General features: G+C 66.6%; 57 protein-coding genes, 2 tRNA genes and 1 pseudogene (1 of these 60 running past the window's edge). 28 read left to right on the top strand and 32 right to left on the bottom strand.

Translation table 11 applies throughout. The features are described from left to right. Positions 1-174: 174 nt before the first annotated feature. Positions 175-248: transfer RNA gene (locus OXR00_RS14450), tRNA-Gln, on the bottom strand. A 179-nt stretch (positions 249-427) separates the two neighbouring features. On the opposite strand from OXR00_RS14450, the gene OXR00_RS14445 reads away from it, so the two are divergent. Then, on the top strand, positions 428-1,447 hold the full coding sequence (locus OXR00_RS14445; protein ID WP_267388966.1) for a Ppx/GppA phosphatase family protein: 1,020 nt from the start codon (positions 428-430) through the stop codon (positions 1,445-1,447). Then, positions 1,444-2,121 (top strand): RlmE family RNA methyltransferase, encoded by a 678-nt coding sequence (locus tag OXR00_RS14440; RefSeq protein WP_242148227.1) that lies wholly within the window; start codon positions 1,444-1,446, stop codon positions 2,119-2,121. Before OXR00_RS14445 ends, OXR00_RS14440 begins: the two co-directional genes overlap by 4 nt. 321 nt (positions 2,122-2,442) lie before the next feature. Here OXR00_RS14440 and OXR00_RS14435 read toward each other — a convergent pair whose 3' ends face one another. From OXR00_RS14435 to ftsE, 4 genes are read right to left on the bottom strand one after another with little or no spacing between them, the layout of a single operon-like run. Next, positions 2,443-3,135: a lysophospholipid acyltransferase family protein gene (locus tag OXR00_RS14435; protein ID WP_267388965.1), complete on the bottom strand. Its 693-nt coding sequence runs from the start codon at positions 3,133-3,135 to the stop codon at positions 2,443-2,445. After that, on the bottom strand, positions 3,132-3,668 hold the full coding sequence (locus OXR00_RS14430) for a YdcF family protein (protein WP_267388964.1): 537 nt from the start codon (positions 3,666-3,668) through the stop codon (positions 3,132-3,134). Before OXR00_RS14430 ends, OXR00_RS14435 begins: the two co-directional genes overlap by 4 nt. Next, entirely contained in the window at positions 3,665-4,558 is an 894-nt protein-coding gene (locus OXR00_RS14425; protein ID WP_267388963.1) for an FtsX-like permease family protein, read from the bottom strand. Before OXR00_RS14425 ends, OXR00_RS14430 begins: the two co-directional genes overlap by 4 nt. Further along, the gene (gene ftsE / locus OXR00_RS14420) at positions 4,555-5,262 is read right to left on the bottom strand and encodes a cell division ATP-binding protein FtsE (RefSeq protein ID WP_242148220.1); all 708 of its coding nucleotides are present in this window, start codon (positions 5,260-5,262) and stop codon (positions 4,555-4,557) included. The genes OXR00_RS14425 and ftsE overlap by 4 nt, the downstream gene beginning before the upstream one ends. A gap of 173 nt (positions 5,263-5,435) precedes the next feature. Between ftsE and OXR00_RS14415 the strand changes: the two genes are divergently transcribed. The 3 genes from OXR00_RS14415 (at position 5,436) to infC (ending at position 7,065) form a co-directional block, all read left to right on the top strand. Continuing rightward, entirely contained in the window at positions 5,436-6,152 is a 717-nt protein-coding gene (locus OXR00_RS14415; RefSeq protein ID WP_242148218.1) for an MJ0042-type zinc finger domain-containing protein, read from the top strand. A gap of 108 nt (positions 6,153-6,260) precedes the next feature. Then, positions 6,261-6,347 (top strand) — tRNA-Leu (locus OXR00_RS14410). A gap of 181 nt (positions 6,348-6,528) precedes the next feature. Then, positions 6,529-7,065, top strand: a complete 537-nt coding sequence (gene infC, locus OXR00_RS14405; protein ID WP_069204113.1) for a translation initiation factor IF-3 — start codon at positions 6,529-6,531, stop codon at positions 7,063-7,065. 356 nt (positions 7,066-7,421) lie between these two features. Here infC and OXR00_RS14400 read toward each other — a convergent pair whose 3' ends face one another. From OXR00_RS14400 to OXR00_RS14375, 6 genes are all read right to left on the bottom strand, one after another. Beyond that, positions 7,422-7,649: a DUF3072 domain-containing protein gene (locus tag OXR00_RS14400; RefSeq protein ID WP_242148216.1), complete on the bottom strand. Its 228-nt coding sequence runs from the start codon at positions 7,647-7,649 to the stop codon at positions 7,422-7,424. A 62-nt stretch (positions 7,650-7,711) separates the two neighbouring features. Further along, positions 7,712-8,392, bottom strand: a complete 681-nt coding sequence (locus OXR00_RS14395) for a phytanoyl-CoA dioxygenase family protein (protein WP_267388962.1) — start codon at positions 8,390-8,392, stop codon at positions 7,712-7,714. A gap of 85 nt (positions 8,393-8,477) precedes the next feature. Then, a complete protein-coding gene (locus OXR00_RS14390; protein ID WP_267388961.1) occupies positions 8,478-9,407 on the bottom strand; it encodes an electron transfer flavoprotein subunit alpha/FixB family protein in 930 nt (309 codons plus the stop codon). A gap of 89 nt (positions 9,408-9,496) precedes the next feature. Then, the gene (locus OXR00_RS14385) at positions 9,497-10,246 is read right to left on the bottom strand and encodes an electron transfer flavoprotein subunit beta/FixA family protein (RefSeq protein WP_267388960.1); all 750 of its coding nucleotides are present in this window, start codon (positions 10,244-10,246) and stop codon (positions 9,497-9,499) included. A 133-nt stretch (positions 10,247-10,379) separates the two neighbouring features. Further along, a complete protein-coding gene (gene sucC, locus OXR00_RS14380; protein WP_267388959.1) occupies positions 10,380-11,579 on the bottom strand; it encodes an ADP-forming succinate--CoA ligase subunit beta in 1,200 nt (399 codons plus the stop codon). A gap of 122 nt (positions 11,580-11,701) precedes the next feature. Then, positions 11,702-12,010: a hypothetical protein gene (locus OXR00_RS14375; protein ID WP_267388958.1), complete on the bottom strand. Its 309-nt coding sequence runs from the start codon at positions 12,008-12,010 to the stop codon at positions 11,702-11,704. 197 nt (positions 12,011-12,207) lie between these two features. Between OXR00_RS14375 and OXR00_RS14370 the strand changes: the two genes are divergently transcribed. Next, positions 12,208-12,957, top strand: coding sequence for a sulfite exporter TauE/SafE family protein (locus tag OXR00_RS14370; RefSeq protein WP_267388957.1), 750 nt, complete (start codon positions 12,208-12,210; stop codon positions 12,955-12,957). Between the two features lie 3 nt (positions 12,958-12,960). Here the strand turns inward: OXR00_RS14370 and OXR00_RS14365 are convergent, their stop codons facing one another. Beyond that, positions 12,961-13,896 carry a ribose-phosphate pyrophosphokinase gene (locus OXR00_RS14365; RefSeq protein WP_242148204.1) on the bottom strand — a complete coding sequence of 312 codons (936 nt, stop codon included), beginning with the start codon at positions 13,894-13,896 and terminating at the stop codon, positions 12,961-12,963. A gap of 161 nt (positions 13,897-14,057) precedes the next feature. Between OXR00_RS14365 and OXR00_RS14360 the strand changes: the two genes are divergently transcribed. The 7 genes from OXR00_RS14360 (at position 14,058) to ribH (ending at position 19,764) form a co-directional block, all read left to right on the top strand. Beyond that, entirely contained in the window at positions 14,058-15,380 is a 1,323-nt protein-coding gene (locus OXR00_RS14360) for a glutamate--tRNA ligase (RefSeq protein ID WP_267388956.1), read from the top strand. 97 nt (positions 15,381-15,477) lie between these two features. After that, a complete protein-coding gene (locus OXR00_RS14355) occupies positions 15,478-16,143 on the top strand; it encodes a TonB family protein (RefSeq protein ID WP_267388954.1) in 666 nt (221 codons plus the stop codon). Positions 16,144-16,218: 75 nt separating this feature from the next. Beyond that, the gene (locus OXR00_RS14350; protein WP_267388953.1) at positions 16,219-16,587 is read left to right on the top strand and encodes a hypothetical protein; all 369 of its coding nucleotides are present in this window, start codon (positions 16,219-16,221) and stop codon (positions 16,585-16,587) included. A gap of 7 nt (positions 16,588-16,594) precedes the next feature. After that, positions 16,595-17,572 (top strand): bifunctional diaminohydroxyphosphoribosylaminopyrimidine deaminase/5-amino-6-(5-phosphoribosylamino)uracil reductase RibD, encoded by a 978-nt coding sequence (gene ribD / locus OXR00_RS14345; protein ID WP_267388952.1) that lies wholly within the window; start codon positions 16,595-16,597, stop codon positions 17,570-17,572. Then, positions 17,572-18,180 (top strand): riboflavin synthase, encoded by a 609-nt coding sequence (locus OXR00_RS14340; protein ID WP_267388951.1) that lies wholly within the window; start codon positions 17,572-17,574, stop codon positions 18,178-18,180. The genes ribD and OXR00_RS14340 overlap by 1 nt, the downstream gene beginning before the upstream one ends. A gap of 28 nt (positions 18,181-18,208) precedes the next feature. Beyond that, positions 18,209-19,342, top strand: a complete 1,134-nt coding sequence (gene ribB / locus OXR00_RS14335; RefSeq protein ID WP_267388985.1) for a 3,4-dihydroxy-2-butanone-4-phosphate synthase — start codon at positions 18,209-18,211, stop codon at positions 19,340-19,342. Continuing rightward, complete coding sequence (gene ribH / locus OXR00_RS14330) at positions 19,342-19,764, top strand: 6,7-dimethyl-8-ribityllumazine synthase (RefSeq protein ID WP_267388950.1); 423 nt, start codon at positions 19,342-19,344, stop codon at positions 19,762-19,764. The genes ribB and ribH overlap by 1 nt, the downstream gene beginning before the upstream one ends. Positions 19,765-19,806: 42 nt before the next feature. Here the strand turns inward: ribH and OXR00_RS14325 are convergent, their stop codons facing one another. Continuing rightward, entirely contained in the window at positions 19,807-20,895 is a 1,089-nt protein-coding gene (locus OXR00_RS14325) for an alkene reductase (RefSeq protein WP_267388949.1), read from the bottom strand. A gap of 172 nt (positions 20,896-21,067) precedes the next feature. Between OXR00_RS14325 and OXR00_RS14320 the strand changes: the two genes are divergently transcribed. The 5 genes and pseudogenes from OXR00_RS14320 to OXR00_RS14300 form a co-directional block, all read left to right on the top strand. Next, a complete protein-coding gene (locus tag OXR00_RS14320; protein WP_267388948.1) occupies positions 21,068-21,730 on the top strand; it encodes a COQ9 family protein in 663 nt (220 codons plus the stop codon). An 81-nt stretch (positions 21,731-21,811) separates the two neighbouring features. Then, positions 21,812-22,084 carry a FeoA family protein gene (locus OXR00_RS14315; protein ID WP_242148184.1) on the top strand — a complete coding sequence of 91 codons (273 nt, stop codon included), beginning with the start codon at positions 21,812-21,814 and terminating at the stop codon, positions 22,082-22,084. Between the two features lie 16 nt (positions 22,085-22,100). After that, positions 22,101-23,966, top strand: a complete 1,866-nt coding sequence (locus OXR00_RS14310; RefSeq protein ID WP_267388947.1) for a ferrous iron transporter B — start codon at positions 22,101-22,103, stop codon at positions 23,964-23,966. Positions 23,967-23,974: 8 nt separating this feature from the next. Further along, entirely contained in the window at positions 23,975-24,520 is a 546-nt protein-coding gene (ssb, locus tag OXR00_RS14305) for a single-stranded DNA-binding protein (RefSeq protein ID WP_242148180.1), read from the top strand. Between the two features lie 2 nt (positions 24,521-24,522). Then, a pseudogene (locus OXR00_RS14300) lies at positions 24,523-25,011 on the top strand (GAF domain-containing protein); the annotation flags it as partial. Positions 25,012-25,054: 43 nt separating this feature from the next. On the opposite strand, the gene OXR00_RS14295 reads toward OXR00_RS14300, so the two are convergent. Next, on the bottom strand, positions 25,055-25,492 hold the full coding sequence (locus tag OXR00_RS14295; protein WP_267388946.1) for a GNAT family N-acetyltransferase: 438 nt from the start codon (positions 25,490-25,492) through the stop codon (positions 25,055-25,057). 8 nt (positions 25,493-25,500) lie between these two features. After that, on the bottom strand, positions 25,501-27,207 hold the full coding sequence (locus OXR00_RS14290; RefSeq protein ID WP_267388945.1) for an NAD(P)/FAD-dependent oxidoreductase: 1,707 nt from the start codon (positions 27,205-27,207) through the stop codon (positions 25,501-25,503). Between OXR00_RS14290 and OXR00_RS14285 the strand changes: the two genes are divergently transcribed. Further along, entirely contained in the window at positions 27,173-28,081 is a 909-nt protein-coding gene (locus OXR00_RS14285) for a prephenate/arogenate dehydrogenase family protein (protein WP_267388944.1), read from the top strand. The genes OXR00_RS14290 and OXR00_RS14285 overlap by 35 nt on opposite strands. Before the next feature lie 15 nt (positions 28,082-28,096). Here the strand turns inward: OXR00_RS14285 and OXR00_RS14280 are convergent, their stop codons facing one another. The 4 genes from OXR00_RS14280 to OXR00_RS14265 form a co-directional block, all read right to left on the bottom strand. Beyond that, the gene (locus OXR00_RS14280) at positions 28,097-28,510 is read right to left on the bottom strand and encodes a PilZ domain-containing protein (protein ID WP_267388943.1); all 414 of its coding nucleotides are present in this window, start codon (positions 28,508-28,510) and stop codon (positions 28,097-28,099) included. Between the two features lie 91 nt (positions 28,511-28,601). Next, positions 28,602-29,999 carry an efflux transporter outer membrane subunit gene (locus OXR00_RS14275; protein WP_267388942.1) on the bottom strand — a complete coding sequence of 466 codons (1,398 nt, stop codon included), beginning with the start codon at positions 29,997-29,999 and terminating at the stop codon, positions 28,602-28,604. Then, a complete protein-coding gene (locus tag OXR00_RS14270; protein WP_242148168.1) occupies positions 29,989-31,143 on the bottom strand; it encodes an efflux RND transporter periplasmic adaptor subunit in 1,155 nt (384 codons plus the stop codon). Before OXR00_RS14270 ends, OXR00_RS14275 begins: the two co-directional genes overlap by 11 nt. After that, a complete protein-coding gene (locus tag OXR00_RS14265; RefSeq protein WP_267388941.1) occupies positions 31,136-34,336 on the bottom strand; it encodes an efflux RND transporter permease subunit in 3,201 nt (1,066 codons plus the stop codon). Before OXR00_RS14265 ends, OXR00_RS14270 begins: the two co-directional genes overlap by 8 nt. 156 nt (positions 34,337-34,492) lie before the next feature. Between OXR00_RS14265 and OXR00_RS14260 the strand changes: the two genes are divergently transcribed. Beyond that, positions 34,493-35,383 carry a LysR substrate-binding domain-containing protein gene (locus OXR00_RS14260; protein WP_267388940.1) on the top strand — a complete coding sequence of 297 codons (891 nt, stop codon included), beginning with the start codon at positions 34,493-34,495 and terminating at the stop codon, positions 35,381-35,383. A gap of 6 nt (positions 35,384-35,389) precedes the next feature. Here the strand turns inward: OXR00_RS14260 and OXR00_RS14255 are convergent, their stop codons facing one another. From OXR00_RS14255 to lgt, 6 genes are all read right to left on the bottom strand, one after another. Beyond that, positions 35,390-37,696, bottom strand: coding sequence for a GH92 family glycosyl hydrolase (locus OXR00_RS14255; RefSeq protein WP_267388939.1), 2,307 nt, complete (start codon positions 37,694-37,696; stop codon positions 35,390-35,392). Between the two features lie 46 nt (positions 37,697-37,742). Further along, the gene (locus OXR00_RS14250; protein ID WP_267388938.1) at positions 37,743-39,065 is read right to left on the bottom strand and encodes a cystathionine gamma-synthase family protein; all 1,323 of its coding nucleotides are present in this window, start codon (positions 39,063-39,065) and stop codon (positions 37,743-37,745) included. A gap of 117 nt (positions 39,066-39,182) precedes the next feature. Continuing rightward, positions 39,183-39,950 carry a peptidoglycan editing factor PgeF gene (pgeF, locus tag OXR00_RS14245; RefSeq protein ID WP_267388937.1) on the bottom strand — a complete coding sequence of 256 codons (768 nt, stop codon included), beginning with the start codon at positions 39,948-39,950 and terminating at the stop codon, positions 39,183-39,185. Continuing rightward, positions 39,947-40,456, bottom strand: coding sequence for a GNAT family N-acetyltransferase (locus tag OXR00_RS14240; RefSeq protein WP_242148157.1), 510 nt, complete (start codon positions 40,454-40,456; stop codon positions 39,947-39,949). The genes pgeF and OXR00_RS14240 overlap by 4 nt, the downstream gene beginning before the upstream one ends. Continuing rightward, positions 40,453-41,421, bottom strand: a complete 969-nt coding sequence (locus OXR00_RS14235) for an SAM-dependent methyltransferase (RefSeq protein ID WP_267388936.1) — start codon at positions 41,419-41,421, stop codon at positions 40,453-40,455. Before OXR00_RS14235 ends, OXR00_RS14240 begins: the two co-directional genes overlap by 4 nt. A gap of 80 nt (positions 41,422-41,501) precedes the next feature. Next, positions 41,502-42,374, bottom strand: a complete 873-nt coding sequence (gene lgt / locus OXR00_RS14230; protein ID WP_267388984.1) for a prolipoprotein diacylglyceryl transferase — start codon at positions 42,372-42,374, stop codon at positions 41,502-41,504. Positions 42,375-42,575: 201 nt separating this feature from the next. On the opposite strand from lgt, the gene OXR00_RS14225 reads away from it, so the two are divergent. Genes OXR00_RS14225 through phbB form a run of 3 tightly spaced genes read left to right on the top strand, consistent with a single transcriptional unit; the run spans position 42,576 to position 46,572 of the window. After that, positions 42,576-44,816 (top strand): molybdopterin cofactor-binding domain-containing protein, encoded by a 2,241-nt coding sequence (locus OXR00_RS14225; RefSeq protein ID WP_267388935.1) that lies wholly within the window; start codon positions 42,576-42,578, stop codon positions 44,814-44,816. Then, the gene (hemH, locus tag OXR00_RS14220) at positions 44,813-45,820 is read left to right on the top strand and encodes a ferrochelatase (protein WP_267388934.1); all 1,008 of its coding nucleotides are present in this window, start codon (positions 44,813-44,815) and stop codon (positions 45,818-45,820) included. Before OXR00_RS14225 ends, hemH begins: the two co-directional genes overlap by 4 nt. A 29-nt stretch (positions 45,821-45,849) precedes the next feature. Next, positions 45,850-46,572 (top strand): acetoacetyl-CoA reductase, encoded by a 723-nt coding sequence (gene phbB / locus OXR00_RS14215; RefSeq protein WP_242148148.1) that lies wholly within the window; start codon positions 45,850-45,852, stop codon positions 46,570-46,572. Positions 46,573-46,849: 277 nt separating this feature from the next. On the opposite strand, the gene OXR00_RS14210 is transcribed toward phbB, so the two are convergent. After that, positions 46,850-47,242, bottom strand: a complete 393-nt coding sequence (locus tag OXR00_RS14210; RefSeq protein WP_242148146.1) for a glycine zipper 2TM domain-containing protein — start codon at positions 47,240-47,242, stop codon at positions 46,850-46,852. A 209-nt stretch (positions 47,243-47,451) separates the two neighbouring features. Between OXR00_RS14210 and OXR00_RS14205 the strand changes: the two genes are divergently transcribed. After that, complete coding sequence (locus tag OXR00_RS14205; protein WP_267388933.1) at positions 47,452-48,471, top strand: esterase-like activity of phytase family protein; 1,020 nt, start codon at positions 47,452-47,454, stop codon at positions 48,469-48,471. Positions 48,472-48,477: 6 nt separating this feature from the next. On the opposite strand, the gene rpmB is transcribed toward OXR00_RS14205, so the two are convergent. Further along, on the bottom strand, positions 48,478-48,774 hold the full coding sequence (gene rpmB / locus OXR00_RS14200) for a 50S ribosomal protein L28 (RefSeq protein ID WP_242148141.1): 297 nt from the start codon (positions 48,772-48,774) through the stop codon (positions 48,478-48,480). Positions 48,775-48,939: 165 nt separating this feature from the next. Here rpmB and OXR00_RS14195 point away from each other — a divergent pair, with 165 nt between their 5' ends. Both OXR00_RS14195 and OXR00_RS14190 read left to right on the top strand, forming a co-directional pair. Beyond that, positions 48,940-49,224 carry a hypothetical protein gene (locus OXR00_RS14195; RefSeq protein ID WP_242148139.1) on the top strand — a complete coding sequence of 95 codons (285 nt, stop codon included), beginning with the start codon at positions 48,940-48,942 and terminating at the stop codon, positions 49,222-49,224. A gap of 61 nt (positions 49,225-49,285) precedes the next feature. Next, positions 49,286-49,714, top strand: coding sequence for a nucleoside deaminase (locus OXR00_RS14190; RefSeq protein WP_267388982.1), 429 nt, complete (start codon positions 49,286-49,288; stop codon positions 49,712-49,714). Positions 49,715-49,770: 56 nt separating this feature from the next. Here the strand turns inward: OXR00_RS14190 and OXR00_RS14185 are convergent, their stop codons facing one another. After that, positions 49,771-50,448, bottom strand: coding sequence for an OmpA family protein (locus OXR00_RS14185; protein WP_242148137.1), 678 nt, complete (start codon positions 50,446-50,448; stop codon positions 49,771-49,773). Between the two features lie 134 nt (positions 50,449-50,582). Here OXR00_RS14185 and OXR00_RS14180 point away from each other — a divergent pair, with 134 nt between their 5' ends. After that, on the top strand, positions 50,583-51,884 hold the full coding sequence (locus tag OXR00_RS14180; protein ID WP_267388932.1) for a hemolysin family protein: 1,302 nt from the start codon (positions 50,583-50,585) through the stop codon (positions 51,882-51,884). A 4-nt stretch (positions 51,885-51,888) separates the two neighbouring features. On the opposite strand, the gene OXR00_RS14175 is transcribed toward OXR00_RS14180, so the two are convergent. Then, positions 51,889-52,299: a hypothetical protein gene (locus OXR00_RS14175; protein WP_267388930.1), complete on the bottom strand. Its 411-nt coding sequence runs from the start codon at positions 52,297-52,299 to the stop codon at positions 51,889-51,891. Between the two features lie 44 nt (positions 52,300-52,343). Then, complete coding sequence (locus OXR00_RS14170) at positions 52,344-52,574, bottom strand: hypothetical protein (protein WP_242148133.1); 231 nt, start codon at positions 52,572-52,574, stop codon at positions 52,344-52,346. A gap of 126 nt (positions 52,575-52,700) precedes the next feature. Between OXR00_RS14170 and OXR00_RS14165 the strand changes: the two genes are divergently transcribed. Then, positions 52,701-54,527: an ABC transporter ATP-binding protein/permease gene (locus OXR00_RS14165; protein ID WP_267388928.1), complete on the top strand. Its 1,827-nt coding sequence runs from the start codon at positions 52,701-52,703 to the stop codon at positions 54,525-54,527. A gap of 4 nt (positions 54,528-54,531) precedes the next feature. On the opposite strand, the gene OXR00_RS14160 is transcribed toward OXR00_RS14165, so the two are convergent. Together OXR00_RS14160 and OXR00_RS14155 are read right to left on the bottom strand one after the other, a co-directional pair. Further along, entirely contained in the window at positions 54,532-54,804 is a 273-nt protein-coding gene (locus OXR00_RS14160; protein ID WP_242148129.1) for a GNAT family N-acetyltransferase, read from the bottom strand. 45 nt (positions 54,805-54,849) lie between these two features. Further along, positions 54,850-54,860 carry the 3' portion of a DUF4188 domain-containing protein gene (locus OXR00_RS14155; RefSeq protein ID WP_267388926.1) on the bottom strand. It continues 457 nt past the right edge of the window, so the window shows 11 of its 468 coding nt (coding positions 458-468); its start codon lies off the right edge, out of view — the gene reads right to left on this strand; its stop codon occupies positions 54,850-54,852.

The raw sequence follows: 54,860 nt of genomic DNA, 5'->3' as shown, positions 1-54,860 counted from the left end.
AGAGCCGACATGGCTCAACATAGAGGATGGGGCGCTCGAACGGCATGAGCGGTCGTAGCCGTGATCCCAAGGTTCAGTCTCGGCCTCAGGCCAGCGCCCATCGTCAGCAGGCTGGAGCGCCGTGCTCCGACTTCTGTCACAGAAGTCAGGTTTTCGTGTCAAAGGATAGTCCGCTGGATGCCCCGTGAGGATTCGAACCTCAATTAACGGAGTCAGAGTCCGTAGTCTTACCTTTAGACGACGGGGCAACGCGGGCGCTTCCCCTAAGTGGCGACGCTCCCGCTGTCAACCGATTGCGTGTCGCGGCTTGCCGCATCGTCGCACCTGCACTAGCTTGGGTCCAAGCACCGAGCGTGGGCCATTCCGGCCGGCGTGACGGCAGAACCTAAGAGAGTGAGTTGACGGCATGGGGGATCAGTCGCCCAGAATGCCGCATCGGCGGGATGTGTCTCCCGTCCGTCCGGCCCCGAAGGAGGCGCGTGGCAGATGGCCCGAGGCGCGCCATTACGCCGCGCTCGATCTCGGCACTAACAATTGCCGGCTGTTGATCGTGCGGCCGCAGGGTAGCGGCTTCGCGGTGGTGGATGCGTTTTCGCGTATCGTCCGGCTGGGGGAGGGTCTCGCCTCGTCGGGTCGGTTGAGCGATGCCGCGATCGACCGTACCGTCGCCGCGCTGAAGATCTGCGCCGACAAGCTGCGGCGCCGCAACGTCGCGCTGTCCCGCGCGGTGGCGACCGAGGCGTGCCGGCGCGCGGCGAACGGCGCGGACTTCATCGCGCGCGCCTATGACGAGACCGGCATCCACCTCGACATCATCACCGCCGAGGAGGAGGCGCGGCTGGCCGTGCTCGGCTGCCACGCGCTGATCGAACCGGGCGAGGGGCCGGCGCTGATCTTCGACATTGGTGGTGGATCGACCGAACTGGTGCTGATCGACACGCGCGGGCCAAACCCGGTCGTACTGGATTGGCACAGCGCACCGTGGGGCGTGGTGTCGCTCACCGAGAGCCTCGGCCACGGCGAGGGCGAGGACGGTCGCGCCGCCGCCTATGCGCGCATGCGCGCGGCGGTGACCGAGAGCTTTGCCGGCTTCGCCAGCCGGCTGCCGCGCAGCGTCGAGCGGCCGCGCCTGCTCGGCACCAGCGGCACGGTGACGACGCTGGCGAGCGTGCACTTGCAACTCTCGCATTACGACCGCGCCGCGATCGACGGGTTGATCGTACCCGCCGCCTCGATGCGCAAGATCAGCAGCGACCTGTCGCGGATGAGCCTTGCCGAGCGCGCGACGCTGCCGTGTATCGGCACCGAGCGTGCCGATCTGGTGGTGGCGGGCTGCGCGATTCTTGAAACCATTCTCGACCTTTGGCCGGCGGAACGGCTCGGCGTTGCCGACCGCGGCATTCGCGAAGGGATTCTACGGCGCCTTATGAACGGACCGGTATTTTGAGTAGAGATGGCGGCGGCCTGCGCACTCGCGTCAAGACAGCGCGCAAACGCACCGCGCAATCGACCCGTTGGCTGGAACGCCAGCTCAACGATCCGTACGTCAAGCGCGCCAAGGCGGAGGGCTATCGCAGCCGCGCCGCGTTCAAGCTGATCGAACTCGACGAGCGCTTCGGCTTTCTGAAAGGTACGCGTCGCGTGGTCGATCTCGGCGTCGCGCCGGGCGGCTGGGCGCAGGTGGTACGGCGGCAGGTGCCGAAGGCGGCGGTGGTCGGTATCGATCTGCTGCCAGTCGATCCACTCGACGGCGTGGTGCTGCTCCAGATGGACTTCATGGACGATGCCGCGCCCGATAAACTCGTCGCGGAACTTGGCGGCGCGCCCGACCTGGTGCTGTCAGACATGGCGGCCAATACCGTCGGTCACCCGCAGACCGACGCGCTGCGCACGATGGCGCTGGTCGAGGCGGCGGTCGCCTTCGCGGTCGACGTGCTGGAACCCGGCGGCGGCTTCGTCGGCAAGGTGTTCGCCGGCGGCGCTGATTCCGCGCTGGTGGCGGAGTTGAAGCGCAACTTCACCAGCGTGAAGCATGCCAAGCCGCCGGCCAGCCGCAAGGCGTCTTCGGAATGGTATGTGGTGGCGCAGGGGTTCAAGGGGCGGGCGCAGGTCGAGGGATGAGGGTGCCGGGGGAGATCGCTTACTGTTGCGGCCACTTTCGCCGACTGCAGTCGCTGTGTTCTACTGTTAAGTTCTCAATCCAGGGAGAGCAGCGATGGCGGTCATAGATTGGGTGTGGGGGCACAAGACCAGAAGTGCTCTTGTTGCAGTCGCGTGCGCTAATGCCGTGTTTGTCTGGTGCCCTCTGGCTGATGCTCCTACATTCTCGTGGCTGAAGCTGGTTACGCCCATTGTAATACTAGCGGTCGCGTTTCGAAGCTGGATAGAATGTCGCGACGGCAGCTAAACACACCTGTCTGAACGTGTCTCCGGCGTCCTCGCTCATCCCGCCAGTTCCAATGCATTGATCGCGGCGTGCACCACGCCTTCCGCCTGTTTGCGCGGCAGCCCCGGCGGCACCGGCTCACCGAAGCGGATCGTCACCACGCCGGGGCGCTTCCAGCCCGTCCGCGGCCACACCCGTCCGCTGTCGAGTGCGATCGGCACCACCGGCAGCTTGAGCATCTGGTACAGGCCGGCGAAACCCGCCTTCAGTGGCGGCTGTTCGCCGGGGCGCACGCGCGTGCCTTCGGGGAAGATCAGGATCGACCGCCCCGCCTCGAGCGCAACCCTCGCCTCACGCAGCATCCGCCGCAGAGCGCTCGCCGACGCCTCGCGATCGACCACGATCACACCGTAGCGCCGCGCGGCCCATCCCCAAACCGGGATCGCCGCCAGCTCCTGCTTCATCACGATCGCGGGTCGTTTCAGCAGGCGGCTGAGTTCGATCGTTTCGTACATCGATTGATGTTTGACGGCATAGAGCACCGGCTCGAACAGGTGCGGATCGCCCTCGACCCGCGTCACGATGCCGAGCAGCACCCGCGTCGCCCAGCCGTGGAACCCGAACCAGCCGCGTGCATAGCGGAGCATCGCACGCTGCCCGAACAGCGCGGCAACCGGCGACAGCAGCACGAACGGCACCGATCCGCCGTAGAAGATCAGCATGAAGGCGAGGTTGCGCGCCACGATCATGCGTCGGCCCCCACCAGCAGGGCGATGCGGCGCACGATCAGTTTGTTATACTCCCCAAGCAACGTCACGAAGCGCGGCTTGCTCGCCACGCCATCGCCCAGCACGGTGATGTCGGCGCCGGTCGCGGCGACCAGCTCCATGCGCGCGCGCGGCAGGTGCCAGTTCGAGGTGACCAGCCGCACGGTGTGATAGCCATGCTCACGCAGCCAGCCGGCGGTTTCCTCCGCGTTCGAGCGCGTATCGACCGCCTCGTGGCCAAGATCGACGCAGCACGCCATCAGCGCGGACGACACGTGGTACTCCGCCGCCAGCTCCCCCGGGGTCACCTCCGGCGCGACGCCGGACACCAGCATGCGTTTGGCGGCATGGCGCTGGAGCAGTGCGAGCCCGCGGTCGATCCGCCCCGCGCCGCCGGTCGGCACGACGATCGCGTCGGTGTGCCGGTCGTCGAGCGGCTTTGGCATCATGGTCAGGAACACGCCGAACCCGCCGACCCACAGCACCACGAGTAAGCCGACGAGCTTGCGGATCACAGGATTTTCCTCAACGCGCCCATCACCGCATATCGCGCGGCGACGGTGGCGAGCAGCGCAAACGCGAACGGTAACATGGCCAGCAGCGCCCAGTCGCGCTGGCCGAGCGTCAGACCGTCGAGCAGGTCGGAGCCGAGCGTCGCCAGCCGCGCGCCCATCGCCGCCGCCACGAGTCCCGCCAGCACCGTGCCCGCCGCCCCGCCGATCAGCGTGTCGAGCGCGATGCGGCGCTGAAACAACCGCGCGAGCTGCACGTCGGTCGAGCCGAGCATGTGCAGCACCTCGATCGTCTCGCGGTGCGTCTCCAGGCTCGCGCGGGTGGCGAGGATCACCACCGCCGCCGTCGCCGCCGCGATCAGCGCGACGAGGCCGGCGGTCAGCCATGTCACCAGCCGCATGAAGCTGCTGACCGGCGACATCCAGCTCTCGTGCCGGTCGACCCGCGCGGACGGGGCGGCACGCATTACCGCAGCCTGCACCGCCGCCACCGCCGCGCTGGTCCCGGAGGCAAGATCGACGTCGATCATCGCCGGGATCGGCAGTTCGGGATCGGCGCCGTCCGCGCCCAGCCACGGCCGCAGCAACCGCGCGAGCCGGTCGCGATCCACTTCCACCGCGTCGCGCACGAAAGGCATGCCGCGCAACGCGGCAATGGTGGCGGCGGTCTGCGCGGTGCGTAGCGGGGCGGACGGCTCGACGATCTGCACGGTCAGCCGCCCGACCAACTGGCGGTCGAGCAGCGTCGTCGCGGTCAAGGTGGCGAGGCCGAGCGCAGCGGCGAGTGCGGTCAGGAACAGCATGATCGCCATGATCCACATCATCGCGCGTGTGCCGCGCCGCTCGTCGAGCAGGCGGCGATCGGCGGCGGCGGTGACGAAACCGATCTTCATGCGCCTTCCCCGGTAGGCGGGAAGCGCAGTGAGCCGGTCGGATCTAGCAGCCGCCCCTTGTCGAGCCGCATCATCCGCGCATCGGGAATGCGCCCAAGCAGGTGGAAGTCGTGCGTCGCCACCACCACGGTCGTGCCGAGCCGGTTGAGGGAATCGAACAGGTGCAGCAACCGCTCGGCCATGTCGGGATCGACGTTGCCGGTCGGCTCGTCCGCGACGAGGATCTCCGGCCGGCCGATCACCGCGCGCGCGATCGCGACGCGCTGCTGCTCTCCGCCCGACAGCGTCGGCGGTTTCGCTTCGATGCGCTGATCCAGCCCGACCCAGGCCAGCATCTCGCGCACCGGCGCGTCGATGTCGCTCTCCGCCACGCCCGACACGCGTAAGGGGAGCGCGATATTATCATACGCCGACAGGTGCGGCACCAGTCGGAAATCCTGGAACACCACGCCGATCCGCCGCCGGAAGCCGGGGATGCGCGCGCGCGGCAACGTCACCGCATCCTCGCCGAACATGCGAATGCCGCCGCGCGTCGGGCGTTGTGCGAGATACAGCAGCTTCAGCAGCGAGGTCTTGCCCGCGCCGCTCGCGCCGGTGAGGAAGTAGAACGCACCGCTCGACAGCGTGAAGCTCACGTCGGACAGCGTCTCGGCGCCCCCGCCGTAACGCAGGCCTACATTCTCGAACTGGACGATATTCGCCATGCTTTCGGCGCTTGCCGCTCGCTTAATTGCCGTACCCCGACGAAACCCATCGCACGATCGCACGCGATCCTTCAAGCGGTGCTGCTCGAAAGACTTGCCACCGCGCCGAACCGATGCTTAGATTCCGGGGCGAGGCTGTGGGTGGCCGGCTGCCTTTAGACTGCGTAACCAACATGATCCTCGAATGTCCCGAATGTCGTAACCGCTATCTCGTTCCCGATGCCGCGATCGGTGTCGACGGGCGCACGGTCCGTTGCGCCAATTGCCGCCATAGCTGGTTCCAGACCGGCGTCGAACCGGAAGAGGACGTGCAGGAGCCGGTCGCGGCGCCCGCGCCGGCGGAGTCCGCGCTTCAGCAGATGGCGACGGCCGAGCCTGCACAGCCGCGGGTTTATGAGGACGCCAGCTACACGGCGCCCGATTACGACGCCTTCGCGCACCGGCCACCGTTCAAACCACGTCGCAACCCGGCGAAGCGTTGGACCATGGCGGCGATCGCGGCCGGGCTGGTGATGCTGATCGCGGCTGCCGGCGTATTGTATTCTGGCGCGCCCGGGCTTGCCGCGAAGATCGGCCTGCCGATCGGGCCGGGCGAGACGCCGCTCAAGATCGTCAGCAAACCGATCGACCATCACGATCTCGACAATGGCAGCGAGATCTTCGCGATCAGCGGCAACGTCCTCAACCCGACCGATTCGCGCCAGCAGGTGCCGGACATCCGCGCCGAGCTGCGCGATGAGCAGGGCCGGCTGGTCTATAGCTGGACGATCCGCCCCGACGCGATGATGCTCGCCCCGCACGGTCAGGTCGGCTTTAACAGCGCGAAGCTCGACGTGCCGGTCAACGCCAAGAAGCTGGTGCTGAGCTTCTCGGGCGATGAGCGGGACTGACGAAAGCGCATAATCTGCGAAACCCGCAGATTGTAGATTGCCAGCCGGAAAACGCCCTGCTAGTGGCGCTCGCCTGCCAGCCACCGGGGCCTCCCCGGTGTATCACGTGCGGTCGTGGCGGAACTGGTAGACGCGCAACGTTGAGGTCGTTGTGGCCGAAAGGCCGTGGAAGTTCGAGTCTTCTCGACCGCACCACTCTCCCGGATCGGCGCGTGCCCAAGCGGCACGCGCCGCCGGAGCAGACCTGATCCTGAAGCGACCGATCCACCCCTGCGGGCAAAATCGCCAGCAATGCGCGGCGCATCTTTCGCTTTTGCGCGAAATCCCCTATATAGGCTGGTCTGAAACATCAGGAGCAATACCCATACGTCCTCCCATGATCCGGCGCCCACAGGGCGCGCCGATGCCGATGAACGGCCCGCGCTTCAATGAATTCATCCAGTCGCCCAAGGTCCGCGTGATCGATCAGGACGGCGAGAATCTGGGTGTGATGTACACGCGCGAGGCGTTCGAGCAGGCACAGGCCGTCGGGCTCGACCTTGTTGAAGTGTCGCCCAACGCCGATCCGCCCGTCGCGAAGTTCCTCGACGTGGGCAAGTTCAAGTACGAGGCGCAGAAGAAGGCCAACCTCGCGCGCAAGTCGCAGAAGACGCAGGAGATCAAGGAGATCAAGATGCGTCCGAACATCGACGACCACGACTATGACACCAAGATGAAGAAGATCATCGAATTCATCGGTGAAGGCGACAAGGTCAAGGTGACGTTGCGCTTCCGTGGTCGCGAGCTTTCGCACGGACAGCTTGGTATGCAACTGCTCCAGCGCGTGCAGGCCGACGCGGCCGAGACCGCCAAGGTCGAAGCCTATCCACGTATGGAAGGCCGTCAGATGCTGATGGTGCTTTCGCCGAAGTGACGCGTAACGCCCGGCTGCGCTCGCGTTGCGCGCCGGGCTAAGCTTCTCTCACCTGAGCGTCGGCATGGCATCGCCTGTCGTAGAGCGCCAGGAGACGACAGGGTCCTTTATCAGAGCTGAGCGACTCGCCCTTTGCAGGTTCGGACAGCGTGTTGCTGTGACACGATCAGATCCGCACCGCTCTGCGGCGATGCGGATTTGATCGTTTGGTGCTTATTCTGCGATTATCAACAGACAGTCACCGCCTTTAAGCTGGCTTCCGAGACAGCTTTCGGTCGCATCGGAGATAATCCAGAAACAACCGTAGCCATACCGTTGCCGTTGCATCGGCCGCATTTGCGATGCGCTAAGGCTTGTCAGGCGTCGTCGCGCGCGTGCTTGAGCGCGTCGATGCGTTGCGATGCCTCTGCCTTGGTCAGATCCTCTGCCGGCGGTTCCTCGCCGACTTCTTCGCTGAGCGTCGTGAGGTAACTGGCCTGCGCGCCCGTCATCGGCTCACCGCCGGACACCCAGTTCGCCGGGTCCTTCTCGGCATTCGAGCCGGGGTGTTCATCGAGCTTCGGGTTATGGACTTGATCGGTCATGATGTGCCTCGCATGTTCGTTATCTGTTCCAACGCGGCGCGATGCCCGACGGTTCCCAACAATCACACACCAAGCCAGCAGAGCCCGTTGGGCAAATCCTCCGCCGCAAAATCGATCTGGAGGACGCGCCGCCGCCCGATGTGCTCTGCCACGGCCGAGGCATGAACGATCGGCGTGGCGTAGAGCCACACGTCACCAGCTTCGGCGAGGCACGCGACGCTGCCATGATCGCGCACCACCGCGGCAATGCGATCCTCGGCAATGCGGCCGAGCCGGTGTGAGCCGGGCACGACAAGCAACGGCGCGTTGTAGGCGGGTACGGCATCGAGGTGGACACGCATCGTCAGCATCGCCGCGTGAAGCTCGGGTGGCGGCGCGACGTGGATCAGCCCGCGTTTGATCGACCACGGACCGTAACCAGCCGTTTCGATCCGCTCGCGTACGACGATGACGCGGTCCTGATGCCAGCCGAGCGCCCAGTTCGTAGTCAGCGTCTTGTCGAACAGAAGCGCGCGGACCGGTCGCGAGGCAGCGCCGAGATGCGCGGCGGCAAGGCGACCAAGCGGCGCATCAACCGCAAGCAACGCGGAGAGTGAGGGCGTTCCATGAAGCCGGCTGCCGGCGCGCTCGGCAGGTAGCACGTCGGCCAGTGCCTTTAAAGCGGGCAAGATCCCCCGCGCCGCGCCTTGCAGACATTCGGCACCGTGCTGCCGCAATGCCAACGCACCCGGTACAGGCATCATGTCCGATCGCGCGGCATCAATTCAGCACCACGTCACGCGGCACGCCCGCTTTGTTCGTACACGGCGTTTGGAACAGCCCAGCGATCTACAGTTTCGAGGTCAGTTCCGGCAGGATCGTGAACAGATCGCCGACCAGCCCGACATCGGCGACCTGAAAGATCGGCGCATCCTCGTCCTTGTTGATGGCGATAATGACTTTCGAGTCCTTCATGCCGGCGAGATGCTGGATCGCGCCGGAGATGCCGATCGCGATATACACTTCGGGCGCCACGATCTTGCCGGTCTGACCGACCTGATAGTCGTTCGGCACATAGCCCGCATCGACCGCGGCGCGGCTGGCGCCGACGCCGGCGCCGAGTTTGTCGGCGAGCGGCTCGATCAACTGGGTGAAGTTCTCTCCGCTCTGGAGCGCACGTCCGCCCGAAACGATGATCTTCGCGGAGGTCAGTTCCGGCCGCGCCGACGTGGCGATCTCGCTGCCGGCATAGCGCGACACACCCGCGTCGGCCGCGCCGGAAACCGGCTCGGTCGTGGCCGATCCACCCTCGGCAGCAGCCTTCTCGAACGCGGTGCCGCGTACCGACAGCACCAGCTTGGCGTCCTTGGTCTGGACGGTCGCGATCGCGTTGCCTGCGTAGATCGGCCGCGTGAACGTATCCGCGCCCTCTACCGAGAGGATATCGGAGATCATCGCCACGTCGAGCAATGCCGCCACGCGCGGTGCGATGTTCTTGCCGTTGGTGGTGCCGGGCACCAGGAACGCGTCATAGTCCGCCATCGCGCTGGCGACGAGTGGCGCGACGTTCTCGGCCAGCATGTGCGCGAGAGCGGCATCGTCGGCGACCAGCACCTTGGTCGCGCCGGCGATCTTCGCGGCGGCCTCGGCCACGCCGCTCACGTTTTCGCCCACCACCAGCAACGTCACATCGCCAAGCTTTGCAGCGGCGGTCACGGTCGGCAGCGTGGCATCCTTGATGGCGTGGCCGTCATGCTCGACCAGAACAAGCGTCTTCATTTCTCGACCTTTCCCGGGGTTCGCACCCTCAAAACCGTTCGGGCGAGGCCTGTCTCGGCCCGAACCCGCAAGGCAACTGCGTGATCGCGTCAGCCTAGGACGCCGAGCACCTTCAACTTGTCGACCAACTCATCGACCGAGGCGACCTTGACGCCGGCCGAACGCTTCGACGGCTCCTCGACCTTCAGCGTGGTCAGGCGCGGCGCGACGTCGACGCCGTAATCAGCCGCGGTCTTGGTCGCGAGCGGCTTCGCCTTGGCCTTCATGATATTGGGCAGCGAGGCGTAGCGCGGTTCGTTGAGGCGCAGGTCGGTCGTCACGATCGCCGGCAGCGTCAGCGTCTCGGTCTCGGCGCCACCGTCGACCTCACGCGTCACCGTCACGGCGCCGTCCGCCACCTCGACCTTGGAGGCGAACGTGCCCTGACCCCAGCCGGTCAGCGCAGCAAGCATCTGCCCGGTCTGGTTGTTGTCGTCGTCGATCGCCTGCTTGCCGAGAATCACCAGCGAAGGCTGTTCCTCGTCCGCAATCGCCTTGAGCAGCTTGGCCACGCCGAGCGGCTCGACCTTGGTGTCGCTGGTGACCAGGATCGCGCGGTCGGCACCCATCGCCAGCGCGGTACGCAGCGTGTCCTGCGCCTTTGGCTCGCCGATCGAGACCACGACGATCTCGGTGACGACGCCCTTTTCCTTGAGGCGGATCGCCTCTTCGACGGCGATCTCGTCGAACGGGTTCATGCTCATCTTGACGTTGGCAAGATCGACGCCCGTTCCATCCGCCTTCACGCGGGGCTTCACGTTATAGTCAAGCACACGCTTGACCGGCACCAGCACCTTCATGCGGCTGTCCTCTCAAAATTCGTCGCGACCATTGTCGTCATCTGGCGACCATCGCTGAAAACGCAACCGGCCGGCAACGGGAAAGTTGCCGGCCGGACGCTTACACTTCCAAACAAAACGCCGCGGCGTCGGTTCAGGCGGCCTTCTGAACCTCGGCAACGATCTTCTTGGCGGCGTCGCCGAGATCGTTGGCGGGAACGATGGCGAGACCCGAATTGGCCAGGATGTCCTTGCCCTGCTGCACGTTGGTGCCTTCCAGGCGGACTACCAGCGGCACCGACAGGTTCACTTCCTTGGCAGCGGCGACGATGCCCTCGGCGATGATGTCGCACTTCATGATGCCGCCGAAGATGTTGACGAGGATGCCCTTCACGTTCGGATCGGCAAGGATGATCTTGAACGCGGCGGTGACCTTCTCCTTGTTGGCGCCACCGCCGACGTCGAGGAAGTTCGCCGGGAACATGCCGTTCAGCTTGATGATGTCCATCGTCGCCATGGCAAGGCCCGCGCCGTTGACCATGCAGCCGATATCACCGTCGAGCTTGATGTAGGCGAGGTCGTACTTCGACGCTTCCAGCTCGGCGGGATCTTCCTCGGTTTCGTCGCGCAGTTCCATCAGATCCTTGTGGCGGAACATGGCGTTGCCATCGAACGCGACCTTGGCGTCGAGCACCAGCAACTGGCCCTGCTTGGTGACGGCGAGCGGGTTGATCTCGATCTGCTCGGCATCGGTGCCGAGGAACGCCGCGTACAGCTTGGCGGCGGTCGAGGCGGCCTGCTTGGCGAGATCGCCGGTCAGGCCGAGCGCGCCGGCAACCGCACGCCCGTGATGCGGCATGAAGCCGGTCGCGGTGTCGATGTCGATCGCGTGGATCTTCTCAGGCGTGTCGTGCGCGACGGTTTCGATGTCCATGCCGCCCTCGGTCGAAACAACCATCGACACCCGGCCAGTCGCGCGGTTGACGAGCAGCGCGAGATAGAACTCCTTGTCGATGTCGGCGCCGTCGGTGATGTACAGGCGGTTGACCTGCTTGCCATGCTCGCCGGTCTGGATCGTCACCAGCGTGTTGCCGAGCATATCGGTGGCGTGTGCACGAACCTCTTCCTCGTTCCAGGCGAGGCGGACGCCGCCCTTCGCATCGGGGCCGAGTTCCTTGAACTTGCCCTTGCCGCGACCACCGGCATGGATCTGCGACTTAACCACATAGAGCGGCCCAGGCAGCTTCTTCGAGGCTTCGACAGCCTCCTCTACGGTCATCGCCGCGTAGCCTGCGGGGACGGGCACGCCAAACTTCGCGAGCAGTTCCTTGGCCTGATATTCGTGAATGTTCATGTTGGCGCGCCTTTCGACTTGCGGGAATTGCTCTGCCTAAAGCACAGCCGGGCGCGTGAATCCACCCCCGCAGCACCAAGCGGGCAGATCGTACCCAGCACTATTGCAGTTGCGAAGCGTTATCAGCGCAGGCCAAGCGCGCAGAGCGCCGCTGCGGTGGTCGTCACGTCGACGATCCTGGGATCGTTCAAGGACCGCAATCGGTGCAGCAGTTCGTCTACCCCGCGCGCGTGACCAGCCTTCCCGATCTCGGCGAGTTTGCGCATTTGCGTCAGCGACAAGCGATCCGACATACGCGTCGCCATGCAATTGGCGATCGATGGTGGCACGCCTTCCCGGAGCAAACCGGCGCGGAGCTGCTGCTCGGGTGATGAACAGCCGGCCAGCGCGGCGAGAACAAGGAACGGGATGAAGCGTCGCGTCTTGGCCATGACCGCGCTATACGCGGTGTCATGTCGCGGATGCACGCCCTTTTGCGCTTTGCCGCGACGCCGGTGGGAGCGGATTTAGGCGCCTATGCCGCCCACCGCGAGCCTCTTGACCGTGACTGGTGTCGCTGCGCGCGGCAGCCGGAAAAATCAAAGGTCGAACGCAAGCGCTGCCCCCCTGCCGGCGTGCGCGCGCCGCGGTGAGCGATCCGCTGCTGTTCTACGCGGTGGCGGTGCCGGCGGTGATCCTGCTCGGCCTCTCCAAAGGCGGCTTTGCGGGACTGGGCGCGCTGTCTTTGCCGGTCCTGGCGATGATCATATCGCCGGTGCGCGCGGCGGCGATCCTGCTGCCGATCCTCATCGTGCAGGACGTAGTGAGCGTGTGGGCGTTCCGGCGGAGCTGGGACGGCTATGTACTGGCGTGGATGCTGCCCGGCGCGGTGATCGGCATCGCGCTCGCCTATCTGTTCGCGGCGCATGTCGATGCGGATGCGGTGCTCGGGCTGGTGGGCGCGATCTCGATCGTGTTCGGTCTGTACCGGCTGTGGCTGGCGCGGCGCGGCGGCGCGGTTGCCGCGGCCAGCTCCCCCGGCTGGGTCGGCACGCTGGCCGGTGTCGTCTCAGGCTTCACCAGCCAGATCGCGCACGCCGGGCAGCCGCCGTTTCAGATGTGGGTGTTGCCGCGCCGACTGACGCGCGATGTGCTGGTCGGTACCACCGCGATCTTTTTTGCCGCGACCAATTGGCTCAAGGTGCCGGCCTACTGGGCGCTCGGCCAGTTCACGCGCGACACGCTCACGGTCGCGGCGCTGCTGATGCCGGTGGCGATCGCGTCGACGTTCGCCGGCGTGTGGCTGGTGCGGCGGGTGTCGCCGGAGCGGTTCTACACCGCGATCTACGTGCTGATGATCGCGGTGGGCATGAAACTGGTGTGGGACGCGGTCGTCTGACGATCAGTCGAACAGCGACGATACCGAGCTTTCATCCGCGATCCGCTTGATCGCTTCGCCGACCAGCGGTGCGATCGTCAGGTGGCGGACGCGCTTGGCGGCTGTGATCGCCTCCAGCGCGCCGATCGAGTCGGTAATCACCAGTTCCTCAAGCTCCGACGCCTCGACCCGCGCGACCGCGCCGCCCGACAGCACGCCGTGGGTGACATAGGCGACTACGCCCGCCGCGCCCGCTTCCTTCAGCGCGGCGGCAGCGTTGCACAAGGTGCCGGCGGAATCGACGATATCGTCGATCAGGATGCAGAACCGGCCTTCGACATCGCCGATGATGTTCATCACCTCCGATTCGCCCGCGCGCTCGCGCCGTTTGTCGACGATCGCGAGCGGAGCATTGTCGAGTCGCTTGGCAAGCGCCCGCGCCCGCACCACGCCACCGACATCCGGCGACACAACCATCAGGTTTTCCGAGCCGAACCGCGTCTCGATATCGAGCGACATCACCGGCGCGGCGAACAGGTTATCCGTCGGGATGTCGAAGAAACCCTGGATCTGCCCGGCATGGAGATCGACCGACAACACCCGGTTCGCGCCCGCCACGGTGATGAGGTTCGCCACCAGCTTGGCCGAAATCGGCGTACGCGGCCCGGGTTTGCGATCCTGCCGGGCATAGCCGAAATACGGGACGACGGCGGTGATCCGCTTGGCCGAGGCGCGTTTCAGCGCGTCGATGCAGATCAGCAGTTCCATCAGATTGTCGTTGGCCGGGTAGCCGGTCGACTGGATCACGAACACATCCTCGCCGCGCACGTTCTCCTGGATCTCGACGAACACCTCCTCATCGGCGAAGCGCCGCACGCTCGCCTGCGTCAGCGGCGTGTCGAGATAGGCGGCGATGTCGCGCGCCAGCGGCAGATTGGAATTGCCGGTGAGGAGTTTCATGAAGTGCAGCCCCTTACGCGCGGTGTTTCGCGGCTCCTTTAGGGGGGTGGATGGGCTGGGGGAAGGGTGCGCGTGGCCCGATTGTGACGCCGGGCGTCATAATCGCGGGGTCGTTGCCGCGGCTTGCCGATCTACGGATGCTTGGCCTAGGCGCTTGGGTCATGACCATCCGCACGCGCTTCGCCCCTTCACCGACCGGCCTGCTCCACGTCGGCAACATCCGCACTGCGCTTCACAACTGGCTGTGGGCGGCCAAACATGGCGGCGAGTTCTGGCTGCGGATCGACGACACCGATCCCGAACGCAGCGAGGAGCGCTTTGTCGATGCGATCCGCGCCGATCTCGGCTGGCTCGGGCTGAACCCGCACGGGCAGGAACGCCAGTCGGAACGGTTCGCTCTGTACGAGGCGCGCTTCGAAGCGCTCAAGACCGCCGGCCGCGTCTATCCCGCTTACGAGACCCAGGCCGAGCTTGACCTGAAGCGCAAGATCGCCGCCGGGCGCAACCTGCCGCCGCTGTACGACCGCGCCGCGCTGGCGCTGAGCGACGCTGATCGCGCGCGGCTGGAAAGCGAAGGCATCGCCCCCCACTGGCGCTTCAAGCTCGATCACGAAACGCCGATCGAGTGGGACGATCTGATTCGCGGGCCGCAGCGGTTCGATGCGAAGACGATGAGCGATCCCGTCATCCGGCGCGCCGACGGATCGTGGCTGTATATGCTGCCGTCCGCGATCGACGATGCCGAGATGGGCATCACACATGTGGTGCGCGGTGAGGATCACGTCTCGAACACCGCGTTGCAATTGCAGATGTTCGACGCGATGGGCGCGGCCCCGCCCGCCTTCGCGCACGAGGCGCTGTTGACCGGCAGCGAGGGCAAGCTGTCCAAGCGGCTCGGCAGCCTCGGCGTCGAGCATTTCCGGGACAGCGGCATCGAGCCCGAGGCGGTACGTGCGCTGCTTGCGCGGATCGGCACCAGTGACTCGGTAGAACCGGTCGTGGAGGTCGCCACCCTGATCGAGGGGTTCGATTTCAGCCGCTTCGGCCGCGCGCCAGCGCGCTTCGACGAGGCGGAACTGGCGACGCTGAACGCGCGCATCGTGCATCAACTCGACTTCGCGCGTGTTGCGTCGCGCCTGCCGGACGGCATGGGCGCGGCCGAGTGGGCGGCGGTGCGCCCAAACCTGACCCGTATCGACGAGGCGGGCGAATGGTGGCGCGTGATCGAAGGCCCGATCACCGCCGACCGCGACCCCGCCGATGCGGACTTCCTCGCTGCCGCGGCGCGGATCGCCGCGTCGCTCGACTGGCCGGCCGAACCCTGGGGCGCGCTCACCGCGCAATTGAAGGCGGAGACCGGGCGCAGCGGCAAGGCGCTGTTCCTGCCGCTACGCCGCGCGCTGACGGGCTTGGATCACGGCCCCGACATGAAGGCGCTGCTGCCGCTGATCGGCCAGACCCGCACCGTGCAGCGATTTTCTTGAGGATATAACATTACGCTTGCTAAAGATGTGACGATGTAACATCCTCTCCATTGCCGTCGAACCGGGCGGCACGACTCCAGGAGAAGGAGACAAGGGCATGTATGCGGATCGTTACGGACGGCACGGGCGGATCAACCCTGGCAGCGCAATCCTCGCGCTCACCATCAACGGCGCAATCCTCGGCGGGTTGATATTGTTCGCCAATCCGACCTTCAAGAAGCAGATCGGGACGGTGCTGACCATCCAGGCGATCCCGCTCGATCCGGTCAAGCCAACGCCGCCGCCACCCCCCAAGCCTCAGCCTGAGCCAAAGATCCAACCCGCGCTGCGTCAGCCGGTCGACACCAGCAAGAGCGTCATCGTCACCAAGATCGCCGATCCGACCCCGCTCCCGCTGCCGACCTTCACGCCCGGCCCGATCGATGGGACCGGCACCGTCGGCACCGCCACGGTCGAACCGGTCAAGCCGCTGCCGCCGGTTCTCACCACGCCGACGATCGATCCGCGCTACGCCAACCTGTTCCAGCCGGTGTTCCCGCCCGACGAGCAGCGCGCCGGGCGCAGCGGCCGGGTGGTGGTGCGGGTGCTGGTCGGCGTCGACGGGCGCGTGAAGGATATCGCGCGGGTCAGCGCCACCAGCGACTCGTTCTACGATGTCACCCGCAAACGGGCGCTCGACAAATGGCGGTTCAAACCCGCCACGCGCGACAGCATCCCGGTGGAAGCGTGGCGCGAAGTCGCGGTCAGCTTTGTCCTGGCCTAGGGAGAGTAAGCAGCGCTGGCAAGGGGGTGGCGTCCGGCAGGCACCACCCCTATCTTCAGAGGCATGAAGTTCCGCATGCCCTGGATGTCCGAAGATCTCGCCAATGCGGTGTCGCCGCGCGGCGCGGTCCGCGATCTGCTCGCCTACATGCGCCGCCGCCAGCGCCACGAGATCGTGTTTCTGACCGCCGCCGCCGGCCTGACGTTCCTGATGCTGTTCGGCTTCACCATCGAAATGCACGGGCCGAAACGGGAATACCACCGTGAAATCATCTATTTCCAGCAGTGGAATGCCAACCGCACCGACGCGCAGATCATCGCCCAGCAGAAGATCGACGGGCCGGAACAGACCAAGCGCGAGGAAGCCGAGCGCAAGCTGGAAGCCGAGAAGCGTGCGATCTTCAAGCGCTTGGGCGATCAGATGAACTCCGTCGGCCTGTACTGACCGGCCGATGCTGGGGGCGGGCGACGACACGCGCTGGATGGCGGCGGCGCTGTCGTTGTCCGAACGCGCGCGAGGGCGATCGACGCCGAATCCCAATGTCGGCTGCGTCATCGTGGCGGATGGCCGGGTAATCGGACGCGGCTGGACCCAGCCGGGCGGGCGGCCCCATGCCGAGGCGATGGCGCTCGCACAGGCGGGCGACACGTCGCGTGGCGCGACTTGCTACGTCACGCTCGAACCCTGCGCGCATGTCTCGCCTCGCGGCCCCGCCTGCGCCGATCTGCTGGTCGCGTCCGGCGTGGCGCGCGTGGTGATCGCCTGTCGCGACCCCGATCCGCGTACCGATGGGGACGGCATCGCCCGGCTGGAAGCGGCGGGAGTGGCGGTGCTGACCGGCGTCGGCGCAGACGGTGCACGCCGTGCCATGGCCGGCTTTCTCGCCCGCCAGCAGTATGGCCGCCCGCATGTCACGTTGAAGCTGGCACTGTCGCTCGACGGTGCGGTGGCGATGGCGGATGGCCGCAGCCGCTGGATCACCGGGCCGCAATCGCGCGCGCACGCGCATCTCGAGCGCGCCCGTCATGATGCCATCCTGGTTGGGCGGGGGACGTTTGCGGCGGATCAGCCGCGCCTCGATGTGCGGCTTGCCGGGCTGGAGCACCGCGCGCCGGAGCGTCTGCTCTTGTCGGCCACTGCACAACCGGGCTGGACCACGCTGGCCGCGCCGTCCGACATCGCCGGTCTCGCCGACGTCGATCACCTGCTGGTCGAGGGCGGGGCGGCGACGGCGGCGGCGTTCCTGGCGGAGGATCTGGTCGACCGGCTGCTGCTCTACCGCGCGCCGGTCGTGATCGGCGGCGGGCGCACCTTGCCCGACATCGGCCTCGCCGATCTCGCGGCCGCACATAACCGCTGGGCGATGCTTGACGCGCGCGCGCTTGGCAGCGATCGACTCGAGGTCTACGAGCGCGTGAGGAAAGACTGATGTTCACCGGAATCATCACCGATGTCGGCACGATCGAGGCCGTCGAGCAGCGCGGCGATACGCGCATCCGCATCGGGACGGCTTATGATACCGCTACCGTCGATCTCGGCGCGTCGATCTCCTGTTCGGGCGTATGCCTGACGGTCGTTGAAAAGGGTGCCGGCTGGTTTGCGGTAGACGTGTCGGGCGAAACGCTGTCGCGCACCGCCGGCGTGCAATGGACCGAGGGCCGCCGCCTCAATCTCGAACGCGCGTTGAAGCTCGGCGACGAACTCGGCGGGCATATCGTCACCGGCCACGTCGACGGCACCGGTACGATCATCGATCTGCATGACGAGGGCGGGTCGAAGCGCATCACCATCCTCGCCGGCCCGGATATCGCACCGTACATGGCGGAGAAGGGCTCGGTCACGCTCGACGGCGTGTCGCTCACCGTCAACAGCGTCGAGGATCGCGCCGATGGCGTCGCGATCGGCGTCAACATCATACCACACACCGCCGCCGTCACCGCGATCGGGTCGGCCGCCGTGGGCGACACCGTCAACATTGAGATCGACGTGCTCGCCCGCTACCTCCAACGCATGGAAGCCTATCGTGCCAAACGCTGAACCCCGCAGTCCGTCCGGCACGGGCGATCTGCATCGCATCCGCCACGGCTTCCTCTCCAGCCCCGAGGAAATCATCGACGAGGCGCGTAACGGCCGCATGTACATCCTTGTCGACGACGAGGACCGCGAGAACGAGGGCGACCTCATCATCCCGGCGCAGATGGCGACGCCGGACGCGATCAACTTCATGGCCACGCATGGCCGCGGGCTGATCTGCCTCGCGCTCACCAAGGAGCGGGTCGATCAACTCGGGCTCGACCTGATGAGCCGCAACAACGGTACGCGACACGAAACCGCCTTCACCATTTCGATCGAGGCGAAGGAGGGCGTCACCACCGGCATCTCCGCCGCCGATCGTGCGCGCACCGTCGCCGTCGCGATCGACGGCAATCGCGGCAAGGACGAAATCGTCACGCCGGGCCACGTCTTCCCGCTCGTCGCGAAGCGCGGCGGCGTGCTGATCCGCGCCGGGCATACCGAGGCCGCGGTCGACGTCTCGCGGCTCGCCGGGTTGAACCCTTCTGGCGTGATCTGCGAGGTGATGAAGGACGATGGCACGATGGCGCGGCTCGACGATCTCGTCGCGTTTGCGCAGCGTCATAACCTCAAGATCGGTACGATCCGCGATCTGATCGCCTATCGCCGCCGCCACGACCATCTGCTCGAACGCCGCATGGATACGCGCTTCACCAGCCGCTGGGGTGGCGAGTGGACCGCGATCAGCTTCTATAACAAGGCGGTCGGCTCGGAGACGATGGCGCTGGTCAAGGGCCACATCGATCCCGCCCGGCCGACGCTGGTGCGGATGCACACGCTTTCGGTGTTCGCCGATACCTTTGGCGAAAAGTCGGATCGCGAAGGTCTGCTTGCCGGCGCGATGAAGATGATCGCCGAGGAAGGGAGCGGTGTCGTCGTCATCATCAACCGCGCGATGCAGAACCTCGTTTCGCGGCAGATGGAAATCCAGAACAACGGCTCGCGCGAGAGCGATGTCGAGGAACTGCGCGATTACGGCATTGGTGCGCAGGTGCTGGCAGAGCTAGGTGTTCACGACATGGTGCTGCTCACCAATACGCATCACACCCTCGTCGCACTCGAGGGCTATGGCCTGTCGATTGTCGGAGAACGCGAAGTCGAACGCGTCGTAGAAGGAAACGCCTGATGGCCCATATTCTGATCGTCGAAGCCCGCTTCTACACGCATCTCAACGACCTGCTGCTCGAAGGCGCCCGCGCTGCGATCGAGGAGGCGGGGCACAGCCACGAAACCATCACCGTGCCGGGCGCGCTGGAAATCCCCGGCGCAATCGCGCTGGCGGCAGAAAGCGACCGCTATGACGCCTTCGTTGGCATCGGCGTGGTGATCCGGGGCGAGACCTATCACTTCGAGATCGTCGCGGGCGAAAGCGCGCGCGGGCTGATGGCATTGTCGATGGACGGGCTCGCTATCGGCAACGGTATCCTGACCACCGAAAACGAAGCTCAGGCGCTGACCCGAGCCAGGCGTGATGAAAAGGACAAGGGCGGGGAGGCGGCCAAGGCCGCGCTTGCCATGCTCGCGCTGCGCGAACGCTTCGCCCGCTAGGCATGCGCCCCGTTCGCCGATAGCGGCGAACGGGGCAAAGCGTCAGGCGTCCGCCGTTTCCAGCGCCGGATAATCGACATAGCCCTTCGGGCCACGGCTGTACCAGGTCGGCGCGTCCGACACGTTGAGTGGTGCGCCGATCTTAAGCCGCTCCGGCAGGTCCGGGTTGGCGAGGAAGGTGCGCCCGAACGCCACCGCGTCCGCTAAGCCTGAATCGATCACCGCCTGTGCGGCTTCGGCCGTATCGTAATCGGAATTGACCACCAGCACGCCGCCGAACACCTTGCGGATCGCGGGCGACAGCTTCGGTACATCGGTCTTGCCGAACGTTCCGTCCGGCCCCGGCTCGCGCAGTTCGAGGAAGCCGATGCCGAGATCGGACAGCAGCTTGGCAGCATGGGTGAACAGCGGCTCCGGGTTGCTATCGTTCACGCCCTGCGAATCGCCATTGGGCGACAGCCGTACCGAGGTGCGCCCGGCACCCGCCACCGAAATTACCCGCTCGGTGACCTCGCGCAGCAGCCGCGTGCGGTTCTCGATCGAGCCGCCATAGCGATCGTCGCGGAAATTCGCGTTGTCGCGCAGGAACTGGTCGATCAGATAGCCATTGGCGGCGTGGATCTGCACCCCGTCGAACCCGGCGGCGAGCGCGTTACGCGTCGCGATCTCGTAATCGTCGAGCAGGCCGGGGATCTCGTCCAGCGTGAGCGGGCGCGCCGTCTCGAACGCCTGCTTGCCGTCATAGGTGTGTGCCTCGCCCGCGGTTGCGGTGGCGGAGGACGACACCGGCTGTTCGCCGATTACCGAGGAATGCACCTGCCGACCCATATGCCAGAGCTGCGCGACGATCCGTCCGCCGGCCGCGTGTACGGCATCCGTCACCGGCTTCCACGCCGCGACCTGCGCGTCGTTCCATAGCCCGGGCGCGTAGGGCCACCCGAGCCCCTGTTGCGAGATTCCGGTCGCTTCGCTGATGATGAGCCCGGCGCTGGCACGCTGGCGGTAATATTCGATCATCAGGTCGGTCGGCACATGGTCCTGTGTGGCGCGCCCACGCGTCAACGGCGCCATCAGCACGCGGTTGGGGGCCTGGATGTCGCCAAGGGCGATCGGGTCGAACAATGAAGCCATATGGCGAAATCCTTTATGTACCTGTCGGTCTGAATGTAGGAACGGGGGATACGCGCGGCACCCCCTGCGGGTTCAAGAAATTCTGCTGCACTGCAAACAAAGCTGTGGGTCGACGTTGCTCCGGTTGCATCGGCGGCGCGCAGGCACCACACAGGGCGCGGAGACTTCACCCATGCAGACCATCGCCCCCGACGCCACGCTCGACGAAATCGCGATCCAGCTCGCGCCCGCCATCGCCGCCAACGCCGCGTTCGACGGTTGGGGCGACGAAGCGCGCGATACGGCTGCGGCGGGTGCCGGCGTCGACCGTGACGTCGCGCTGCTGGCCTATCCGCGCGGGCAGGTCGACATGATCGCGGCGTGGTTCCGCAGCATCGACGCGGCGATGCTGGCGCGTCTGCCCGCCGCCGATCTCGCCACCATGAAGATCCGCGAGCGGATCACCGCGCTGGTCGAGGCGCGTCTGGCGATCGTCGCGCCGGACCGGGAGGCGCTGCGCCGCGCGCTGGCCGTTCTCGCGCTGCCGCAGAACGTCGCGACGGCTGCGAAGCTCGGCTGGGCGGCGGCGGATACGATTTGGCGTGCAGCCGGCGATACCGCGACCGACTACAATCACTACACCAAGCGCACGATCCTTGGGGGCGTCTATGCGGCGACGGTAACGGTGTTCCTCGACGATGACAGTGAGGACTGGGCGGACACGCGCGGGTTCCTGGCGCGGCGGATCGACGGCATCCTCCGCTTCGAGAAGACCAAGGCCGGGCTGCTCGCGCGCGCCGCGTATCGGCCGAGCCTGTCGCGCTTCATCGGGCGGCTGCGTTATCCGGTGGTGTGAGCCGACCGACCGCCCCGCAGGCGAGGTGAACGGTACGATTACGCTGGTACTCGCCGTGAGTTAATGATAATCAGTCGCATCATGAACATGTTCTCGCGTATCGACTCCGGTGTCAGCCTTGAATCCCTGCCCAACCGTCAGCCCGCGACCGTCGCCGCGATCGACTGGACGCGGCTGAGCGTGCCGGAAGCGCGGCGGCTGCGCGAACTCGGCTTCGATGAAGGTGTCGGCGTCGAGGTGTTGCACCGCTCGATGATCGGCAAGGGGCCGATCGCCTGCCGGATCGGCCGCATGACCGTCGCGCTACGCCGCACCGTCGCCGACGCGATCCGTGTTTCCGCGCAAGCTGCCTGACGGGTGATCGCCTGACATGAACGCCGCGCCGCTGGTGGCGCTGGTCGGCAATCCCAACGCCGGCAAGAGCGCCCTGTTCAACGCGCTCACCGGTGCGCGTCAGAAGGTCGGCAACTACCCCGGCGTCACCGTAGAACGCCATTCGGGTCGGCTGGTACTCCCCGATGGCCGCCCGGTCGAACTGGTCGACCTGCCCGGCGCGTACAGCCTCGAACCCTCCAGCCCCGACGAGCGCGTTACGCGCGATTTCCTGACCGGTACGCAGGCCGGCGAGCGGCTGCCCGATGCGCTGATGGTGGTGGTCGATGCGTCCAACCTCGACAACCATCTGCGCTTCACGCTGCAACTGATCGCGCTCGGCCTGCCGGTGGTGGTCGCGCTGAACATGGTCGATCTCGCCGAACGGGACGGGCTGAAGCTCGATCCGGACTTGCTGTCGCGCGAACTCGGCGTGCCGGTGGTGCCGACGGTGGCGGTGCGGCGGCGCGGCCTCGACGACCTGCGCGACCGGCTCGACGGCATCCTTATCGGCGGCGCGGCGACGCGGCTGCGGGCAAGCGACGGCAGCATCGCGGACGACATCGCGACGCTGCAACGGCGTGCGCGCAAGATCGCCGCGCTCGCGACCGTGTCGGAAGCGCCGGTGCGGCGCTGGGGCAATGCGCTTGACGCGGTCGCGCTGCATCCGGTGTCGGGCGTGGTGATGCTGCTCGCGATCCTGTTCGTGATGTTCCAGACGGTGTTCTGGGCGGGCGCTGCCCCCGCCGACGCCATCGCTGCCGGGTTCGATGCGCTGTCCGGTCTCGTCAAGCAAGTGATGCCCGATTCGGTTCTCCGCTCGCTCCTGACCGATGGCGTGATCGCCGGGGTCGGCGCGGTCATCAAGTTCCTACCGCAGATCCTCGTCATGTTCCTGTTCATCCTGGTGCTGGAGGCGAGCGGCTACATGGTGCGCGCCGCGTTCCTGATGGACCGGCTGATGGCGCATGCCGGCCTGTCAGGCCGCGCGTTCATCCCGCTGCTGTCGTCGTTCGCCTGTGCGGTGCCCGGCATCATGTCGACCCGCACGATCGATGACGAGAAGGACCGGCTCACCACCATCCTGATCGCGCCGCTGATGACGTGTTCGGCGCGGCTGCCGGTCTACACGCTCATCATCGGCGCGCTGATCCCCAATGTGCGCGTGCTGCCCGGCGTCGGCTTGCAGGGGCTGGTGATGCTTGGCCTCTACATCATGGGTGTGGTCGGCGCGTTCGTCGTCGCCGTCGTGCTGCGCAAGACGGTGACGCAGGGCGCATCGTCGGGCTTCATGATGGAAATGCCGAAATATCAGCTGCCCCGGCTCAACCACCTCGCGATCGGGCTGTGGAGCCGCGCGGCGATCTTCCTCAAGCGCGCGGGCACGACCATCGCCTTCACCACCATCGTGCTGTGGGCGCTGCTGAGCTTCCCCAAGCCCCCCGAAGGCGCGCACGTCTCGCCGGTCAACTATTCGGTCGCCGGCCGGATCGCCAACGGCATCGAGCCGGCGTTCCGCCCGATCGGCTTCAACCGCGACATCGTACTCGCACTGATCCCGGCGATGGCGGCGCGCGAAGTGGCGGTGGCGGCACTCGGCACGGTCTATGCCATTGATGAATCGGGCAATGATGGCGGGGAGGCGCAGATCGCAACCACCCTGCACGCGCGCTGGAGCCTGCCGACCGCGCTCGCCTTCCTGATGTGGTTCGTGTTCGCGCCGCAATGTATCTCTACCATCGCGGTTACCCGTCGTGAGACAAACGGGTGGAAATGGCCGGCGTTCATGGTTGGATATTTGTTCGTGCTCGCCTACGGTGCCGCCGGCGCGACCTACTGGGTCGCAAAATTTTTCGGGCTTTAGGATAATCGATGGCGGGTAGCGTCAATAAAGTGATTCTGGTCGGCAATCTTGGGCGCGACCCGGAGAGCCGCTCGTTCCAGAACGGCGGCAAGGTGGTCAACCTGCGCATTGCCACCTCCGAATCGTGGAAGGATCGCAATTCGGGCGAGCGCAAGGAAAAGACCGAGTGGCATTCGGTCGCGATCTTCAGCGAAGGGCTCGCCAACGTCGCCGAGCGGTTCCTGCGCAAGGGCAGCAAGGTCTATATCGAGGGCCAGCTTCAGACGCGGAAGTGGCAGGACGCGCAGGGCCAGGATAAGTATTCGACCGAAATCGTGTTGCAGGGCTTCAATGCGGTGCTGACCATGCTCGACGGCCCCGGCGGCGGTGCAGGTGGTGGTGGCGGCAATGCCGTTCGCGACGATTTCGGCGGTAACGAGGACTTCGGCGGCGGCGGCGGCGGTGGTTCGCGCGGTGGCTATGGCGGCGGTGGCGGTGGCCGCTCCAGCCAGCCGGCCGGCGGAAACCGCGGCGGTGGCTTCGCAGACGATCTCGACGACGACGTTCCGTTCTAAGGATGGTCGACAAACGCAGGCCGGCCGCAGGACGCGGCTGGCGGCTTGACGAAACGGTCCGTGCCGAAGCGCTTGCCGCCTATGATCTGACCACCCTGGCCGGCAGCGCCGCGCTCAGGCGTATCACCGATTTTGCAGGCGCCCTGTGCGACACGCCGGTCGCGCTGGTGAGTTTGGTCGAGGAGCATATCCAGTGCTTTGTCTCGCGCACCGGCACCGAACTGATCGCCACCCCGCGCGATATGTCGTTCTGCCAGTTCGCGATGCTCGGCGACGACGTGATGGTCGTGCCCGACGCGCTGAACGACCCCCGCTTCGCCGATACCGCGTTGGTCACCGGGGAGCCGTACATCCGCTTCTACGCAGGCGCGCCGCTTATCAGCGACGCGGGCGTACCGCTCGGTGCGCTGTGTGTGATCGACACCAAACCGCGTGAGGGGCTCACGCCGCTTCAGCATCAGGGTCTGCTCGTTCTGGCGGCGGACGTGATGTCGCGCTTTCGCGCGATCGAAGCGGGACGCCGCTGAGCGACGATTACGGCTGCGCGCGCAACATATCCGCGATGCCGGGCGCAAGCCGCTCCATGAACCGGTCGGGGCGCACCGGCGGGTGGAAGCCGAGTGCCGCGTAGACGCCGTGCGCGTCCATCGTGACGAGCGCGATGCGCCGCAGTTCGGCAAAGTCAGGATGGTCGAGGAACCACTGCACCATCGCGCGCCCGAGGCCTTGCCCGCGTGCGCCCTCGTCGACCCAGACATCGGCAAGCCACGCGAACGTCGCATGATCGGTAATCATCCGCGCGAAGCCGACCTGTTCGCCCGCGCGGTACGCGCCGAGGCAGTGCGAGCCGTGAATCGCCCGCTCGACCTTCTCGCGCGCGATGCCGGGCGACCAGTAGCTCGACGCAAGCCAGCCATGAATGCGCGCGACCTGCAAGCGCTCTGTGTCGTCGGACAGGATGATCTCGACCATAGCCGTGTCTAGCCGAACCGCCGCGCCGGCGCGCGTGCGGCGATGATCGCCTCCGCGGCCAGCCGTCCGGTCTGCGCGCCGCCGTTCATATAGCCGGGATAGGCGTCGGAGAGATGCTCGCCGGCGAAGTGTACCGGCCCGGACGGCACCGGGCGGCTGGCGATGCCGTCCGTCTCGGTCCAGATCAGCCGGCCGAAACGGGTGAGCTGGCCGGGGCGGAAGTTGACATAGCCGCCCATCGTCATCGGGTCGCGGTGCCATGCGCTACGTCGCGCCGCGCCGCTTGCCGCGACCATCCCGGGCAGTCCGCTCTCGACCTGCGCGGCAAAGCGTTTGGCCTGCGCGCGCGCGTCGCCCGTCGCCGCCGCCATCACCTGATCGCCGCCAAGATACCAGTTCCATACGCCGCCCGGCCCGGTCGCGGGGCGTACCCCCGCGTCCCAGCCCTGCGAGACGCCGGATTTCGCGCTCACGTCCCAAACCTCGCCACCACGGCCGATCGGCTTTTCCCAAGGCCGGGTCGGTGTCGCCGCCTGCACTTTCTCGTTCTTGCCCAAGCCCACTTCGGCGATGAAGCGCTGCCACAGCGGCGGCAGCGGCAGGGTGAAGGCGATGTTGCGGGTGATGCCCGCCGGCGTCGCGACGATCACGGCGGAGGCGTCGGCGGTCTTGCCGTCCGCGAACACCAGCCGCACGCCCGAGCCAAGCGCGTCGACCCGCTTCACAAGCTTGCCGGTCGAGATCCGCCCGCCGAGCCGTTGCGCCATCGCCGCGACCAGCGCGCTGCTGCCGCCGCTGATGAGGAAGCGTTCGTCGCTGCGGCTGAGCACGTCGATGCGCCGCCCCTCGATTGCCGGCAGGTTGAAGATCAGCTCGATCGCGGAGGCCTGGCCAGGCTCGCAGCCATATTCAGTGCGGGCGGTCGCTTCCATCAACTGCCGCACCCACGGATCAGGCATCAGCCGCGCATATTTGTCGAGATAGTCGGTGAAGCTCAACCGGTCGAGATCGAGCGAGACCGTGGCGTAATTCTGGTCGAGCCGCACCGCATCCGCATCGATCTGCCCCGCGATCCCGCGCAGGCCTGCGGCGAGCTTGCCCTCGGCGATCTCCTTGCCGTTCTGCACGACCATGGTGCGGTGCGCGAAGCCCTTGCGGTCGATCAGCGCAAGGCCGAACTCGCGACACAGCGCGTGCATGTCGGCATGATCGGTGTTGACGAATTGCCCGCCCATTTCGATCGCCGGCTGGCCAGCGACCTTGGAGGTCCACATCCGCCCGCCCAACCGCAGTCGCGCCTCGTACAGCCGAGCGTCGATGCCGGCCTGCGTCAGGTGCCACAGCGCGCTCAAACCCGCCATGCCGCCGCCGATGATCGCCACCGGGCCGGGCGCGATCGGCGCGGCATGCGCCGGGCGTGGCAGCGCCGCCGCGATACCGCCGGCGCCGAGCGCGGCCAGCACCGCGCGCCGCGTCGCGCCGGGCGCACCCGGCGCCGGCGCCGCAACCCCCATATCCTTCAGGTTCAGCCGTCTGGCCGCTGCCAGCGCCTCCCATACAAACCCGCTACCGCGCATCGTCGCCCCTTCGTCCCGCGCTTTGATAGCAGCCGCGCGGCAGAGTGCCAGCTTGGCCTTGCCCAACTTGCCATACCCGCCCGCATCCGTCATGCGATCGCCCATGCTGCCTTTTTCCCGCGTCACCGTGATCGGCATAGGCTTGATCGGCTCTTCCATCGCCCGCGCGGTGCGCGCCACGATGCCGAGCGTGCGGCTGACCGGCTACGATGCCGATGCAGGCGTGCGCGCCACCGCCGACCGGCTCGGCCTGTTCGACGATGTCACCGACACGCCGGGCGCAAGCGTGATCGACGCCGATCTCGTCATCCTGTGCGTACCGGTCGGTGCGATGGGGCGGGCGGCGGCGGCGTTCGCGGAGGATCTGCCCGCCGACGCGATTGTCAGCGATGTCGGCTCGTGCAAGGCGGAGGTGGTGCGCGCGCTCGCCGAGGCGCTGCCGGGCGCGACCGTCATCCCCGCGCATCCGGTAGCCGGGACCGAGAACAGCGGACCGGAAGCGGGCTTCGCCACCCTGTTCAAACATCGCTGGTGCATCGTCACGCCGCCGGAGGGCGCAGCCCCGTTCGCGGTAGAGCGGGTGTGCGAATTCTGGCGGCGGTTGGGTGCAGAGGTCGAGACGATGGCGCCCGATCATCACGACCGGGTGCTGGCGATCACCAGCCACCTGCCGCACCTGATCGCCTATACGATCGTCGGCACCGCCTCGGACATGGAGGAGGTCACACAGTCGGAGGTCATCAAATATTCCGCGGGCGGCTTCCGCGACTTCACCCGCATCGCCGCGTCCGATCCGACCATGTGGCGCGACGTGTTCCTGTCCAATCGCGAGGCCGTGCTGGATATGCTGCAGCGTTTCTCGGAGGATCTAAGCGCGCTGCAACGCGCGATCCGCTGGGGCAAGGGCGACGAACTGTTCGATCTGTTCACCCGCACGCGCGCGGTGCGTCGCTCGATCATCGATTCGGGGCAGGACGATCCCGCGCCTGACTTCGGCCGCACGCGCGAATAGCGCCGAGAACGCCAATCAGAGTTTGCGATACGGGTTAGGCAGATCCGGCATCCAGCCGGCGGTCGGCCCCGAGGTTCGCACGTCGCGCGGTGCGTCGGCTTGCGGGCGCGGCGTGATGACCGCCTTGGCACGAGCGTCGTCCGGGTTGATCGGCTCGATGAAGCGCAAACCTGCCGATCCCTTGTCGACCCACACCACGTTGGCGCCGATCGCCTGGAGTGCCCCTATAGAAATCAGCACCGTCGCGCCGACCTGAAGTCCGATCGCCTGGTCGATCCGGAGTCCGTCCGTCGAAAGGTCGCGCACCCGGTGGCGTGAGGGTTCACTGCCCCCGAAGCGTTCGATGGACGCAGTCAACATCACGCTCGCGCGCGTCTTGCGTGGCGTAGGCGCCGTGCTGACGTCGTCGGGGTCAGGAGTGTCTGTCATCGCTGCTATGTGGGAAATTCCACGCACCCGCGCAACGCCGCATCATCGCGCCGCGCCGATTTGCGCGTATATCAGCGGGTCGCAGCACGGCTTATTGCTCTGCGCCGCCACCCAGCGCCCGAAACGTATCGCTCGCCGCCTGCAATTGTTGGGTGCGCAGTTGCAGCAACGCGCGCTCGGCATCGAGTGCGGCGGTCTGTGCCGTCACCACTTCGAGATAATCGGATGCGCCATCGCGGTACCGGATCAGCGCGAGATCGCGCGTCCGCTCGGCCGCTTTGGCGGCCTGCGCCTGATTGGCCTCGCCCGCGACGAGCAGACGCTGGGTGGCAAGATCGTCCTCGACCTCGCGGAAAGCGGTCAGCACGGTCTGGCGGTAATTGGCGGCGGCTTCCGCGAACTGCGCACGCGCCTGCCGCACCTGCCCGGCACGCCGTCCGCCGTCGAACACGGTCAGCGCGGCCTGCAGCGGCCCGAGCGCCCAGAAGCTGCTCGCCGCGCCCAGCCAGTCGCCCCCGACGGATTCGAAGCCGCCCTGCGCGCCCAGCGTCACGTTGGGGAAGAACGCCGCGCGCGCGACGCCGATCTGCGCGTTGGCGGCTGCGACGCGGCGTTCGGCGGCGGCGATATCGGGCCGCCGTTCGAGCAGTGTGGAGGGCAGGCCCGCCGCGATCGCCGGCGGTCGCGTTTGATCGTCCGCGACAGGGATGGAGAAGGTCGAGGGCGTTTCGCCGATGAGCACGGCGATGGCATGTTCGTCCTTCGCCCGGTCGATCTCGACGGAGGACAATTCCGACTTGGCGCTGGAAAGCTGTGCCTGCGCCCGGCTCACGTCGATGCCCGAGGCGATGCCGCCGCTGTGCCGCGTGTCGGTCAGGTCGAACGCGCGCTGGTAGGAGGCGACCGTCTGGTTGAGCAGGATGATCCGTGCGTCGAGGCCACGCAGATCGAAATAGGTCGCCGCCAACTGGCTTTGCAGCCCCAGTCGCACACCCGCCACGTCGAACGCCGACGCACGCGCGTTGGCACGTCCTGCAGCGATATTGTTGCGCACCCGCCCGAACAGATCGAGTTCGTAGGCGAGCGATCCACCGATGATCTTGTCGGTCTGCGTCGATGCCAGCCCCCGCGCGATTGGCCGATTGGCGGACAGCCGGTTGCGATCGACGCTCGCGCTCGCGTCGATCTGCGGGAACAGGTCGGCGCGTGCCTGACGCACTAGCGCGCGTGCCTGATCGTAGCGCGCGACGGCGGCGGCCAGATCGAAATTGCCTGCCTCGATCCGGTCCTCAAGCATGTCGAGCGATGCGTCGCCGAATGCCTGCCACCATTTGCCTGCCGGCGGCGGCGTCACAGCGGCCTGTTGCCACGGTGCCGCCTCCTTGAAGGCGGGGGCCACCGCCACCGCCGGGCGCTGGTAATCGGGCGCGAGCGAACATCCGCCGAGCAGTACGGCGGTCAGCGACGGCAACCAGCGCTTACTTGCCACCGGCGGCACCCCCGGCCCGCGCAATCTGCACCTTGTCACCGGTCTGGAGCGAATCGGGTGGGCTGTCGATCACGCGGTCGGTCGGCGCGAGCCCGGCGCTGATCTGCACCCGATCGCCGAGATCCTGCCCGATCGTCACCGTCTTCAACCGCGCGCGCCCGTCCGCGCCGACCACCGCGACCTGCGTGCCGTTCTGGCCGATGATCATCGCGCTCGCCGGCAGTTCCACCGCGCTGCCACCGCCCGTAACCGGGAAGCTCGCCTGCGCATAGGCTCCGGGCTTCAACGCGCGATCGCCATTGGCCGCCTGCAGTTCGACCAGCACCGTGCCGGAGCCGGTGTCGACCGCGTCGGCCGACCGCGTCATCTGCGCGGTGAAGGTGCGGCCGGGATATTCGGGCAGGGTGAGCTTCACCTCCATGCCTTTATGCACCTGCGCGGAATAGGCCTGCGGCACCTTCACATAGGCGCGGATGCGGCTGATGTCGGCGACGGTGAACAGCGGCGTGGAGGCGGCCGTGCCGGCCGTTACCAACGAACCGACGTTGGTTGAGCGCGTCGTCACCACGCCCGAGAACGGCGCGACCAGCCGCGTGAAACCGGCGGTATATTGCAGCCGGTTGACGTTGGCGCTCGCGGCGTTGGTCAGCGCGGTCTTGGCGGCGAGATCGCCGACCTTCTCGTCGGTTTCCTGCTTCGACACCGCATCTTTGGCGAGCATCGTCTTCCAGCGCGTCGCGGTGCTGGCGGCGAGCTGCTGGTTGGCGCGCGCGGTCTGGTAATCGGCGCGCGCGGCGGCGAGCTGCTGATCAACCTCGGGCGCGTCCAGCACGGCGAGCGTCTGGCCGGCGCGAACATTGTCACCGATATCGACCAGCCACTTGCGCACATAACCGCTGGTGCGCGCGTAGATCGGCGCGGCCTGCAGTGCGGCCAGTTGCGCGGGCAGCACCAGCGCGCTCGCCGCCTTGCTCTGCGCGGGGTGGATCACGGTGACGGTCGGTACCGCCTGCGTCGCGGTCCATGTCGCCAAGTTGCTTTCCGAATGCGAGCGCGTCGCGACGCCGACGCCGACGATCGCCACCGCGGCGATCACGCCGACCACGCCGACAGTCTTCAAAGTGCGGCCGTTGCCCTCAGGCATGTTGAAGCTCCAGATGGTCCGGCGTCGCGCCGGGGACGGGTTTGGCGTGGCGGCGGTGCACCAGGCTGAAGATGACGGGGACGAACATCAACGTCGCGAAGGTCGCCACGGTAAGGCCGCCGATCACCGCGCGCCCGAGCGGCGCGTTCTGCTCGCCGCCCTCGCCGAAGCCCATCGCCATCGGCAACATGCCGATGATCATGGCGAGCGCGGTCATCAGCACCGGGCGGAAGCGGACCTGCCCCGCCTCCAACGCGGCGGCGGTGGCGTCGCCCAGCACCTCGAGCCGTTCGCGCGCGAAGCTGACGACCAGGATCGCGTTGGCGGTCGCCACGCCCATGCACATGATCGCACCGGTAAGCGCCGGCACCGACAACGTGGTGCCGGTGATGAACAGCATCCAGATGATGCCGGCGAGCGCGCCGGGCAGCGCGGTGATGATGACGAACGGGTCGAGCCAGCTCTGGAAGTTCACCACGATCAGCAGGTAGATCAGCACGATCGCCGCGACGAGGCCGAAGCCCAGCCCGGAAAACGCGGTCTGCATCGTCGCATATTGCCCGCGCAGCGTGACCGTCACGCCCTTCGGCGTCTGATCTTTCAGCGATGCGATCACCTGCTTTATATCGCCCGCGACGGCACCGAGATCGCGGCCGTTGGTGGTGGCATATACGTCCGTCACCGGCGCGATGTTGTAGTGCGTCACCACCGCCGCACCGTTGCCGCGCGTGATCGTACCGATACCGCCGATGATCTGCGATTTGCCGCCGTTCGCCGCCGTGACAGGTACGTTGGCTAGGTCGCTCAGCGAACCGATCTGATATTCCGGCGTCTGCGCGACGACCGGATAAGATACGCCGGTCTTGGGATCGAGGAAGTAGGTCGGCGCGGTCTGCGATGTGCCGGCCAGCGAAGAGGCGAGGCTGGTCGTAACGTCACGCTCGTTGAGGCCGTACTGGCTGGCGCGGGTGCGATCGATATCGACGTTCAACTGCGGATAGCGCGCCGACTGCTGGATGCGCGCATCGGCCACGCCGGGGATCCTGGCGATGCGGCGCAGGATTTCCTTGGCGAGCGCCTGGTTCTCCGCATCTTTCTTGCCGGTCACCTGGATATCGATCGGCGCGGGCGCGCCGAAGTTGAGAATCTGGCTGGTGATATCGGCGGGCAGGAACGAGAAGGTGGTGCCGGTGAACGCCTTAGGGAGTTCCTCGCGCAGCTTCTGCACATATCCGGCGGTCGGCTTGTGATCCTTGGCAAGCTGGATGAGGATATCGCCGTCCTGCGGGCCGATCGTGCCGGAGTTGTTGTAGGTCGTGTTGATCGAGCTGACCGGCAGGCCGATGTTGTCGACCACCGAAACCAGTTCGTCCGCCGGGATGACCTCGCGGATCTTGCGCTGGATGCGGTCGAACTCGGCGGAGGTATCCTCGATCCGCGAACCGACCGGTGCACGCACGTGCATCGCCATCTGTCCGGCATCGACCGACGGGAAGAAATTCTCGCCCAGGAACGGCGCGAGCAAAAACGATGCGGCGACGCAAACGAGGAAGCCGATCACGAACATCTTGCGCGCGGCGAGCGCGCGTTCGAGCAGACCGAGATAGCCGCTGCGAAACCGCTCGAACTGCCGCTCGAACCCGCGCTGGAACCGCACCAGCGGGTTGCGCGAGGGGGGTGCCTCGTGCAGCGCGGCATCGTCGTGGCCTCCGTGGGGCTTGAGCAGATACATCGCCATCGTCGGCACCAAAGTGCGCGACAGGATGAACGATGCGATCATCGCGAACACCACCGCCAGCGCCAGCGGCACGAACAGGAAGCCGGATACACCGGGCAGGAAGAACATCGGCACGAACACGATACAGATGCACAGCAACGACACGAATGCCGGCCCGACGATCTGCGCCGCGCCGTCGAGGATCGACTGGATCACCGGCTTGCCCTGTTCGAGGTGCCAGTTGATGTTCTCGATCGTCACCGTCGCGTCGTCGACAAGGATGCCGACCGCGAGGGATAGTCCGCCCAGTGTCATCGTGTTGAGCGTATTGCCCGTCACCGACAACGCTATGATCGCGGCGAGGATCGACAGCGGAATCGAGATCGCGATGATGAGGGTCGAGCGCCAGCTCCCCAGGAACAGCAGGATCATCACCGAGGTGAGCGCGGCCGCGATCGCGCCTTCCTTGATCACGCCCTCCACCGCCGCCTTCACGAACAGCGACTGGTCGCCGATCGGCACGACCTTCAGCGTCGGCGGCAGCGTCGCCTGGATCTTGGGCAGCGCGTCCTTGATGCCCTGCACGATCGCGAGCGTGGAGGTCGCGCCGTTCTTGAGGATGGTGATGAGCACCGAGCGCGAACCGTCGACATGCACGACGTTGGTCTGCGGGGCCGAGCCGTCGCGGACGTGCGCCACGTCGCGCATGTAGATCGTCGCGCCATTGACGACCTTGATCGGCAGCGCGTTCAGTTCCTCGATCGTGCTCGGCGCATTGTTGAGCTGCACGCTGTACTGGAAGCCGCCGATCTTGGCGAAGCCGGCCGGGTTGATCTGGTTCTGCGCGGCGATCGCATTGCCGACATCCTGCCCCGACAGACCCTTGGATTGCAGCGCGGCGGGATCGAGATCGATCTGGATCTGGCGCGTGCGTCCGCCGGAGGGGTAGGGGACGGCGGCGCCCGGCACCGTCACCAGACCGGGGCGAACCTGATTCTGCGCAAGATCGAACATGCGGCCTTCGCTCAGCCCCTTGCCCGACAGCGCAAGCTGGAGGATCGGCACGGTCGAAGCGTTATAGTTGAGGATCAGCGGCGGCGTCACGCCCGGCGGCAACTGCTTCAGCACGGTCTGGCTGACCGACGTCACCTGCGCGGTCGCGGTGCGGATGTCGGCGCCTGGCTGGAAATAGATCTTCACCACGCCGATGCCGGGCAGCGACTGGCTTTCGATATGGTCGATATCGTTGACGGTGGTGGTCAGCACGCGCTCGAACGGCGTGATGATGCGTCCGCTCATCTGGTCGGGCGGCAGGCCGCTATACTGCCATGCGGTGGCGATGACCGGCACGCGAATGTCGGGGAAGATGTCGACCGGCGTGCGGATTGCGGCCAGCACGCCGATGATCGCGATCAGGATCGCCATTACGATGAAGGTCAGCGGGCGCGTCAGCGCCATCCGGACGATACCGATCATCGTGTGGGTCCGATGCTGCTGTGGTGCGGCGCGTGAGCCACAAGGCGTGTCATGTCGGGATCGCCATTCGTATGTTGCGATGCGGCGAAGTGCGCCTGCCAAACACGCGTGTCCAATATTGTTTGCGGCATGATTGATATGATACGGCTATCGATCATGGAACTTCGCCATCTGCGCTATTTCGTTCAGGTCGCCGAGGATCTGCACTTCGCGCGTGCCGCCGCGCATCTCGGCATCTCGCAACCACCGCTTAGCCAGCAGATTCGTGTGCTGGAGGAGGAGTTGCAGGTGCGCCTGCTCGAACGCACCAGCCGCCGCGTCGCGCTGACGCCGGCGGGGCGGCTGTTCCTCGACGCCGCCCGCGCAACGCTGCGGGAGGCGGACAACGCGATCTCGGTCGCGCGCCGCGCCGCGCGTGGTGAACTCGGCGGGCTGGCGATCGGGTTCAGCGCGTCGGCACCTTTCGTGACGGAAATCGCGCACGCGATCGCCGATTTCCGCGACCGCTATCCGGCGGTGTCGCTGATGCTGCGCGAGATTGCCGGGACCGACCATCTCCGGCAGCTCGAGGATCATCTGCTCGACATCGCCTTTCACCGCAGCCGCGCCATGCCCGATCTGCCCGACACGCTGACTGCCGAGCCATACCTCAGCGAGCGGTTGTTCGTCGCCTGTCCGCCCGGCCACCGTCTCGCCGCGCAGGACAGCATACGTCTCGCCGATCTCGCCGATGAGCCACTGGTGCTGTACTCACAGGATCGCAGCCCGTTCACCGGCCACCTGCTGGCGCTGCTGCGCGAGAGCGGCATCGAACCGCGGGTCGCGCAGGTCGTCACCGACGTGACGACCCTGTTCGGGCTGGCGGCGGCGGGAATTGGGGTGATGGTAGTGGTCGAATCGCTGTGCACGCTGCAATCGGCGATGCTGACCTACCGCCGGGTAGAGGACGATATCGCCACGATCATGCTGTGGCTGGTCCGCCACCGCGAGCCGACGTTGCCCTGTCGCAACTTTCTGGGGATGCTCGGCGCGCCCGAAGCGCGGTGAGGCGGATCAGCGTGTCGACATCGAATACGGCCGCGCCGCCGTGCTGCTCGCCCACGTCTTGTTCGGCGTTGCCGCCATGGTGAAGCGCAATTCGCCGCCGCCGCGGATTTCCGCATCGGTCACGAAACTGCGCGCGAGCAGGCGGCCATTCAGCGTCACTGCGCCGACATAGCGGTTAGCGTCCGACAGCCCGTCCGCCAGCACGGTGAAGCGCTTGCCGTTCGGCAGGTTCATCACCGCGCGCGAAACGAACGGCCGCCCGATGGCATATTGGTTCGACCCAGGCGTAACGGGATAGAAACCCAGCGCGGTGAACACCAGCCACGCCGACATCTGGCCGAGATCGTCATTGCCGGCGAGGCCCTCGGGCGTCGGCTTGTACTGCGTGTCGACGATCTGCTTCAGTCGCTCCTGCGTGCGCCACGGCGCGCCTGCGTAATCGTAGAGATAGGCGACGTGGTGGCTCGGCTCGTTGCCGTGGATATATTGTCCGATCAGCCCGGCGATGTCCTCGGCATGGCTGTAATCGACCTTGCTGTTGTCGAAATCGAACATCGCATCGAGTTTAGCGATCGTTTGCCGGTCGCCACCGAGCGTTTGGATCAGCGAAGCCTCGTCCTGCGGCACGAACCAGCTATATTGCCAGGCATTCCCCTCGGTATAATCCGAGCCGTAGTTGATTGCGGTCGGATCGAACGGGGTGCGGAATGCACCGCTCGACAACCGCGCGCGCAGCCAGCCGGTCTTCGCGTCAAAGCTGTTGCGCCAGTTGCCCGCGCGCTTGTCGAACCGGTCCGCGATCGCGGTCTTGCCCATCGCGCGTGCCATCCGCGCGATGCTCCAGTCATCGAAGGCATATTCCACCGTCTTGGAGGCCGCCTCAGGCTCCTTGTCGATCGGCACGTAGCCGCGATCGATATAGTCGCCCAAGCCCCCGTAAGACCGGTGATCCGCACTCGCCACCATCGCCGCCAGCGCGGCCTCGGCATCGAACCCGCGCAGGCCCTTCATATAGGCATCGGCGATCACCGGCACGGCGTGATAGCCGATCATGCACCATGTCTCGCGCCCGGCGAACTGCCACACCGGCAGGATACCGTCCGGGCTGACCTGCTGGCTCGCCACCAGCGACTGCACCACGTCGGCGGTGGTCTGTTCGGGCTGCACCAGCGTCAGCAACGGATGCTCGGCGCGGAACGTATCCCATAGCGAGAAGGTCGAGCGGAAGGTGAAGCCCTTGGCCTGATGCACCTGATCGTCCGGGCCACGGTAGCGTCCATCGGCATCGCTCCACACGCTGGGCGCGAGCAAGGCGTGGTAGAGCGCGGTGTAGACATTGGTGCGGGTTGCCGCCGGTGCGTCGATCTGCACCGCGCCCAGCGCCTTCTCCCAAGCCACCGTGGTGCGGGCGCGTACCGCATCGAACCCGCCACCCTCGCTGGCGAGATTGGCGACGGCGGCGTTCTCGTCCACCCCCGACAGCGCGACGTTCACCTCGAGCGGCTTGGTGAGCACCCCGAAATCGAGCCGCGCCTCCAGCGCCCGCCCTAGCTTCTCGGCCAGCGCGTCGCTGCCGCGTCCCGGGCCCTGGAAACCCTTGTAAGGCACGTTCTCCTCGCGATCGACGAAGCCGTGATCGGTCAGCGGCGCGGAGAAGCGCATCGCGAAGTACAGCTTGCGCCCCGGCGCCCAGCCGCGCGTCTCGCGGAACCCGGTGAGGGTGCCGTCCGGCCGCAGGTGCAACCCCGACCACAGCACCTTGCCGGGATAATTGTAGAGCGACGATCGCAGATCGATTACCAGATGCGCCGCCTTGTTCGCCGGGAAGGTATAGCGATGCACGCCGATCCGCGTCCCCGCCGTCATCTCCGCGCGCACGCCGCTATCGGCGAGCGTCACCGCGTAATAGCCGGGATGCGCCACTTCGGTTTTATGGCCGAAGCGCGAGCGATAGCCGCTGCCTGGCCGCTTGGGGTCGCCGGGATCGAGCGACACGGTATCGCCCGCCACCGGCATCACCAGCACGTCGCCAAGGTCGCTATGTCCAGCGCCTGAGAAGTGCGTGTGGCTGAACCCTTGGATGGTCGGGTCTTCGTAGCGATAGCCGGCGGCATGGCTGTAACATTCGCGGATCACGCAACTCGTGTCGGTGTCGGGCGAAAGTTGCACCATCCCGAACGGCGCGGTCGCGCCGGGGAAGGTATGCCCCTCGCCACCGGTGCCGATCATCGGGTCGACCGCGTCGATCGGCGCGGGGGTCTGCGCCGCGAGCGTGGCGGGCAGCAGGGCGGCGAGCAGGAGGGGATAGCGCATCGCCGCAGTTAAGCAGCGATGCGCCCACCCGGCAATCGCCCGCGGTTCAGATCGCCGCCAGCGCCTGTTCGAAATCGGCGATCAGGTCGTCGGCGTCCTCCACCCCGATCGAAATGCGCACGAGATTGTCGGTGATGCCAAGCGCTGCCTTGCGGGCATCCGGCACCGACAGATGCGTCATGCCCGCCGGGTGGCTCGCCAGCGTCTCGGTGCCGCCCAGACTGACCGCAAGCTTGGCGATCTGGAGCGCATCGAGGAAGCGGAAGCTCTCCGCCTCGCCGCCTTTGAGGAACAGCGAGAAGGTGCTGCCCGCGCCTACGCAATGCCGCCGGTAGATGTCGGCCTGCCGCGCATCGCCCTGCTGTTCGAGGAAGCCGAGATAGCCGACCCGCTCGACCTTCTGGTGCCCGTCGAGGAACGCACAGACCTTGGCGGCATTCTCGCCCGCGCGGCTCATGCGCAGTTCCAGCGTTTCGAGGCTGCGCAGCAGCATCCAAGCGGTATGCGGGTCGCAGATCGTGCCGATCGTGTTGCGCATCGACCGGATCGTGTTGATGTGCGCCTTCGTCCCCAGCACGCCACCGGCGACGAGATCGCTATGCCCGCCGGCATATTTGGTGAGGCTGTACACCACAAGATCGGCGCCATGCCGCAGCGGCTGCTGCCACAGCGGGCCGAGGAAGGTGTTGTCGATCGCGATCGGCGGCTTCTCGTCGAGGTCACCGAAGATCGCGTCGCGGCTCGCCGCCACCGCCTCGATATCGACCAGCGCGTTGGTCGGGTTGGCGGGGCTTTCCAGATAGATCAGCGCGACGCGGCCCTGACCCTTGGCTTGTTCGAGCACCGTGTCGATCTCCGCGCGGGTCGCGCCCGCCGGGAAGTCGAGCCACTTCACCCCGAACTTGCCGAGGATGCGACCGATCAGCGTCTCGGTCGCGGCATACAGCGGGCCGGAATGGACGATCGTGTCGCCCGGCGCGACCATCGCCAGGAACAGCGTGGCGATCGCCGACATGCCGGACGAGAAGGCGAGTGCATCCTCCGCTTCCTCCCACACGCCGAGCCGGTCCTCGAGGATCTCCTGATTCGGCCCGTTGAAGCGCGAATAGACCAGACCGTCCGCGCCGCCGGGCCGCTTGCCGGTGACGCCCTCGAAATGGCGCTTGCCCGCCGCCGCATTGGGGAACACGAACGTCGAGGTGAGGAAGATCGGCGGTTTGAGCGATCCTTCCGACAGCATCGGATCATAGCCATGCCCCATCATCCGCGTTGCGGCCGAAAGCTTGCGGCCGCCGATCTGTTCGAGCGCGGGCTTGGCGCCGCGTTGCGGTGCGCCGCCGGTCAGGTCGGCTTCGGTTTCGTCAGTCATGCTCGTCTCCTCGCGCGTCCCGGCTGATGCGGGTTCGTCACATTTGTAACGATCTGTCGGCAACCGGCGCCGAATGCAAGCGCAGGTCGTGGCCGGCTACGCAAACACGACGAGCCGCTATGTCAGCCCGATGATCGACACCTGTCGACCGTAGCCCGGCTCGCCGCGATGCGTCGCGCGGCGGAAGCTGAAGAAACGCGCCTCGTCGCCGTACGTATCCAGCCCAAGCGTTTCGACGTGGCCGATCCCCTCGCTCGCCAGCCGATGCGCGACATAGGCTTCGAGATCGAACTGGTGGTGACCCGCGCGACCGTCCGAGAAGAACCGTGCGTTGGCGGGGTCCGCTTCGTCGAAGCGCGACGCGAAGGCGGCATCCACCTCGTAGCTCGCCCGTGCGATGCACGGCCCGACTGCGGCGACGATCCGCTCGCGGCGTGCCCCCAGCGTCTCCATTGCCAGAATCGTGGAGGTGGTGACGCCGCCCAGTGCGCCTTTCCACCCGGCGTGTGCCGCGCCGACCACGCCGGCTTGCGCGTCGGCCAGCAGCACCGGCGCGCAATCAGCGGTAAGAATGCCGAGCGCGATACCGGGACGATCGGTGACGAGCGCGTCCGCACGCGGACGCAGCCGTTCCTCGAACCCGGACAGCACGGTCACGGCATCGGCGGAATGAACCTGATAGAGTGTGACGAGCGTCGCGCCCGACAGCACCGCCTCGCCCGCGCGACGGCGGTTCTCCATGATCGCGTCTGGTTCGTCTTCCGATCCGAGGCCGACGTTCAGCCCAGCGTGGATACCCTGCGATACCCCTCCGCCCCGACCAAGGAAGCCGTGCGCCACACCCTCCAGCGCCTTTGCGCGGTTCACCTCGACCGGCACGCTCATAACGCCAGCCGCATCAGGCGGTCGTCATCGATTGTCTCGCCGACCTGGAAGGCATAGGCGCCGATCTCCTCGAAGCCGTAGCGCTCGTAGAAACGTCGCGCGCGGTGGTTGTCGACATACACGCTGAGGATGATCTCGCGCGCGCCGTGATCGCGCGCGTGAAAGATCGCCCACTCCATCATCTCCTGCGCGATGCCCTGCCCCTGCCAGGGGGCAAGCACGTAGAACTGGTACAGTTCGATCGCGTCGGGGCGCCATTCGCCGGGGAACGTCACCGGGCCCATCTTGGCGAAGGCGATGATCGCGTCGCCCTCGACCGCGAGTCGGACGGTAAATTCAGGGTCGGAGAGTTGCGCGGCGAGGCCGTTCGCACCGAACGCGTCATCCAGGAAGGTCGCGAGATCGGACGGGCTGTAGAGCGTGCCGAACGTCTCGACGAACGACTGCCGCGCCATCGCCGACAGGGCCGCGGCATCGGCGGCGCGTGCGTCACGGTAGGTTATCACGCGGCGAACCCCGCCGGCTGCGGCCAGCCCGGCGCGGTCACGGTGAGCGCCTTGAACAGATCGCCCATCGCATCGACCAGCCGGTCACGGTCGGCGGCGATGGCATCGGCGCGGGCCGGTGTGGCGCGGGCCAGCGCGGCGGCGCGTGCGTCGATGCCGAGTGCGCGCAGCAACGCGCCTTGCCCGACGACGGGTGACGGCACCGCGCCCTCCTTGGCGGCGGCGGCGGCCAGCGTGGCGAAATCGACGTGTGCGGTCAGGTCGTTCTCGCCCGGGTGTTCGAACGGGTTGGCGAAGGCGTGGCCGCGCACCGCCTGCAGGGTGTCGCCGATCGCCGGACCTTCGTAGCCGTAATCTATGGTGAGGATTGCGCCGCCCTGGCTGGCGATCCGCCGGGACAGCGCGCGAAAGATGGCGACGCTGGCCGGTGACGTCTCGATGATCGACCCCGGCGCGGCATCGCGCAAGCGCTCGGGGATGATCTCGCCCGGTACGGCCTTAGCCGTGATCGGCAGGAATAAAGTGTCCTGACAGGCGACATAGCGCTCCGCCCAGCCACCACCGGCGCGCACCAGTTGGCGGATCGGCAGTGCGTCGAAGAATTCGTTGGCGACGACGATCAGCGGCTGCCCTTCGGGTAGCGTCGTCACGTCGTCATGCCACGTCGCGTCCGACACCCGCTTCGCCTGTTCGGCACGCAGCACCGGGCTGGTCTCGACGAAATGTACCGGTGGGGTGAAGCCCGCCTTGGCGGCGGCGCGCAACGCATCGGCGGTGAGCGTGCCGCGACCGGGGCCGCACTCCACCCACGCCGCATCCGGCCGCGCGGCGCGATCCCACAGATCCGCCGCCCACAGCCCGATCAGCTCGCCGAACATCTGGCTGATCTCGGGCGCGGTGGTGAAGTCGCCGCCCGTACCCAGTGGATCGCGCGTCGCGTAATAATGCGCGTTGGCGGCGGCCATATATTGCGCGATTGGGATCGGCCCGGCGAGCGTAATCGCCCGCGACAGCCGGTCGGCGAGGGTCGCCTCCTCAGGCGCGCTCAGGCGACGCTCTCCGTGCCGGCGATCGATTCGATGCGCGTGCGACGGCCCTTGGCGGTCGCGACGAGATACACTCCGCCCAGGATCATCGGCAGCGTCAGCACCTGCCCCATGTGGATGGTGGTGGCGAAGAACGTACCGGCGAACTGCGAATCCGGCTCGCGGAAGAACTCGACCGTAAAGCGGGCGAGGCCGTAGCCGATCAGGAAGATGCCGACGAGCTTGCCCGGCTCGTACCGCGCCTTGGTGCGCCAGAAGAAGAACCATAGCACCGCGAACAGCGCGATCCCCTCAAGGCTCGCCTCGTACAACTGGCTCGGGTGGCGCGGAATATCGCCGCCGCCGCGCGTGAAGATGATCGCCCACGGCACGTTGCTCGGCTTGCCCCAGAGTTCGCCGTTCACGAAATTGGCGATCCGCCCGAAGAACAGCCCGAACGGCACGCAGCAGGCGAGGTAATCATGCACGCGCAGCCAGTTGAGCTTATGGTTTCGCGCGAACAGGATGATGCCGAGCGAGGTGCCGATCATCCCTCCGTGGAACGACATGCCGCCATCCCACAGCCGCAGGATGTTCAAGGGGTGCAGGAACATCTCGGGCGCGTAGAACAATGCATAGCCGAGCCGCCCGCCGAGGATGATGCCGAGCGTCGCGTAGAACACCAGATCGTCGGCATGGCGCCGCGCCATGGGCGAACCGGGCTGCGCGATCAGCTTGAGCAGGTACCACCAGCCGATCAGGATGCCGGTGATATACGCGATCGAATACCATTTGATGTCGAAGAAGCCGAGGCTCAACGCGACCGGATTGAGGTGCAGTTGCTCGAAGCGCAGGTGCGTCTGCGTGGACGCAGCGAGCGCGGTGGCGGCGATGAGAGTCAAGCGGCAGGTCCTCGGTCGTTCGTTACGCCTCCATAGTCGGCGCGGACCACAACACCAAGCGGAAGACGATGCGCCGCGCTTGTCCCCTGCTCAGGCCGGGCACGAAGCCGTGGGGAGAATGGCGCGAGAACCGAACGCTAGCGGCGCGCGTTAGGGATGGTGGCGCGGCAAAGCGCAGGATAGAGCAAGGCTATGGTAGCGCGCGGAGAGGGAAACACAGTCGGTCGGCGCGGTCTGTTGATCGGTGGCGGCGTTGGGGTCGGGCTGATCGTCGCGTGGGCGGTTTGGCCGCGCAGTTACGCGCCCAACCTGCCGCTCGCGCACGGCGAGTCCCTGTTCAACGCGTACCTGAAGATCGGCGAGGATGGTGTCGTCACCGTCGCGGTGCCGCAGGCCGAACATGGCCAGGGCGTGTATACCGCGCTCCCGCAGATTCTCGCCGACGAACTCGGCGCGGACTGGCGCACGGTGGCGGTGCAGCCCGCGCAGCTCAACCCACTCTATGCCAATCCACTCGGTGTCGACACGCTATTCGAGGGGCTGTTCGACGCGCTGCCGCTGCCTTTACGCGAAGGCCACGCCCGGCGCAGCGCGCTGTTGCTCACCGCCGGGTCGACCTCGGTGCGTGCGTTCGAGGCGCCGCTGCGGCAAGCGGGCGCGGCGGCGCGGGTGCTGCTGTGCAAGGCCGCCGCGAAACGCTGGAACGTCGGCTGGCAGGCGTGCGCGACCGAAGGCGGCTTCGCTACGCATGGCAAGGACCGGCTGCGCTTCGGCGAACTGGCGGCGGCTGCGGCGGGCGGCACATTGCCCGATCCGGTGCCGTTGCGCGGGGAGGGGGGCACGCGCCTGTCAGGCCAGTCGCTGCCCCGGCTCGATGCGCCCGCCAAGGTCGACGGCTCCGCCAATTTCGCCGGCGACATCCGCCTGCCCGACATGGTGTTCGCCGCGATTCGGCAGGCGCCAGTCGGTGACGCGAAGCTGCTCTCGGTCGATCGCGATGCCGCCGCGCACGTGCGCGGGATGCTGTCGGTGGTCACCAACGACGATTGGGTGGCGGCGGTGGCGAGCAACTGGTGGGCGGCGAACCGCGCGCTCGATGCGCTTGCGCCGAAATTCTCGACCACCGGGCCAATCGTCAACAACGACAGTATCGATGCGGTCCTCGCCGCCGCGCTGAAGGGCGATGGCACGCGGATCTGGTCGACGGGGGATCTCGCCACCGCCTTCAAGGGCGCGAAACTTGTCACCGCCACCTACCGCGCCGGGCTCGCCGTCCACGCCGCGATCGAGACGATGACAGCGACCGCGCGGCTGACCGACGGCAAGCTCGAATTGTGGCTGCCGACGCAGGCACCAGGCCTCGCGCGGGCGGCGGCGGCGGCAGCGCTCGGCATTTCGGAGGGCGCGGTGGTCGTCTATCCGATGCTGATCGGCGGATCGTTCGGCGCCAATCTCGAACATCTCGCCGCCACGCAGGTGGCGGTGCTGGCGCGCGATCTCAAGCGGCCGGTGCAGCTCACCTGGTCGCACGGTGAGGATCTGCTGCATGATCGCTACCGCCCGCCCGCACTGGCGAGGATGACCGCGCGACTCGGCGGCAATGGCCAGATCCTCGGCTGGCAGGCCAAGATCGCCGCGCCCTCGACCGGCCGCGAACTCGCGGGCCGGCTGCTCGCCACAGACCGGGCTGCGCGCGCGGCGTTGGCGATATCGGCAGCGGGCGATACCTATGCGGTGGCGGGCGCGCGACCGGTCTATCGCATGCCGGCCTATGCGATCGATCATCATCCCGCCGATATCGGCGTGCCGACCGGCCACTGGCGTTCGGGCGCGCACAGCTACACCGCGTTCTTCAACGAGTGTTTCATCGACGAACTCGCGCATGTCGCCGGTACCGAGGCGCTGTCGTTCCGCATCGGCATGTTGGGCGGCGACGCGCGGCTGGCGCGCTGCCTGTCCACCGCCGCCTCGCTGGGCGGATGGGAGGGTGGCGTTCAAGGCAGCGGGCAGGGCATCGCCTGCCACAGCTTTCGCGGCAGCCACATCGCGGTGCTGGCGGAGGCACATCTCGACAACGACGGTTCGGTCGCGGTCGACCGCATCGTCGCGGCGGTGGATTGCGGGCGGCAGATCAACCCTGATCTCGTCCGTCAGCAGATCGAGGGCGGGCTGATCTTCGGCATGGCGGCGGCGATCGGCGCGTCGACCGGGTTCAGCGACAATCTCGCCACCGCGCGCACGCTCGGGGATCTCGATCTGCCGCGCCTTGCCGACACCCCCGACATCACCGTCGAACTGATCCCCAGCGAGGCCGATCCGGGCGGGGTGAGCGAACTCGCCGTCCCCGCGATCGCCCCCGCCATCGCCAACGCGCTGCAAGCCGCGACCGGCACCCGCCGCCGCACGCTGCCGCTCATCACAGGAATCGCATGATGTTGCCTGCCAACCATCCCCCCATCGCGCCGCCGCGCATCGGCGTGCTGCTCATCAACCTCGGCACGCCCGACGCCGCCGACGCGCGCGCGGTGAAGCGGTATCTGCGTGAGTTCCTGTCCGATCGCCGCGTCGTCGAACTGCCGCCGCTGCTGTGGCAGCCGATCCTGCGCGGGATCATCCTCAACACCCGGCCGAAGAAATCCGCGCACGCCTACGGTCAGGTCTGGCGCGAGGACGGCTCGCCGCTCGCCGCGATCACCGCCGCGCAATCGCGCGCGCTGCATGGCGCGTTCGGTCCGGGCGTGACGGTGGATTGGGCGATGCGCTACGGCAATCCGTCGATCGCCGAGCGGCTGGCGACGATGAAGGCGGCGGGCTGCGAACGCATCCTGTTTGCGCCGCTGTACCCGCAATATAGCGGCGCGACGACCGCCACCGCCAACGACAAGGTGTTCCTCGCGCTCGCCGGGATGCGCTGGCAGCCGGCGATCCGCACGCTGCCGCCCTATCACGACGACGCGCGGTATATCGCGGCGCTGAAGACCACGGTCGAGGCGGGGCTGGCGGCGCTCGATTTCACGCCGGACGTGATCCTCGCCAGTTTCCACGGCATGCCCAAGCGGACGCTGCAACTCGGCGATCCCTATCATTGCCACTGCCAGAAGACCGCGCGGCTGCTGGCCGAGGCGCTCGACCGCCCGCTGACGATCACCTTCCAGTCGCGCTTCGGCCCCGCCAAATGGCTGGAGCCTGCCACCGACCTCACGCTCGCCGCGCTGCCGGGGCAGGGCATGAAGCGCGTGGCGATCGTCGCGCCGGGCTTCTCGGCGGATTGCCTCGAAACGCTCGAGGAATTGTCGATTCGCGGGCGCGAGCAGTTCCTTGCGGCCGGCGGTACCGACTTCGCCTACCTGCCGTGCCTCAACGATTCGGCTGCGGGCATTGAAATGTTGCGCGAAATACTCGGACAAGAACTTGAAGGCTGGCCGCGCCCGGCTTAGCGTCGGCCTAGAAACGTAGGAGAGATGCATTGGCACGAGTAGCAATCGTCACGGGTGGAACGCGCGGTATCGGCGAGGCGATCAGCCTCGCGTTGAAGGACGCTGGCGTCACCGTCGCCGCCACCTATGCCGGCAATGACGAGCGCGCGCGCGAGTTCACCGAGCGGACCGGTATCAAGGCGTACAAGTGGGACGTGGCGGATCATCAGGCCTGTCTCGACGGGTGTGCCAAGGTGGCGGAGGAGCTTGGCCCGATCGATATCGTCGTCAACAACGCCGGCATCACCCGCGACGGCACCATGCTCAAGATGACCTACGAGATGTGGAAAGAGGTGATGGACACCAACCTCGGCGGGTGTTTCAACATGGCCAAGGCGACCTTCCCCGGCATGCGCGAACGCAAGTGGGGACGGATTGTCAACATCGGCTCGATCAACGGGCAGGCCGGCCAATATGGTCAGGTCAACTACGCTGCCGCCAAGTCGGGCATCCACGGCTTCACCAAGGCGCTGTCGCAGGAAGGCGCGCGCGCCGGCGTGACCGTCAACGCGATCGCACCAGGCTATATCGACACCGACATGGTGGCGGCGGTACCGGCCGACGTGCTGGAGAAGATCGTCGCCAAGATCCCGGTCGGTCGTCTTGGTCAGGCGCACGAGATCGCGCGCGGCGTGGTGTTCCTGTGTTCAGAAGACGGTGGCTTCGTGACCGGTTCGACGCTGAGTATCAACGGTGGACAACACATGTACTGACGATCGAAGGCACGGCGGCCAGCCGCCGTGCCGCGCGCTCTGAGCGAGTTGGCCTGCGCGGCCCGCAGCTCGGCATCGCCATGCTAGCCAAGGCGCACGCGCTACCCGACGCAGCTCGCAATAATGGCTGCCAACGGGTCTGCTGTCGCGGCTTCGATCAACGACAAGAGGGTTGGTGTCTTTCGACACCAACCCTCCGCTTCGCCCCGATACGCCACACGGGGGAAGATGCTAGACCGTTTTGCGGGAGAATTTCTTCCGCGTGCCAGATCGAAAGTCAGCGGCAGGAACGCGGATTGTCCGACCGATCGATCGCGCGTCCGGTCAAGGCGCCTGCACCCGCGCCCAGCACCGTACCGACGCCGCGATCACCACGCCCGGCCACCGAATTGCCGAGCAAACCGCCGGCTATGGCACCAAGGATGGTCCCGGTCGCGCTGCTGCACCGATTGGGGCGATACCGACGACGATCGTAGCCGCGATCCTCATAGCCACGTCGGGCGTACCCACGCCGATCATAGCCACGGTCGTACCCGCGTCCACGATACCCGTCGCGATCCGCATGATCGTAGCGAGCACCGTCGGAATATTGCGCCGATGCCGGAGCCGCGGCGATGCCGCCCGCCGACAACACGAGAGCGGCAGCGGCGAGCGAGGCTTTGTTGATCATCGTGGCGTCTCCCGTAAACTCGTCCAAACGTTGCTTGCGACTATTCGGAAGCGACTAGGTTCCGAAGAGTCGACGGCGCAACATCTGTTGGTGGTGTTATGGGCGAAGCGCGTTGAGCGCAGACTGAACGGGCCCGTTATCCCCCGTTCATCACAATCCTGTGCTTCAAAGCATTGCGCGCTGCCGCGTCATGGCTCACGGCAGCGTCGATGCGTGTGTTTGCTGCCTGTCTGCTGGCGCTTTTCTTTACCCCGGACTGGGTTGGAGAGCCACGTTTGCCGCTGATGGGGCGCGATGCCGTCATCCACGCCGCGCCGGTGTCGCTCGACGCGCAACATCCCGAGCGGAACCGCGTCGGTGCGCTGGAATGGCTTGGCGGGGTGCGGTTGACCAGCCCGGACGCGGCGTTCGGCGGTTTCTCATCGCTACACGTCGCCTCCGGTCGTCGCATTACGCTGCTGAGCGATGGCGGCAATATCGTGCAGTTCACGCTTGGCGACGATTGGCGGCCACGGCACATAGCGTTTGGCGATCTGCCGGCTGGACCAGGGACGGGGTGGTCCAAAGTCGATCGTGACAGCGAGTCCATGAGCGTGGATCCCAAGGACGGCAGCGTCGTGGCGGGGTTCGAGACCAGCAACATGCTGTGGCGCTACACGCCCGATCTGCGTCACGCGCTTGGGTCGGTCGCGCCGCGTGCGATGGCGGCGTGGCCGGCGAACGAAGGCGCGGAGAGCTTCACGTTTCTGCCTCTCGCGCGGTGGGGTGGTGGCGCGATCACGATCGGCGAGCAGGACCCGTGGCCGAAGGGTAAGGGCCGTGCGGCGATTCGCTTCACCGGCAATCCGGTAACGCAGCCGAATCGCGGCTTTCGCTTCAGCTTCGTGCCGCCACCGCATTATGATCCGAGCGACGCGACGATCTTGCCGGATGGTCGGCTGATCGTGCTGACCCGGCGCTTCGAGCTGCCGTTCACGTTTTCGAGCAAGCTGGTGGTGATCGACCGCGCGGCGATTCGCCCGGGCGCGGTGGTGCATGGCCGCGAGATCGCCACGTTGGCGCCGCCGCTGATCCATGAGAATTTCGAGGGGATTGCCGCGACGCGCGAAGGCGGTCGGACGATCATCTGGCTGGTGTCGGACGACAACCAGTCGATTCTTCAGCGCAGTCTGCTGCTGAAGTTCAGGCTAGACGAGCCGGGCGCACCCAAAGGCGTTGCCCGGCCCTGACTGCTCTCAGGCCGCGACCTGCGTGCTGAGCTTCTTCGACACGTCACGCTTGAGGCGACGCGCGCGCAGCGACAGCTTGTCGTCGCTGGTCTTGACGAGCCAATTGTCGAGGCCGCCGACATGCTCGACCGAGCGGATGCCGTGCGTCGAGACGCGCAGCTTCACGCTGGTGCCGAGCGCTTCCGACATCAACGTGACGTTCTGGAGGTTCGGCAGGAAGGTACGCTTGGTCTTGTTGTTGGCGTGGGAGACATTGTTCCCCACCATCCGGCCCTTGCCGGTCAGTTCGCAAATGCGCGACATGCTATAATCCTGAAAGCTGGGGTGATCCCGTGAAGGCGTGGGCGCATAACGGGGATGCCGGCGAAGGTCAACCGATTCACGCCATTGGCGCGGCAATGCAACGATCACGGACCCTTTGCGTTGGTTTCGGTAACGATTCGATTTCGCTCTGTGGGGAGAGACTGTATGCGGTTCCTGTTAGCTTTGGTCGGCATTGCCGCCGTGATCGTGATCGCGATGATCTCGCTTGGGCTGCTGTCGTTCCAGACTCGCCCCGGTACGCTGCCGAGCGTGCATGTCGATGCTGGCACTGCGCCCAGTGTTAAGGCCGATGTCGCGACACTCTCGGTCGGCACGGAGAACAAGGTGGTCGACGTGCCCACCGTCGGCACCACGCAAAAGACGATCGCCGTACCGACGCTACGCATGAACAAGCCGGCCGACCAGGCGAGCAACGCCAACGCGCAATAAGCCGCTGGACAGCGCAGCCAGCCACGGCTTTGGGGTCGGTATGTTTCCGATCCCCCTGCCGATGCGGGTCGCGCTCGACGCCGCAGCCGCTGCCGCCGCGCGCGAGGAGGTGCCGGTCGGTGCGGTGATCGTCCGCCGGGGCGAGATTATCGCGACGTCGGCCAACGCGCCCCGCGGTCGCCACGACCCTACCGCCCATGCCGAGATGCTGGCGATCCGCGCGGCCGCTGGGGTGATCGGTGACGATCGTCTGACCGACTGCGACCTGTGGGTCACGCTGGAGCCATGCGCGATGTGTGCGGGTGCGATCGCCCATGCGCGGATCGGGCGGCTGTATTACGGTGCTGGCGACCCCAAGGGCGGGGCGATCGAACACGGCCCACGCTTGTTCACACAAACGACGATCCACCATCGCCCCGAAATCTATCCCGGCATTGCGGAAGGCGAATCGGCAGCCCTGTTGCGCACCTTTTTCGCATCCCGCCGGTAGCGGCGACGTAGCAGCCCGCCGGTTTGGCGGATTGCTACGCCAAGCGCACGTCGTTCTCAGCGCAGATCGCTCTCGGGAATCGGTACGATCTTGATCTCCACCCGCCGATTCGCCGCGCGGCCCGCTTCGGTATCGTTGGCGGCGATCGGTTGCGTCTTGCCGTAACCGCGCGTGGCGATGCGCGCGCCCTGCACCCCGCGCGAGACGAGGTAGTCCGCCACGGCGACCGCGCGCCGTTCCGACAGTGCCTGGTTGTACTGGTCCGATCCGACCGAGTCGGTATGGCCGTACACGTCGATATAGGTACGGTCATACTGCCCGAGCACGCGCGCCACGTCGTCAAGCGTATGCTGGAATGCCGGCGCGACGGTGTCGCTGTTATAGGCGAAGTTGATGCCTGATGGGATCGACAGGATCAGATCGTCGCCCTGCCGAACCACGCGAACCTCGGTGCCGGCGGTGCGGTCGCGCAGGTCGCGCTCCTGCTTGTCCATGTACGATCCGATCGCAGCCCCGGCGAGGCCGCCGATGCCCGCGCCGGCGATCTTGGCGGTGCGATCATGCCGGCCGCCAACCAGATCGCCGAGCAGATAGCCGCCGAGCGCCCCGCCGATGCCGCCGATCGCGGTGTTCGACAGATGCCGCCGGCCGGTGTCCGGATCGGTGACGCACGCCGTCGTGGCGAGCAGCGCGGCCAGCGTGGCAGCACCCGTGAGCTTGCGGAATGCGCGCATGATCTTTCCCTTTTTCTAAATAACTCTCGCCATCAAACCCGCTCGGGCGCGAAGCTGTTCCACCTCCGAACCGAATCGGCATGCGGATCGTTGTTGTTAAGCATCGCAATGTGCGCCAAAGCGTTGGCGGCGCCATGCACCCGCTCTCTCCCTTTCCCTGGATCGACGTCGCGATCATCGTCGCGCTGATCTTCCTCAACGGCCTGTTCGCCATGTCGGAACTGGCGATCGTGTCCGCGCGCCGTGCGCGGCTGGAGGCGATGGTGCGCGCCAAGGTGCGCGGCGCCGATACCGCGATCGCGCTCGCCGCCGATCCCGGCAAGATCCTGTCGACCACGCAGATCGGCATCACGCTGATCGGTATCCTCGCCGGCGCCTATTCGGGCGCGAGCCTCGGCGCGCCGGTCGCGGCGCGGCTGCGCTGGCTGGGGCTGCCCGCGCAGACCACCGAGTCGTTCGGCTTTGCGCTGGTGATCGGCATCACCACCTACGCCTCGCTGGTGATCGGCGAACTGGTGCCAAAGCAGATCGCGCTGCGCGCGCCCGAGCGGATCGCGGCGGTGGCGGCGCGGCCGGTGCTGGTGCTCGCCTGGGCATGTGCGCCGGTGGTGTGGCTGCTCGATTCGTCTTCGGCGCTGCTGTTCCGGCTGATGCGGCTCGACCGCAAGACCGAGGAGCATGTCACCGCCGAGGAACTCCACCTGATCGTGGCGGAGGCGAGCAAGTCGGGCGTGATCGAGGAGCATGAGCGTTCGATCATCTCGGGCGTCGTCCGCCTCGCCGACCGGCCGGTGCGCGAGGTGATGACGCCGCGCACCGATGTCGAGTGGATCGACGCGACGCTGGACGAGGCGGGCGTTCGGACCGCGCTGATGGTCGCCTCGCACAGCCGGCTGCCGGTGGCGGAGGGTTCGGTCGACAAGGTAATCGGCGTGGTGCAGGCGCGCGACGTGGCAATCGCGCTGTTTCGCGGTGAACCGCTCGATCTGCGTGCGCTGATGCGGGCGGCACCCGTGGTGCTCGACCAGATCGACGCGATGGACGCGCTCGATGCACTCCGCCAGGCCGAAGTGCCGATGGCGCTGATCCACGACGAATATGGGCATTTCGAGGGGATCGTCACGCCCGCCGATCTGCTCGCCGCGATTGCCGGCGAGTTCGCTTCGGATGCCGACCCCGACGATGCGCCTTCGGTCGTGGAGCGCGACGATGGCTCGCTGCTGGTGGCTGGCAACATGGCGGCGGACGCGCTGGCCGAGCGGTTGTGCATCGACCTGCCCGAAGATCGCGACTATGCTACGGTCGCCGGTCTGGCGCTCGCCAAGTTCCGCCATCTGCCTGGCGAGGGCGAACATTTCCTCGAACAGGGTTGGAAGTTCGAAGTGGTCGATCTCGACGGCCGGCGCATCGACAAGTTGCTGGTCAGCCGCGGCTGACGGGTCACCCCAGCAAAGCCTCACCCGGGTAAGGCTTGCGGTGCATCCGTTTGGCGAGCGCGCCGCCAAGCATCGGCAGCACGATCGCACACACTTTCATCCATACCGGGTGCGGCAGCGTGGCTACGCTTACGACAGCCGAAGCGACCACGGCAATCACCACCGCCCATCCGACCCGGCGCCTATCGCAGACCCGCAGGCCGAACCATGCGCCACCAAACGCCCCGGCAAGCCAGCCGAACACGGTAAGCAGCTTGGCAGCGAGGGGCATGTCGTGGACGACATCGGACAACGTTGCTGCATCGGCAGAATCTAGGATCGGGAGCGGGTAGAGCGCAGACGTTACCTGTTCGACGGCGTCGATGATCAGCAGCGCCGCGAGCACGCCGAATACGATCCCCAACAAGGTGCGCATGTGATCTCCGCCGCGTCCCGATGACGCGGCGTTATAGTATCCGATCAGCCGCGTGCGTGGGTGCTGCGGTTTTGCGCGAGGCGCGCGCCTTTCGCCTGGCAACTTGCGGAGACGACCGGGAAATCGAGATCGCTGTTGCGGGCGAGCGCGGCGGGCATCGCTGCCTGACACTGTTCAATCGAACGATATTGCGCGGTTTCGAGCCGTGCCTGTGCGCACTGCGCACTGCCATCGCCGCAACCCATGATCGCCATGACGTAAAAGAGCGGTTCCATGATCGTTTCCGTCTTAGCCTCGGGGTCGGACACGCTGGTCCGGTATGCCAGGTAAAATCGATGAGCCGGTGCACTAGTTCCATGAACGCTTCCGATTCCGCTTGACTGTCCCTACATCCGCTCTCGATGCCACCCGAAACTTTCAGCTCCGACACGCCCGAGCGGGCGTTGCTGCCGACGCTGCGGCGCTTCCTCCCGTATCTCTGGCCCGCCGATGCGCCGGCGCTGCGGATGCGGATCGTCGGTGCGATGCTGCTGGTGATCGTCTCGAAGCTGGTACAGGTCTATGGCGCGCCGTTTGCGTTGCAGGGCGCGATCGACGGGATGGCCGGGCACGCGCCCGCGCCGGACCTGACGCAGCTCGTGGGGCTGATGGTGATCGGCTACGCCGCCGCACGATTCGGATCGGTGGTGTTCGACAATCTGCGCAATGCGGTGTTTGAACGCGTCGGACAGGACGCGACGCGGCGGCTGGCGGCGACGGTGTTCCGTCACCTGCACCAGCTTTCGCTGCGGTTTCATCTCGAACGCCGCACCGGTGCCGTCACCAAGGTGGTCGAGCGTGGCACCAAGAGCATCGATACCATGCTCTACTTCCTGTTGTTCAACATCGCGCCGACGGTGTTCGAGCTCGCGTTGGTGCTCGGCATTTTTTGGGTGAAGTTCGGCGTGTGGCTGGTGGTCGGCACGGTGGTGATGGTCGGCGTTTACATCTGGTTCACGCGGGTCGTCACCGATTGGCGATCGGCGCTGCGCACGCGGATGAACGATCTCGATACCGGGGCGGTCGCGCACGCGGTCGATTCGCTGCTCAACTTCGAAACGGTGAAGTATTTCGGTGCGGAGGAGCGCGAGGCCAGGCGCTACGATCGGGCAATGACGCTCTATGCCAATGCGGCGGTGTCGTCGGAAAACTCGCTGGCGTGGCTCAACATCGGCCAGTCGGCGATCACCAACCTGATGATGGCGGGCGGCATGCTGCTCGTCGTGATCGGCTGGAGTCAGGGGCGCTTTACCGCCGGCAACGTTGTGCTGGTGTCCACCCTGCTTAGCCAGTTGTTCCGCCCGCTCGATCTCCTCGGCATGGTGTACCGCACGATCCGGCAAGGCGTGATCGACATGGGCGCAATGTTCGATCTGGTCGATACCGCATCCGAAGTGACCGACGCGCCCGGCGCACGGCCGCTTGCCGTCGCGCGTGGACATATCCGTTTCGAGGACGTGCGTTTCGGGTATGATGACGGTCAGCCGATCCTGAAAGGCGTAGATCTCGATATCCCGGCGGGCGCGACGCTGGCGGTGGTTGGCCCGTCGGGTGCGGGCAAGTCCACGCTCGCGCGGCTGATGTACCGGTTCTACGATCTGACCGGCGGCCGCATCACCATCGATGGGCAGGATATCGCCGGCGTTTCGCAGGCAAGCCTACGCTCCGCGATCGGGATCGTGCCGCAGGATACCGTGCTGTTCAACGACACGATCGGCTATAATATCGCTTATGGCCGCGAGGGCGCGGACGAGGCCGAGATCCATGCGGCGGCGCGGGGCGCGGCGATCGCCGGCTTCATCGAACGCCAGCCGCAGGGCTATGATACGCGAGTCGGCGAACGCGGACTGAAACTGTCGGGTGGCGAGAAGCAGCGCGTCGCGATCGCCCGCACGCTGCTCAAGAACCCGCCGATCCTGATCCTCGACGAAGCGACGTCCGCGCTCGACAGCCGGACCGAGGGCGAGATCCTTGGCACGCTGCAGGCGATCGAGCAGGGCCGCACCACCATCGTCATCGCGCACCGCCTGTCGACCGTTGTCCACGCCGACGAGATCGTCGTGCTGGAAGCGGGCGAGGTGAAGGAACGCGGCACCCACGCCGAACTGCTTCGGCAGGACGGTCTGTATGCGGAAATGTGGAACCGACAGGCGCAGGAGCGCGCGGAGGAATCCCTCGCGGCGGAATGAGTCGTCAGGCGACTAGGCTGCGATACTCCGGGTGCCGTTCGATATAGGCGCGTACGAAGGGGCATTGCGGCACCACCTTCAGCCCGCGGTCGCGCGCTGAATCGAGCGCGGCCTTGATGAGCTTCGATCCGACGCCGCGCCCCTCGATCGCGGGAGGAACGACGGTGTGGGTGAACACGATCGTGTCGCCCTCCATCTGATAGGCGGCGACGGCGCGGTGGCCGCCAACGACCAGTTCGAATTCATATTCGGCGCGATTGTCGGTAACGTCTGGCATGGCCGGCGTGTCGCACAAACGTGCCTCGACCGACAAGATGCCGCGTCAGGCAGCGG

The organism is Sphingomonas sp. GC_Shp_3, from assembly GCF_026540945.1.
GTDB lineage: Bacteria > Pseudomonadota > Alphaproteobacteria > Sphingomonadales > Sphingomonadaceae > Sphingomonas.
The sequence above is the reverse complement of the archived record's forward strand: the minus strand, read 5'-3'. Positions and strand labels throughout refer to the sequence as shown.

Coding starts and splice junctions, on each gene's coding strand:
- OXR00_RS14325 (WP_267388949.1), bottom strand. CDS start 20,895: ATGGCTTCATTGTTCGACCCGATCGCCCTTGGCGACATCCAGGCCCCC.
- sucC (WP_267388959.1), bottom strand. CDS start 11,579: ATGAACATTCACGAATATCAGGCCAAGGAACTGCTCGCGAAGTTTGGC.
- OXR00_RS14285 (WP_267388944.1), top strand. CDS start 27,173: ATGCTGCCTTTTTCCCGCGTCACCGTGATCGGCATAGGCTTGATCGGC.
- OXR00_RS14320 (WP_267388948.1), top strand. CDS start 21,068: ATGCAGACCATCGCCCCCGACGCCACGCTCGACGAAATCGCGATCCAG.
- OXR00_RS14315 (WP_242148184.1), top strand. CDS start 21,812: ATGAACATGTTCTCGCGTATCGACTCCGGTGTCAGCCTTGAATCCCTG.
- OXR00_RS14425 (WP_267388963.1), bottom strand. CDS start 4,558: ATGAAGATCGGTTTCGTCACCGCCGCCGCCGATCGCCGCCTGCTCGAC.
- rpmB (WP_242148141.1), bottom strand. CDS start 48,774: ATGTCGCGCATTTGCGAACTGACCGGCAAGGGCCGGATGGTGGGGAAC.
- OXR00_RS14390 (WP_267388961.1), bottom strand. CDS start 9,407: ATGAAGACGCTTGTTCTGGTCGAGCATGACGGCCACGCCATCAAGGAT.
- OXR00_RS14435 (WP_267388965.1), bottom strand. CDS start 3,135: ATGATCGTGGCGCGCAACCTCGCCTTCATGCTGATCTTCTACGGCGGA.
- OXR00_RS14350 (WP_267388953.1), top strand. CDS start 16,219: ATGCCCTGGATGTCCGAAGATCTCGCCAATGCGGTGTCGCCGCGCGGC.
- ftsE (WP_242148220.1), bottom strand. CDS start 5,262: ATGGCGAATATCGTCCAGTTCGAGAATGTAGGCCTGCGTTACGGCGGG.
- OXR00_RS14295 (WP_267388946.1), bottom strand. CDS start 25,492: ATGGTCGAGATCATCCTGTCCGACGACACAGAGCGCTTGCAGGTCGCG.
- infC (WP_069204113.1), top strand. CDS start 6,529: ATGATCCGGCGCCCACAGGGCGCGCCGATGCCGATGAACGGCCCGCGC.
- OXR00_RS14400 (WP_242148216.1), bottom strand. CDS start 7,649: ATGACCGATCAAGTCCATAACCCGAAGCTCGATGAACACCCCGGCTCG.
- OXR00_RS14190 (WP_267388982.1), top strand. CDS start 49,286: ATGCGGGTCGCGCTCGACGCCGCAGCCGCTGCCGCCGCGCGCGAGGAG.
- OXR00_RS14225 (WP_267388935.1), top strand. CDS start 42,576: ATGGTAGCGCGCGGAGAGGGAAACACAGTCGGTCGGCGCGGTCTGTTG.
- OXR00_RS14355 (WP_267388954.1), top strand. CDS start 15,478: ATGTATGCGGATCGTTACGGACGGCACGGGCGGATCAACCCTGGCAGC.
- OXR00_RS14365 (WP_242148204.1), bottom strand. CDS start 13,896: ATGAAACTCCTCACCGGCAATTCCAATCTGCCGCTGGCGCGCGACATC.
- ribD (WP_267388952.1), top strand. CDS start 16,595: ATGCTGGGGGCGGGCGACGACACGCGCTGGATGGCGGCGGCGCTGTCG.
- OXR00_RS14360 (WP_267388956.1), top strand. CDS start 14,058: ATGACCATCCGCACGCGCTTCGCCCCTTCACCGACCGGCCTGCTCCAC.
- OXR00_RS14265 (WP_267388941.1), bottom strand. CDS start 34,336: ATGATCGGTATCGTCCGGATGGCGCTGACGCGCCCGCTGACCTTCATC.
- OXR00_RS14170 (WP_242148133.1), bottom strand. CDS start 52,574: ATGGAACCGCTCTTTTACGTCATGGCGATCATGGGTTGCGGCGATGGC.
- OXR00_RS14340 (WP_267388951.1), top strand. CDS start 17,572: ATGTTCACCGGAATCATCACCGATGTCGGCACGATCGAGGCCGTCGAG.
- OXR00_RS14395 (WP_267388962.1), bottom strand. CDS start 8,392: ATGATGCCTGTACCGGGTGCGTTGGCATTGCGGCAGCACGGTGCCGAA.
- OXR00_RS14165 (WP_267388928.1), top strand. CDS start 52,701: ATGCCACCCGAAACTTTCAGCTCCGACACGCCCGAGCGGGCGTTGCTG.
- OXR00_RS14235 (WP_267388936.1), bottom strand. CDS start 41,421: ATGGCCGCCGCCAACGCGCATTATTACGCGACGCGCGATCCACTGGGT.
- hemH (WP_267388934.1), top strand. CDS start 44,813: ATGATGTTGCCTGCCAACCATCCCCCCATCGCGCCGCCGCGCATCGGC.
- OXR00_RS14260 (WP_267388940.1), top strand. CDS start 34,493: ATGGAACTTCGCCATCTGCGCTATTTCGTTCAGGTCGCCGAGGATCTG.
- OXR00_RS14280 (WP_267388943.1), bottom strand. CDS start 28,510: ATGACAGACACTCCTGACCCCGACGACGTCAGCACGGCGCCTACGCCA.
- OXR00_RS14255 (WP_267388939.1), bottom strand. CDS start 37,696: ATGCGCTATCCCCTCCTGCTCGCCGCCCTGCTGCCCGCCACGCTCGCG.
- OXR00_RS14375 (WP_267388958.1), bottom strand. CDS start 12,010: ATGGCCAAGACGCGACGCTTCATCCCGTTCCTTGTTCTCGCCGCGCTG.
- OXR00_RS14290 (WP_267388945.1), bottom strand. CDS start 27,207: ATGCCGATCACGGTGACGCGGGAAAAAGGCAGCATGGGCGATCGCATG.
- OXR00_RS14310 (WP_267388947.1), top strand. CDS start 22,101: ATGAACGCCGCGCCGCTGGTGGCGCTGGTCGGCAATCCCAACGCCGGC.
- ribH (WP_267388950.1), top strand. CDS start 19,342: ATGGCCCATATTCTGATCGTCGAAGCCCGCTTCTACACGCATCTCAAC.
- ssb (WP_242148180.1), top strand. CDS start 23,975: ATGGCGGGTAGCGTCAATAAAGTGATTCTGGTCGGCAATCTTGGGCGC.
- OXR00_RS14445 (WP_267388966.1), top strand. CDS start 428: ATGCCGCATCGGCGGGATGTGTCTCCCGTCCGTCCGGCCCCGAAGGAG.
- OXR00_RS14180 (WP_267388932.1), top strand. CDS start 50,583: ATGCACCCGCTCTCTCCCTTTCCCTGGATCGACGTCGCGATCATCGTC.
- OXR00_RS14250 (WP_267388938.1), bottom strand. CDS start 39,065: ATGACTGACGAAACCGAAGCCGACCTGACCGGCGGCGCACCGCAACGC.
- OXR00_RS14270 (WP_242148168.1), bottom strand. CDS start 31,143: ATGCCTGAGGGCAACGGCCGCACTTTGAAGACTGTCGGCGTGGTCGGC.
- OXR00_RS14385 (WP_267388960.1), bottom strand. CDS start 10,246: ATGAAGGTGCTGGTGCCGGTCAAGCGTGTGCTTGACTATAACGTGAAG.
- OXR00_RS14205 (WP_267388933.1), top strand. CDS start 47,452: ATGCGTGTGTTTGCTGCCTGTCTGCTGGCGCTTTTCTTTACCCCGGAC.
- OXR00_RS14195 (WP_242148139.1), top strand. CDS start 48,940: ATGCGGTTCCTGTTAGCTTTGGTCGGCATTGCCGCCGTGATCGTGATC.
- pgeF (WP_267388937.1), bottom strand. CDS start 39,950: ATGAGCGTGCCGGTCGAGGTGAACCGCGCAAAGGCGCTGGAGGGTGTG.
- OXR00_RS14185 (WP_242148137.1), bottom strand. CDS start 50,448: ATGCGCGCATTCCGCAAGCTCACGGGTGCTGCCACGCTGGCCGCGCTG.
- OXR00_RS14160 (WP_242148129.1), bottom strand. CDS start 54,804: ATGCCAGACGTTACCGACAATCGCGCCGAATATGAATTCGAACTGGTC.
- OXR00_RS14415 (WP_242148218.1), top strand. CDS start 5,436: ATGATCCTCGAATGTCCCGAATGTCGTAACCGCTATCTCGTTCCCGAT.
- OXR00_RS14210 (WP_242148146.1), bottom strand. CDS start 47,242: ATGATCAACAAAGCCTCGCTCGCCGCTGCCGCTCTCGTGTTGTCGGCG.
- OXR00_RS14175 (WP_267388930.1), bottom strand. CDS start 52,299: ATGCGCACCTTGTTGGGGATCGTATTCGGCGTGCTCGCGGCGCTGCTG.